This is a genomic window from Pseudothermotoga sp. (assembly GCF_031962025.1).
Lineage (GTDB): Bacteria > Thermotogota > Thermotogae > Thermotogales > DSM-5069 > Pseudothermotoga_B.
The window spans coordinates 267,317-324,987 of record NZ_JAVRKW010000001.1 but is presented as its reverse complement, the minus strand read 5'-3'; the positions used below and the strand labels follow the sequence as shown (position 1 = coordinate 324,987).

At 41.3% G+C, this 57,671-nt stretch carries 60 protein-coding genes and 2 tRNA genes (2 of these 62 running past the window's edge); 34 read left to right on the top strand and 28 right to left on the bottom strand.

Annotation, left to right across the window (positions count from 1 at the left end; translation table 11 throughout):
• Positions 1-1,391, bottom strand: partial view of a sensor domain-containing diguanylate cyclase gene (locus AC4E92_RS01735; RefSeq protein WP_490238851.1) — the 5' portion only. It extends 217 nt beyond the left edge of the window; only the first 1,391 of its 1,608 coding nucleotides appear in the window; it begins with the start codon at positions 1,389-1,391; the stop codon falls past the left edge of the window.
• Positions 1,392-1,465: 74 nt separating this feature from the next.
• Between AC4E92_RS01735 and AC4E92_RS01730 the strand changes: the two genes are divergently transcribed.
• Genes AC4E92_RS01730 through meaB form a run of 4 tightly spaced genes read left to right on the top strand, consistent with a single transcriptional unit; the run spans position 1,466 to position 5,243 of the window.
• Complete coding sequence (locus tag AC4E92_RS01730; RefSeq protein ID WP_490238850.1) at positions 1,466-2,263, top strand: radical SAM protein; 798 nt, start codon at positions 1,466-1,468, stop codon at positions 2,261-2,263.
• Complete coding sequence (locus tag AC4E92_RS01725; RefSeq protein ID WP_490238849.1) at positions 2,253-3,932, top strand: acyl-CoA mutase large subunit family protein; 1,680 nt, start codon at positions 2,253-2,255, stop codon at positions 3,930-3,932. Before AC4E92_RS01730 ends, AC4E92_RS01725 begins: the two co-directional genes overlap by 11 nt.
• A gap of 14 nt (positions 3,933-3,946) precedes the next feature.
• Positions 3,947-4,363 (top strand): cobalamin B12-binding domain-containing protein, encoded by a 417-nt coding sequence (locus AC4E92_RS01720; protein WP_490238848.1) that lies wholly within the window; start codon positions 3,947-3,949, stop codon positions 4,361-4,363.
• Positions 4,353-5,243 (top strand): methylmalonyl Co-A mutase-associated GTPase MeaB, encoded by an 891-nt coding sequence (gene meaB / locus AC4E92_RS01715; RefSeq protein ID WP_490238847.1) that lies wholly within the window; start codon positions 4,353-4,355, stop codon positions 5,241-5,243. Before AC4E92_RS01720 ends, meaB begins: the two co-directional genes overlap by 11 nt.
• Here the strand turns inward: meaB and AC4E92_RS01710 are convergent.
• Positions 5,222-5,297: transfer RNA gene (locus AC4E92_RS01710), tRNA-Pro, on the bottom strand. The two genes, meaB and AC4E92_RS01710, sit on opposite strands and share 22 nt — an antisense overlap.
• 97 nt (positions 5,298-5,394) lie before the next feature.
• Here AC4E92_RS01710 and AC4E92_RS01705 point away from each other — a divergent pair.
• Both AC4E92_RS01705 and ligA read left to right on the top strand, forming a co-directional pair.
• Positions 5,395-6,063: a 5'-methylthioadenosine/S-adenosylhomocysteine nucleosidase gene (locus AC4E92_RS01705; RefSeq protein WP_490238846.1), complete on the top strand. Its 669-nt coding sequence runs from the start codon at positions 5,395-5,397 to the stop codon at positions 6,061-6,063.
• Positions 6,060-8,096, top strand: a complete 2,037-nt coding sequence (gene ligA, locus AC4E92_RS01700; protein ID WP_490238845.1) for an NAD-dependent DNA ligase LigA — start codon at positions 6,060-6,062, stop codon at positions 8,094-8,096. Before AC4E92_RS01705 ends, ligA begins: the two co-directional genes overlap by 4 nt.
• On the opposite strand, the gene AC4E92_RS01695 is transcribed toward ligA, so the two are convergent.
• Positions 8,065-8,703 carry a hypothetical protein gene (locus tag AC4E92_RS01695; RefSeq protein ID WP_490238844.1) on the bottom strand — a complete coding sequence of 213 codons (639 nt, stop codon included), beginning with the start codon at positions 8,701-8,703 and terminating at the stop codon, positions 8,065-8,067. The genes ligA and AC4E92_RS01695 overlap by 32 nt on opposite strands.
• Positions 8,704-8,705: 2 nt before the next feature.
• Positions 8,706-10,103, bottom strand: a complete 1,398-nt coding sequence (pepV, locus tag AC4E92_RS01690; protein ID WP_490238843.1) for a dipeptidase PepV — start codon at positions 10,101-10,103, stop codon at positions 8,706-8,708.
• 51 nt (positions 10,104-10,154) lie between these two features.
• On the opposite strand from pepV, the gene AC4E92_RS01685 reads away from it, so the two are divergent.
• Together AC4E92_RS01685 and AC4E92_RS01680 are read left to right on the top strand one after the other, a co-directional pair.
• Complete coding sequence (locus tag AC4E92_RS01685; RefSeq protein ID WP_490238842.1) at positions 10,155-10,694, top strand: hypothetical protein; 540 nt, start codon at positions 10,155-10,157, stop codon at positions 10,692-10,694.
• A complete protein-coding gene (locus tag AC4E92_RS01680) occupies positions 10,664-11,506 on the top strand; it encodes a metallophosphoesterase (RefSeq protein ID WP_490238841.1) in 843 nt (280 codons plus the stop codon). The genes AC4E92_RS01685 and AC4E92_RS01680 overlap by 31 nt, the downstream gene beginning before the upstream one ends.
• Here AC4E92_RS01680 and AC4E92_RS01675 read toward each other — a convergent pair.
• The 10 genes from AC4E92_RS01675 to AC4E92_RS01630 form a co-directional block, all read right to left on the bottom strand.
• Positions 11,503-12,243 (bottom strand): ZIP family metal transporter, encoded by a 741-nt coding sequence (locus tag AC4E92_RS01675; RefSeq protein WP_490238888.1) that lies wholly within the window; start codon positions 12,241-12,243, stop codon positions 11,503-11,505. The genes AC4E92_RS01680 and AC4E92_RS01675 overlap by 4 nt on opposite strands.
• Positions 12,240-12,596 (bottom strand): iron-sulfur cluster assembly scaffold protein, encoded by a 357-nt coding sequence (locus AC4E92_RS01670; RefSeq protein ID WP_490238840.1) that lies wholly within the window; start codon positions 12,594-12,596, stop codon positions 12,240-12,242. The genes AC4E92_RS01675 and AC4E92_RS01670 overlap by 4 nt, the downstream gene beginning before the upstream one ends.
• A gap of 10 nt (positions 12,597-12,606) precedes the next feature.
• Complete coding sequence (locus AC4E92_RS01665) at positions 12,607-13,734, bottom strand: cysteine desulfurase family protein (RefSeq protein WP_490238839.1); 1,128 nt, start codon at positions 13,732-13,734, stop codon at positions 12,607-12,609.
• On the bottom strand, positions 13,718-14,122 hold the full coding sequence (locus AC4E92_RS01660) for an iron-sulfur cluster assembly scaffold protein (RefSeq protein WP_490238838.1): 405 nt from the start codon (positions 14,120-14,122) through the stop codon (positions 13,718-13,720). The genes AC4E92_RS01665 and AC4E92_RS01660 overlap by 17 nt, the downstream gene beginning before the upstream one ends.
• A 5-nt stretch (positions 14,123-14,127) precedes the next feature.
• Positions 14,128-15,300, bottom strand: a complete 1,173-nt coding sequence (locus tag AC4E92_RS01655; RefSeq protein WP_490238837.1) for a cysteine desulfurase family protein — start codon at positions 15,298-15,300, stop codon at positions 14,128-14,130.
• Positions 15,301-15,310: 10 nt separating this feature from the next.
• Positions 15,311-16,132 (bottom strand): purine-nucleoside phosphorylase, encoded by an 822-nt coding sequence (locus AC4E92_RS01650; RefSeq protein ID WP_490238836.1) that lies wholly within the window; start codon positions 16,130-16,132, stop codon positions 15,311-15,313.
• Between the two features lie 14 nt (positions 16,133-16,146).
• Positions 16,147-17,106, bottom strand: a complete 960-nt coding sequence (locus tag AC4E92_RS01645) for a SufB/SufD family protein (protein ID WP_490238835.1) — start codon at positions 17,104-17,106, stop codon at positions 16,147-16,149.
• Positions 17,103-17,837 (bottom strand): ATP-binding cassette domain-containing protein, encoded by a 735-nt coding sequence (locus tag AC4E92_RS01640; protein ID WP_490238834.1) that lies wholly within the window; start codon positions 17,835-17,837, stop codon positions 17,103-17,105. Before AC4E92_RS01640 ends, AC4E92_RS01645 begins: the two co-directional genes overlap by 4 nt.
• Positions 17,838-17,918: 81 nt before the next feature.
• The gene (locus AC4E92_RS01635) at positions 17,919-18,947 is read right to left on the bottom strand and encodes an L-Ala-D/L-Glu epimerase (RefSeq protein ID WP_490238833.1); all 1,029 of its coding nucleotides are present in this window, start codon (positions 18,945-18,947) and stop codon (positions 17,919-17,921) included.
• The gene (locus tag AC4E92_RS01630) at positions 18,944-19,966 is read right to left on the bottom strand and encodes a DUF1611 domain-containing protein (RefSeq protein WP_490238832.1); all 1,023 of its coding nucleotides are present in this window, start codon (positions 19,964-19,966) and stop codon (positions 18,944-18,946) included. Before AC4E92_RS01630 ends, AC4E92_RS01635 begins: the two co-directional genes overlap by 4 nt.
• 91 nt (positions 19,967-20,057) lie before the next feature.
• Between AC4E92_RS01630 and AC4E92_RS01625 the strand changes: the two genes are divergently transcribed.
• Positions 20,058-20,723 carry a hypothetical protein gene (locus tag AC4E92_RS01625; protein WP_490238831.1) on the top strand — a complete coding sequence of 222 codons (666 nt, stop codon included), beginning with the start codon at positions 20,058-20,060 and terminating at the stop codon, positions 20,721-20,723.
• Entirely contained in the window at positions 20,707-20,958 is a 252-nt protein-coding gene (locus AC4E92_RS01620) for an EscU/YscU/HrcU family type III secretion system export apparatus switch protein (RefSeq protein ID WP_490238830.1), read from the top strand. The genes AC4E92_RS01625 and AC4E92_RS01620 overlap by 17 nt, the downstream gene beginning before the upstream one ends.
• On the opposite strand, the gene AC4E92_RS01615 is transcribed toward AC4E92_RS01620, so the two are convergent.
• From AC4E92_RS01615 to mutL, 3 genes are read right to left on the bottom strand one after another with little or no spacing between them, the layout of a single operon-like run.
• A complete protein-coding gene (locus AC4E92_RS01615; RefSeq protein WP_490238829.1) occupies positions 20,953-21,792 on the bottom strand; it encodes a hypothetical protein in 840 nt (279 codons plus the stop codon). The genes AC4E92_RS01620 and AC4E92_RS01615 overlap by 6 nt on opposite strands.
• Positions 21,777-22,286: a GNAT family N-acetyltransferase gene (locus AC4E92_RS01610; RefSeq protein ID WP_490238828.1), complete on the bottom strand. Its 510-nt coding sequence runs from the start codon at positions 22,284-22,286 to the stop codon at positions 21,777-21,779. The genes AC4E92_RS01615 and AC4E92_RS01610 overlap by 16 nt, the downstream gene beginning before the upstream one ends.
• Before the next feature lie 5 nt (positions 22,287-22,291).
• Positions 22,292-23,953 (bottom strand): DNA mismatch repair endonuclease MutL, encoded by a 1,662-nt coding sequence (mutL, locus tag AC4E92_RS01605; RefSeq protein WP_490238827.1) that lies wholly within the window; start codon positions 23,951-23,953, stop codon positions 22,292-22,294.
• 62 nt (positions 23,954-24,015) lie between these two features.
• On the opposite strand from mutL, the gene AC4E92_RS01600 reads away from it, so the two are divergent.
• A complete protein-coding gene (locus AC4E92_RS01600; protein ID WP_490238826.1) occupies positions 24,016-25,188 on the top strand; it encodes an MFS transporter in 1,173 nt (390 codons plus the stop codon).
• On the opposite strand, the gene AC4E92_RS01595 is transcribed toward AC4E92_RS01600, so the two are convergent.
• Both AC4E92_RS01595 and AC4E92_RS01590 read right to left on the bottom strand, forming a co-directional pair.
• Entirely contained in the window at positions 25,182-25,892 is a 711-nt protein-coding gene (locus AC4E92_RS01595; RefSeq protein WP_490238825.1) for a WecB/TagA/CpsF family glycosyltransferase, read from the bottom strand. The genes AC4E92_RS01600 and AC4E92_RS01595 overlap by 7 nt on opposite strands.
• A 28-nt stretch (positions 25,893-25,920) precedes the next feature.
• Positions 25,921-26,007 (bottom strand) — tRNA-Leu (locus AC4E92_RS01590).
• Positions 26,008-26,172: 165 nt separating this feature from the next.
• On the opposite strand from AC4E92_RS01590, the gene AC4E92_RS01585 reads away from it, so the two are divergent.
• The 4 genes from AC4E92_RS01585 to AC4E92_RS01570 are packed head-to-tail and all read left to right on the top strand — an operon-like array spanning position 26,173 to position 28,847.
• Positions 26,173-27,099, top strand: coding sequence for a hypothetical protein (locus tag AC4E92_RS01585; protein WP_490238824.1), 927 nt, complete (start codon positions 26,173-26,175; stop codon positions 27,097-27,099).
• A gap of 5 nt (positions 27,100-27,104) precedes the next feature.
• The gene (locus AC4E92_RS01580; protein ID WP_490238823.1) at positions 27,105-27,467 is read left to right on the top strand and encodes a GntR family transcriptional regulator; all 363 of its coding nucleotides are present in this window, start codon (positions 27,105-27,107) and stop codon (positions 27,465-27,467) included.
• A complete protein-coding gene (locus AC4E92_RS01575) occupies positions 27,454-28,026 on the top strand; it encodes a hypothetical protein (protein ID WP_490238822.1) in 573 nt (190 codons plus the stop codon). Before AC4E92_RS01580 ends, AC4E92_RS01575 begins: the two co-directional genes overlap by 14 nt.
• Positions 28,023-28,847 (top strand): ABC transporter ATP-binding protein, encoded by an 825-nt coding sequence (locus tag AC4E92_RS01570; RefSeq protein WP_490238821.1) that lies wholly within the window; start codon positions 28,023-28,025, stop codon positions 28,845-28,847. The genes AC4E92_RS01575 and AC4E92_RS01570 overlap by 4 nt, the downstream gene beginning before the upstream one ends.
• A gap of 19 nt (positions 28,848-28,866) precedes the next feature.
• On the opposite strand, the gene AC4E92_RS01565 is transcribed toward AC4E92_RS01570, so the two are convergent.
• Both AC4E92_RS01565 and AC4E92_RS01560 read right to left on the bottom strand, forming a co-directional pair.
• A complete protein-coding gene (locus AC4E92_RS01565; protein WP_490238820.1) occupies positions 28,867-30,201 on the bottom strand; it encodes an NCS2 family permease in 1,335 nt (444 codons plus the stop codon).
• A gap of 105 nt (positions 30,202-30,306) precedes the next feature.
• Complete coding sequence (locus AC4E92_RS01560) at positions 30,307-30,810, bottom strand: hypothetical protein (RefSeq protein WP_490238819.1); 504 nt, start codon at positions 30,808-30,810, stop codon at positions 30,307-30,309.
• 121 nt (positions 30,811-30,931) lie between these two features.
• Here AC4E92_RS01560 and AC4E92_RS01555 point away from each other — a divergent pair, with 121 nt between their 5' ends.
• From AC4E92_RS01555 to tnpB, 7 genes are all read left to right on the top strand, one after another.
• Positions 30,932-32,464 (top strand): glutathione ABC transporter substrate-binding protein, encoded by a 1,533-nt coding sequence (locus tag AC4E92_RS01555; RefSeq protein WP_490238818.1) that lies wholly within the window; start codon positions 30,932-30,934, stop codon positions 32,462-32,464.
• A gap of 199 nt (positions 32,465-32,663) precedes the next feature.
• Positions 32,664-34,214: a glutathione ABC transporter substrate-binding protein gene (locus AC4E92_RS01550; protein WP_490238817.1), complete on the top strand. Its 1,551-nt coding sequence runs from the start codon at positions 32,664-32,666 to the stop codon at positions 34,212-34,214.
• Between the two features lie 48 nt (positions 34,215-34,262).
• Positions 34,263-35,180 carry an ABC transporter permease gene (locus tag AC4E92_RS01545; RefSeq protein ID WP_490238816.1) on the top strand — a complete coding sequence of 306 codons (918 nt, stop codon included), beginning with the start codon at positions 34,263-34,265 and terminating at the stop codon, positions 35,178-35,180.
• Positions 35,181-35,182: 2 nt separating this feature from the next.
• Positions 35,183-36,034, top strand: coding sequence for an ABC transporter permease (locus AC4E92_RS01540; RefSeq protein ID WP_490238815.1), 852 nt, complete (start codon positions 35,183-35,185; stop codon positions 36,032-36,034).
• An 8-nt stretch (positions 36,035-36,042) separates the two neighbouring features.
• On the top strand, positions 36,043-37,032 hold the full coding sequence (locus AC4E92_RS01535; RefSeq protein ID WP_490238814.1) for an ABC transporter ATP-binding protein: 990 nt from the start codon (positions 36,043-36,045) through the stop codon (positions 37,030-37,032).
• A complete protein-coding gene (locus tag AC4E92_RS01530; RefSeq protein WP_490238813.1) occupies positions 37,020-37,994 on the top strand; it encodes an ABC transporter ATP-binding protein in 975 nt (324 codons plus the stop codon). The genes AC4E92_RS01535 and AC4E92_RS01530 overlap by 13 nt, the downstream gene beginning before the upstream one ends.
• A 386-nt stretch (positions 37,995-38,380) precedes the next feature.
• Entirely contained in the window at positions 38,381-39,685 is a 1,305-nt protein-coding gene (gene tnpB, locus AC4E92_RS01525) for an IS200/IS605 family element RNA-guided endonuclease TnpB (protein ID WP_490238812.1), read from the top strand.
• Positions 39,686-39,786: 101 nt separating this feature from the next.
• Here the strand turns inward: tnpB and rocD are convergent, their stop codons facing one another.
• On the bottom strand, positions 39,787-41,022 hold the full coding sequence (rocD, locus tag AC4E92_RS01520) for an ornithine--oxo-acid transaminase (RefSeq protein WP_490238811.1): 1,236 nt from the start codon (positions 41,020-41,022) through the stop codon (positions 39,787-39,789).
• A 206-nt stretch (positions 41,023-41,228) separates the two neighbouring features.
• Between rocD and AC4E92_RS01515 the strand changes: the two genes are divergently transcribed.
• Positions 41,229-42,200, top strand: coding sequence for a phospholipase C/P1 nuclease family protein (locus AC4E92_RS01515; RefSeq protein WP_490238810.1), 972 nt, complete (start codon positions 41,229-41,231; stop codon positions 42,198-42,200).
• Here AC4E92_RS01515 and AC4E92_RS01510 read toward each other — a convergent pair.
• From AC4E92_RS01510 to AC4E92_RS01500, 3 genes are read right to left on the bottom strand one after another with little or no spacing between them, the layout of a single operon-like run.
• A complete protein-coding gene (locus tag AC4E92_RS01510; protein ID WP_490238809.1) occupies positions 42,197-42,508 on the bottom strand; it encodes a prepilin-type N-terminal cleavage/methylation domain-containing protein in 312 nt (103 codons plus the stop codon). The genes AC4E92_RS01515 and AC4E92_RS01510 overlap by 4 nt on opposite strands.
• Positions 42,505-44,466: a hypothetical protein gene (locus tag AC4E92_RS01505; protein WP_490238808.1), complete on the bottom strand. Its 1,962-nt coding sequence runs from the start codon at positions 44,464-44,466 to the stop codon at positions 42,505-42,507. Before AC4E92_RS01505 ends, AC4E92_RS01510 begins: the two co-directional genes overlap by 4 nt.
• Positions 44,467-44,470: 4 nt before the next feature.
• Positions 44,471-44,956, bottom strand: a complete 486-nt coding sequence (locus tag AC4E92_RS01500; protein ID WP_490238807.1) for a type II secretion system protein — start codon at positions 44,954-44,956, stop codon at positions 44,471-44,473.
• Positions 44,957-45,118: 162 nt separating this feature from the next.
• Here AC4E92_RS01500 and AC4E92_RS01495 point away from each other — a divergent pair, with 162 nt between their 5' ends.
• The 11 genes from AC4E92_RS01495 to AC4E92_RS01445 are packed head-to-tail and all read left to right on the top strand — an operon-like array spanning position 45,119 to position 55,524.
• Positions 45,119-45,838, top strand: a complete 720-nt coding sequence (locus tag AC4E92_RS01495; RefSeq protein ID WP_490238806.1) for a response regulator transcription factor — start codon at positions 45,119-45,121, stop codon at positions 45,836-45,838.
• A gap of 3 nt (positions 45,839-45,841) precedes the next feature.
• The gene (locus tag AC4E92_RS01490) at positions 45,842-47,107 is read left to right on the top strand and encodes a sensor histidine kinase (protein ID WP_490238805.1); all 1,266 of its coding nucleotides are present in this window, start codon (positions 45,842-45,844) and stop codon (positions 47,105-47,107) included.
• Positions 47,094-48,386: a thymidine phosphorylase gene (locus AC4E92_RS01485; RefSeq protein WP_490238804.1), complete on the top strand. Its 1,293-nt coding sequence runs from the start codon at positions 47,094-47,096 to the stop codon at positions 48,384-48,386. Before AC4E92_RS01490 ends, AC4E92_RS01485 begins: the two co-directional genes overlap by 14 nt.
• The gene (locus AC4E92_RS01480) at positions 48,383-50,023 is read left to right on the top strand and encodes a phosphodiester glycosidase family protein (RefSeq protein ID WP_490238803.1); all 1,641 of its coding nucleotides are present in this window, start codon (positions 48,383-48,385) and stop codon (positions 50,021-50,023) included. Before AC4E92_RS01485 ends, AC4E92_RS01480 begins: the two co-directional genes overlap by 4 nt.
• A 23-nt stretch (positions 50,024-50,046) precedes the next feature.
• On the top strand, positions 50,047-52,107 hold the full coding sequence (gene fusA, locus AC4E92_RS01475; RefSeq protein WP_490238802.1) for an elongation factor G: 2,061 nt from the start codon (positions 50,047-50,049) through the stop codon (positions 52,105-52,107).
• 40 nt (positions 52,108-52,147) lie between these two features.
• A complete protein-coding gene (locus tag AC4E92_RS01470; RefSeq protein ID WP_490238801.1) occupies positions 52,148-52,429 on the top strand; it encodes a DUF503 domain-containing protein in 282 nt (93 codons plus the stop codon).
• Between the two features lies 1 nt (position 52,430).
• Positions 52,431-53,021, top strand: coding sequence for a bis(5'-nucleosyl)-tetraphosphatase (symmetrical) YqeK (gene yqeK / locus AC4E92_RS01465; protein ID WP_490238800.1), 591 nt, complete (start codon positions 52,431-52,433; stop codon positions 53,019-53,021).
• The gene (locus tag AC4E92_RS01460; RefSeq protein WP_490238799.1) at positions 53,012-53,872 is read left to right on the top strand and encodes an MBL fold metallo-hydrolase; all 861 of its coding nucleotides are present in this window, start codon (positions 53,012-53,014) and stop codon (positions 53,870-53,872) included. The genes yqeK and AC4E92_RS01460 overlap by 10 nt, the downstream gene beginning before the upstream one ends.
• A gap of 15 nt (positions 53,873-53,887) precedes the next feature.
• Positions 53,888-54,565: a hypothetical protein gene (locus AC4E92_RS01455; RefSeq protein WP_490238798.1), complete on the top strand. Its 678-nt coding sequence runs from the start codon at positions 53,888-53,890 to the stop codon at positions 54,563-54,565.
• A gap of 50 nt (positions 54,566-54,615) precedes the next feature.
• A complete protein-coding gene (locus AC4E92_RS01450; RefSeq protein ID WP_490238797.1) occupies positions 54,616-54,852 on the top strand; it encodes a glutaredoxin family protein in 237 nt (78 codons plus the stop codon).
• The gene (locus AC4E92_RS01445) at positions 54,853-55,524 is read left to right on the top strand and encodes a 2-phosphosulfolactate phosphatase family protein (RefSeq protein ID WP_490238796.1); all 672 of its coding nucleotides are present in this window, start codon (positions 54,853-54,855) and stop codon (positions 55,522-55,524) included.
• A 29-nt stretch (positions 55,525-55,553) separates the two neighbouring features.
• Here the strand turns inward: AC4E92_RS01445 and tpiA are convergent, their stop codons facing one another.
• The 3 genes in view from tpiA to gap are tightly spaced (at most 36 nt apart) and all read right to left on the bottom strand, a layout consistent with a single transcriptional unit that may run on beyond the window.
• Positions 55,554-56,303 (bottom strand): triose-phosphate isomerase, encoded by a 750-nt coding sequence (gene tpiA / locus AC4E92_RS01440; RefSeq protein WP_490238887.1) that lies wholly within the window; start codon positions 56,301-56,303, stop codon positions 55,554-55,556.
• Between the two features lie 5 nt (positions 56,304-56,308).
• A complete protein-coding gene (locus AC4E92_RS01435) occupies positions 56,309-57,502 on the bottom strand; it encodes a phosphoglycerate kinase (RefSeq protein ID WP_490238795.1) in 1,194 nt (397 codons plus the stop codon).
• A gap of 36 nt (positions 57,503-57,538) precedes the next feature.
• A protein-coding gene (gene gap, locus AC4E92_RS01430; protein ID WP_490238794.1) for a type I glyceraldehyde-3-phosphate dehydrogenase crosses the window boundary here: on the bottom strand, positions 57,539-57,671 show its end. The gene runs 866 nt beyond the window's last position; the window shows 133 of its 999 coding nt (coding positions 867-999); the start codon falls outside the window, past its right edge; the stop codon is at positions 57,539-57,541.

Sequence of the window (57,671 nt, the reverse complement as noted above, 5' to 3'; positions counted from 1 at the left end):
TCATCTCCACCGTATCTGACAACAAGATCCATTTTTCTAACGCTTTTTAACAAAATCTGACCGATATTTCTCAAAACATCGTCTCCAGCGATATGACCGTATTTGTCGTTGATGTGTTTGAAATCATTTACATCGATCATGATAAAACAGATCTGCCCACCCTTCCTTTCTATAATACTTTGAAATCGATTGAAATATTCTGTGAAGTAATACCTTGTGTAGCAACCGGTCAGAGGATCTTTAATCGCAATTTCTCTGTATTTTGACCTCTGACTCTCCAGCTCATCAAAAAGTGACTTCATTCTCATTGCAACGGCTATTTGTTTGCCAATGAGCTCGAAAAAAGCCAGATGAGATTCCAAAAAGGCATTTGAACCACGTTTTTGAAAGCTAACTGCACCGACAACCCTATCACCGATTTTCAAAGGAACACCCACATAACTCCAGATCCAATTGGTTTCCCCTGCAACTATTGCCTTTGGTCTATATGGACCTATGTGTGCTGCTTTTGAATTTGGAATGTATACAAATTCACCTTTGTCTATGACATAATTTGAAAACCCGACATATCCTCTTTTGATTTTTAAACCCGTGATCTCTTTTCCCAGATTGATACCGTACTCAATAACTATAAAATCATTGTCAATCAGTGCAAGGTAAAATGTATCAATCGGAATAACTTTTCTAACTTCTTCGTAGATCGTCCTTCCAATTTTGGAAAGTTCAGCCTTCTCTTGAGTCAGTATTTCCATGATCTTTTCCACCAGAGAAAAGCGCGATCCGAATAACCTTAGTTGATTGTACCTTTCCTGGGCTAATTTCTCGGATGTGATATCTTTGAAAAACACTAAAACATCATCATGCTCTGGTATTGTTGTTATCTGGTAGAGTCTATCATCTATGGCAAGTTCTTCCTGAACAGATGATCCATTTATGAAGCTTTTTTGAATTGTTTTTTTGATTTTCTCCCATTGCTGCGGATGAGTATTTTTAAGCTCTCCAAATTCGTTTTTGTTGCAAAAAAGTATCTCAATTTTTCTGTTTACGATCATTACCGGCGAAACCAAAGATGCTTGCAGAAGAGTTACAGCATGCTCAACAAGGGCTGAGTTTGGTCCAAGCAGGAGCACTGTATACATTAAACCATCTTGTTCAAAAGAAAAAGCCATGAGAGTATGCCATAAGTTACATTCATCTGCAAAACGACTCGAGACGATCTTTGACTTTTTCTGACTCTGCTCGATAAGCGATTTTATCTGCTGTTGAAAATCTTCGCCTTTAAGAGAAAAAAGATTTTCGAAAAGTGAATTTGCTTCATATTTGACTTTATTCTTAAAAATTGCACACGGTAGTATATTTTTTTGGCAAAACCAACTGAAGATATCCTTCAATGATATCACCCTATAAATAATATCACTTTGAAATCACCTGTATTAAATGATATGATCTATCTGGTGGTGATTGGTTGATCCTGGTAAATCCACAGGATACTGTACCGATTTCTTTAACAGGTCGATGGTGTGCTTTGAACTGTGCACATTGCGGGAAACATTATCTGAGCGGAATGAAAACATTGCAGGACATGGAAAAATACGCAAATCAAGGGGTTCGTTCTTTTTTAATCAGTGGTGGATTGAACGATAACGGAGAAATACCCCACAGCAATTTGATTCTAAACAGGCTCAGGTTTTTAAAAGAAAAGTACAGTCTAAAATACAATTTCCACGTTGGCTTTCCATCCAGTCCGGTGTATGACCTGAAACAGATAGCAGATGTGGTGAGTTTTGATTTCTTCTTTGACCCAAAAGTCATGAAAAAAATCTATGGCATCAGTAAAGATCCGGCTGATCAGATCGATGTGATAAGATCAGCCGAAATCTTTGCAGTCCCCCACGTGACGATAGGAATAGACTGCGGAAGAATAACACATGAATACAGATCAATTGAGATGCTCAGTAAATATTTTGATTCGATAGTGCTGAATATTTTCATACCAACTGCCGGTACACTGTATGAAAACTGTCTCCCGCCGGCTGTCGATGAAGTCAAAGACCTTTTTAAATACGCAAAAAAACTTTTCAAGATCGTCACTCTTGGTTGCATGCAGCCGAAAGGCTCATATAGATATATTTTGCAAAATGAACTTGAAGATGTTGTCGATGTCATCGTAAAGCCAGTTGGTAAAACCGATGGTGATTTTCGCGGATGCTGTTCATTTTTGTTGAAACAAATCTCTCAGGGGGTGATCAGTTATGTACGATAAAGAATTCTTAAAAGACCTTTCAGAAAAGGTCAAATCATGGGAAGAACAGCTTCAAATTGAATTGAAGAAATTCCCGGAAAGAGCAGAAAAATTCAGCTCAAGATCTGGTATACAGATCAAAAGGGTCTATACACCGCTTGATCTTCAGAATACGAACTACTTGAGAGATCTTGGAATGCCCGGAGAATATCCGTTCACAAGAGGCGTTCAGCGGACAATGTATCGTGGAAGGTTCTGGACGATGCGCCAGTACGCTGGATTTGGTACGGCAAAGGAGACAAATGAAAGATTCAGATATCTCTTGCAGCAGGGACAGACCGGATTATCGGTGGCGTTTGATTTGCCAACTCAAATGGGTTATGATTCAGATCATCCACTTGCTCAGGGAGAGGTTGGTCGTGTCGGTGTCGCCGTTGATTCTTTAAAAGACATAGAGATTCTCTTTAATGGTATTCCCTTAAAAGACGTCAGTACTTCGATGACGATCAATTCAACTGCTGTTATTTTATTAGGCATGTACGCTGTGACTGCTCAAAAACAGGGTGCCCAGATTGGTGAACTCAGGGGGACCATACAGAACGACGTTCTGAAAGAATACATCGCACGCGGAACGTATATCTTTCCCCCACAACCTTCAATGAAGATCATAACCGACATCTTTGAATTTTGTTCCAAGAACATGCCAAAGTGGAACACGATAAGCATCAGTGGGTATCACATACGCGAAGCTGGTGCAAATGCCGTTCAGGAACTCGCATTCACTTTCTGTGACGGTATAGCCTATGTCGAAGCGGCGATAAAATCCGGTCTTGATCCAAATGTTTTTGGTAAACAGCTTTCTTTCTTTTTTGCTGCTCACAACAACTTTCTCGAGGAAATCGCAAAATTCAGAGCTGCACGCAGAATCTGGGCTAAGATCATGAGTGAAAGGTTCAAAGTCACCAATCCAGAGGCGCTGAAACTCAGATTCCATACGCAGACGGGTGGTTCCACACTGACCGCACAGCAACCACTCAACAACATAGTTCGTGTGGCAATACAGGCACTGGCTTCAGTTCTCGGTGGTACCCAGTCATTGCACACAAATTCATTTGACGAAGCGCTGGGATTGCCGACGGAAGAATCAGTCCAGGTTGCACTCAGAACACAGCAAATAATCGCTTACGAATCAGGTGTAGCCGACACAGTTGATCCACTCGCTGGATCTTTTGCAATTGAATCTTTGACCAACGAAATAGAAGATAAGGTCTGGGAATACATAGAGAAAATAGACTCGATGGGAGGTATGGTTAGAGCAATTGAAACAGGTTATGTTCAGAAGGAGATTCACAACAGTGCTTATGAGCAGCAACTTGCCGTTGAGAAAAAAGAACAGATTGTGGTCGGTGTAAACGCGTTCCAGACAGATCAGGAAAGTCAGCTGAAAAACATTCTCAAAGTCGATCCTTCTGTTGAGGAAAAACAGATTCTTTCTCTGAAAAAACTGAAAGAAGAACGCGATAACAATGCGGTTCGCAGTGCGCTGAAGGAACTGAAACAGGCTGCAAAGGATGGCAAGAACATCGTACCTTATGTATTCGATGCGGTTAAAGTCTACGCGACACTCGGTGAAATTTCCGACACTCTCAGGGATGTTTTTGGTGAATACACAGAATCCATGGTTCTGTGAGCGAGGTGAGATGAATGAAAATCTTCAGAATTCTAATCGCAAAGCCCGGTCTCGATGGTCATGATCGTGGTGCAAAAGTCGTGGCACATGCCCTGCGCGATGCGGGATTTGAGGTGATCTACACAGGTTTAAGGCAGACGCCCGAACAGATAGTTCGAACTGCCGTGCAGGAAGATGTTGATCTGATAGGGCTCTCGATATTATCCGGTGCACATTTACAGCTTTCAAAGAAAGTCATTGAACTGATGAAAAAAGAGGGAATAGAACATGTACCAGTTTTCGTTGGAGGAATCATTCCACCAGATGATATACCGCAGTTGCTTCAGATTGGGGTGAAAAGGGTCTTTGGACCTGGCACGCCGTTATCGAAAATCGTGGAAGAAGTCAAGTCGATTTTACAAGAAGGAGTGGCAAGTACAGGTGGATCATAAAACTCTGGCAAAATTAATAACACAGATAGAGAATAATCCGCAGATAGCACCCCAGATTCTTCAACGTTTTCCAGAGCGCCAGTCGAAGGTTATAGGTTTTACTGGGAGTCCCGGCGTTGGGAAAAGCAGTCTCATCGATCGGGTTATTAGATTCATTAGGAACAAAGACATGTCAATAGCCGTGGTTGCCATTGACCCTTCCAGCCCTTTCACAAGAGGAGCGTTCTTGGGTGACCGCATAAGAATGAGGGAACATTTCACAGATGAAAAAGTCTTCATCAGAAGTATGGCATCTCGTGGAGCCCTCGGTGGACTCTGTGATGCAGTATTCGATGTCGTTAAGTTGCTGGAGGTCAGTGGATTTGACTATGTGCTGGTTGAAACAGTTGGTATCGGGCAATCAGAGGTAGAGATCTCTAATCTTGCGGATCTCACCGTTTTAGTGCTGTCACCGGGTTTTGGGGACGATGTTCAGATGCTAAAGGCAGGTGTAATGGAGATAGCAGATCTGTATGTGGTCAACAAAAGTGATTTACCAGAAAGCGATACACTCTACACGCAGCTTTTAGCTTTTGTGTCACTCGCCGGAAAAGATGAAGGGCGACTGTGTAGAACAAGCACGCATACACAAAACGGTGTACAGGAACTGGTGGAAAAAATAGAAAAACTCTGGCAGGTCTTTTACACAGATGGGACATTGAAATACAGAAGAAAGAAAAGAACACAGCATCATGCCGAACATATTCTCAGAAAAATAGTGGAACAGACTATGTACTCAGTTGAGTTCACTGATGCACAGGATCCATACGGCTTTGTAAGGCTGGCTCTGTCAAAGCTGTGCGAAACATACTCAAAAGATGGTCAGGGGGGAGGGATTTGAACCCTCGACCTCCGGACCCCGATTCCGGCGTTCTTCCTTCTGAACTACCCCCTGCTCATCCTGCATTCAAATAATACCACATCTTGGATTTTCTTCCAAGATATCACTCGGTTATCAACTTTATGATAGAATTTTAAAAGGGTGAGAATTTTTGATTGCCGTCGTTGGTGTTTTACCTCAGGAAATCGAACCTCTTGTGGATGGATTAACTTACAGGTTGCAGGTCACTGAGTTGATAAAACGGCGTGTAATAAGAGGTGTGATAGGTGGAAATGAGATTGTCATAACAAGTGGCTGTGTTGGGAAGATAGAGACCGCTGCTTTAGTTCAGAGTTTGATAGATCACTACAAGGTCAATGCTGTTATCGTTCTTGGCGCCGCCGGAGCATTGAGAAATGACCTTTCAATCGGTTCGGTTGTTGCAGGTTGTGGGTATATCGAATACGATTTTACCCCCAGACTGAACGTGGATTTGATCTTGGAGCCACGCCAGAGTTGTTTTTCAGATTTTCTTGAGAAAAACGATTTTATCTGTGGAATAATCGCCTCCGGCGATAGATTTATCACCACAGATACAGAGGCAAAAAAGATCTTTGAATCAACATCTGCTCTGTGCGTAGACATGGATTCCGCAGCAGCGGCAAAGGTTTGTATCGAAAACGATATAGAATTTCTGTCTTTGAAGGTTATCGTCGATATCGCCGGTTCAAGAGCAATTGAGCAGTACATAGAAAACCACCAAAAACTTGGGACTAAATGTGCTCTTCTTTTACTGGAATATCTTTCGAATAATCGGTTCATATGTGGGGGAGAAGAATGAGAGATATTCCAGATGAAGTGAGAAAAAGAGTGGAACAACTGCGAGAGCAGATTGAATACCACAATTACAGATACTACGTCCTTGCCGACCCTGTGATAAGCGATGAAGAATATGACAGACTCATGAAAGAACTCATTGAACTTGAGAAATCTTATCCGGAGCTGGTGACACCAGATTCACCAACTCAGAGAATAGGAGACAAGGTCCTGGATGAATTCAGAACTGTTCAGCATTCAGAACCGATGTTGAGCCTGGACAACACTTATGATGAAAATCAGATAAGGGAATTCGATGAACGCGTGAAGAGATCTCTCGAATTAGAAACTGTTGAGTATGTTGCAGAACTGAAGATAGATGGCATCTCAGTCGCATTGAGATATGAAAAAGGTAAATTTGTCTTGGGATTGACAAGAGGCGATGGAACAAAAGGTGAAGACATCACCGAGAATTTGAAAAGGGTTCGTAGTATTCCTCTGAGATTGAGAAAACCATTGGATGTTGAAGTTAGAGGAGAAATTTACATGCCGGTTCAGGAATTTGAAAGATTGAACAATCAGAGAATTGAAGTTGGAGAGCCTCCTTTTGCAAATCCCAGAAATGCCACAGCCGGAACCATAAGACAGCTTGATACACGTGTGATCAGAGAAAGGTATCTTGATTCGTTCATATACTACGTTCTGTACCCGCACAGGTATGATCTTCAAAGTCAGTGGGATGCCTTGAACTGGCTCAGAGATCTTGGCTTTAAGGTAAACACGAATTCCAGACTCTGTGCGAACATAGATCAGGTTATCGAATACTGGAAGGAATGGACGGTTAAGAAAGACGATTTACCATACTGGGTCGATGGTGTGGTCGTGAAAGTGAATCGATTCGAGTTCCAAAAAATGCTCGGTACAACAGCTAAAGCACCAAGGTGGGCTATAGCTTTCAAGTTTCCATCCCAAAAAGCAGAAACAAAATTACTGGATGTCACCATCCAAGTTGGACGAACAGGTGTTCTAACTCCCGTGGCGGAGCTTGAACCTGTTCAGCTTGCTGGAACTGTCGTTAAAAGAGCTTCACTCCACAATTTCGATTATATAAAGGAAAAAGACATCAGGATCGGTGACTGGGTCTATATAGAAAAAGCAGGCGGAATCATACCGCAGGTTGTGTGTGTAGACACAGACAGGCGGACAGGTCAGGAAAAAGAAATACAGGTACCAAAAAGCTGTCCTGTGTGTTCTGGAAAAGTGGGAAAGCTGAGTCCTGAAGATGTCGCACTCAGATGTCTCAATCCACACTGTCCCGCAAAGCTGAAGAGATCTCTTGAAACTTTCGTTGCAAGAAATGCACTGGATATCAAAGGTTTAGGCGAAAAGATCATAGAGAAACTGGTTGATTCTGGTTTGGTGAAAGACCTTGCGGATATATTCTACCTAACACCATTTGAGCTCACACAGCTTGGCTCCGGCGTGGGTCACAAAACAATTGCAAACCTTTTGTCTCAGATAGAACAGGCAAAGCGTGCACCTTTGCACAAAATCATCACGGGACTTGGTATACCCATGGTCGGCGAGAAAACAGCACGAATCTTGGCTCAGAACATGGGAAGTATCAGCAAACTTCTCAATGCCACCGTGGATGAATTAACCCAGATACCCGGAATAGGTCCTGAGGTAGCCAGAAGTATCAGAGAGTATTTTGACAACGAGAAAACAAAGATACTGATCGAAAAACTGCAAAGAGCAGGTTTGAAACTTGAACAAGATCAACAGCACCAGGGTCAGACGCTTTCTGGATTAACCTTTGCAGTTACAGGTGTGTTGAAAAATTTCTCAAGAAATCAGATAGAAGACCTCATTCAATCACTGGGCGGGAAGGTTACCGATAGTGTTACAAAAAACACCGACTATCTGATAGTCGGTGAGAATCCAGGATCGAAATTGCAGAAAGCAACAAATCTTGGAGTGAAAATCATAACTGAATCAGAATTCCTTGAACTTTTCAAAATTAAAACTAAAAATTACCCACAGCAAAGGTTATTCTGAAACCACGCAGATCCATCAACGCTGAGGGTAGACTCTCTGTCCAGAAGAGATTGAAAATATAACCTACGGTTATGTCTATTTTTGGTGATTGACCAAAACTGAATCTCACAGAAGGTTGCAAAAGAACCCCCATCGATTCAAGTTCCAAAGGTGGTATCACAAAGGTCAACTGCTTGTTTGTATCGGTGTAAAAACCTAAAATGGTTTTCTGAGCCATGAGCTCAAAATTTGCCAGACTCAATTGATAAGATGCTTTGAGGTAAAGATCGATATTTCCCCTTTTTACAAACCTTGAGCCACTGCTATCCTGATCAGATAGAACAGAAGGCATCAATCCCAATTCTAACTGTGAATAGTTTGTCTCAACATACAGACCACCCATCAGATAACCGGACTGAGAAAATGGATCCACAGCCATTCTCACTTTGGACCATACTTCCCAGAGCGGATAGTTGAATTGAAAACCGCTGTACCTGTAACCGACAAAAATCTCAAAATTGTCGATTGGAAAATGCAGTGCCACTCCGTCGTATGTGTCAAAGGTCATGTATGAACCAAAACCAACTGTACAGAAAAATAAAACCAGCAGCAAATTGAGCCATTTCATGTTCACCACTCCACAAGAACTCTATAAAGAAGCTGTGCGTAGATCCGCGTCATCAAAACCAGATCGTCAAGCGATATCCTTTCATCCGGCTGGTGCTCTGTTTCGGGTCTATCTGGCAATAGCGGTCCAAAAGCGACACCACACGGTACGGCTCTTGCATACGTCCCACCACCTGTTGTCAGTAGCTGGGCTTTCTGTCCGGTGACATCGCTGTAAACTTCACTCAAAAGTTTGATCAATTCGCTATCCGGTGAAACAAATAAAGGTGCATGATGATTTTTTGGCTCTACGTGGAGTGGTTTCAATGCCTCCACAACCTGCCTTGAAAGCATCGATTCCGAATAGTAGATTGGATAGCGTATGTTAATAACAGCCGTTATTCTGTCGTTGTTGAGTTCGATCGTACCAAGATTGAGTGTCAATGGACCGGCTATGCAGTCTGTACCGGCAATTTTCATGGAACTGCCGTCAGTTTCATAACCGATCTTCTCAAAAACCACCCTTATGAAGGTTTCGAGATCCTGGTTGTCGATCTCAATGGTTCTTAAAAAGTCCAGTAAAGCAGCTGCTGCATTTATACCATGTTCAGGTTTGGAACCGTGGGCTGATTTTCCATTCACTTCTATCTTCAATTTTCCATCAGTTATCTGCCAAAAAACCTTTGCACCATTTTTCGGTTTGAACTCTCTCAAGCGTTCTAAAACTTGATCGTTAAAGGACTCCATAATGACTGTTGCATTTTGAGGGACAACATTTGAAGCTTCGCCGGCTTTTAGATAGACAATTCGAGCTCCAGAGTTCTTTTGTTTTTTCAACAGAAAACTTATACTGTAGTTTATAATACCTTTCTCAGCGTAAATTATCGGAAAGTTTGCATCCGGTGTGACTGCATATACTGGTGTTTCTTCTTTCTGAAAATAGTACCTTATACCATCCCAACCTGATTCTTCATCTGTTCCAAGTATTATTCTCACGCGGTTTTTAATATCATATCCCGCATCTTTCACGGCTTTGAGTGCGAAAATAGCTGCAACTGTTGGTCCTTTATCATCACAGGCACCCCTTCCCCACAAATAACCATCCTTGATCAATCCCGAATAAGGATCCACAGACCAGCCATCGCCTTCAGGGACAACATCAAGATGTCCCAGGACCGCAAAAAGTTTTCCATCCTTTCCATATTCTATGTGTCCACCATACCCATCGACGTTCTTGGTCTGAAAACCAAGTCTTTTACCAAGATCGAGCGCATACTCAAGAGCCATTGCAATGCCTTCTCCAAATGGTTTTCCAGCTCCAGCAGGCTCAGATTTTACAGATTTGATTTTCACAAGATTTGATATCTCCTGGAACATGTGTTCGATGTTGGCAAGAACAATATCATCCACTTTCTTATTCATCATTTCACCTCCACTGGTAAAATGATACAATAACCCAGGGGAGTATTTGAAATGAAATACATCATCCTGATATTCTGCTCGATTGGGTTGATTGTCGGTGCGAGTATTCTCTACACCGATGATTTTTGCTATACACTCGATGACGTTCATGCAATTTTGATGTGGTCAGAAGATGGTTCTGGTTTTACCATCTCTCTTCCATCTAACTTTTCCATGCGCATCGACAACAGCGGAATCACTTTTTCAGGCAGAATCCTGAAGTATTCAAGACTCGAATTGACAGCTAAGGTTTCAAAAGACAGTGTGGGTTTTTATATCCAAGATAGAAAACCATTTCTTGCGTTTAATCATTTAACAATTGGATTTGATTTAGCTCGATACAAAAGCATAGTTTTCTCAACTCTTGTGGAAAGTTATGGAATCTTACCTGATCAATTCATCAACCTCGGTGCTTCACTGAGGGTATACGAAAACGGCGAAAGACTCTTAAAACTTCTTGCACATGTCAGGTTATGGCAGGTTGGCATGATTGCTTCGATGAATTATGGGGGTGAGTCTTTTTGCGGCGTTTCTTTTTATTTCTCCTTTTGAGTACCGTTGTTCAGTATTTTTCCTTTCAGATAGTTTTCACAAGCGATCTGCATGAAACTCTTGTCAAAGATGGATATGGACCTATGGGATTGATCCAGTGGCTTTCAGATGTAGATAGAAGCAAGATCTTGGTTCTGGATGGAGGAGATCTTTTTGACTCGAAGATCCAGCTGCCATTTGTTGGTGACAATCGAGCTTCAGTTTTAGAATATGTGAAGAAGGTAAAATACGATGCAATGGTTCTTGGAAATCATGAATACTACTTTTCCGCAGAATGGCTCAAAGCATATAAAAAGGCGAACCATTCATTGATCGGAGCGAATGTCAAAGGTCTTAAACCTTTTTCGTTATTTGAAATAGACGGTATAAAAATCGCCGTTATAGGTCTGACGACGATACAGCATCTTGCCAATCGTGTTGAACACTACGATGATCTACCAGAAGATCCATTTGAATCTTTGAGGAAAACTTTACAGAATCTTCCAGAGGTAGACTATGTCATCTGCCTGAATCATCTACAGCACGAAAGCGACATGAAGATTCTGGAACTTTTTCCAAAAGTCGATCTTGTTTTGAGTGGACATGACCATCGCGGACCTGAACTCAAAAAAATAGCAAATGGTTACCTTTTCGAAGCATCTTCTCGTGCAGAATCGGTCTATCTAATAGATGTCGATCCAGTGCAAAGAACTGTCACATATAAAGAACTCAAACTACCTGCCAGTTATCCTGTGCACGACAGTACAATCGGTACACTTTTTCTTGCTGGTGTTATTGTGGCTATTCTTTCAATTATCTGGATGCTCTTCTAACCAAAGATGAGATCAAGAACAGCCATGCATGTAAAACCAATCAAGATCCAGTAAGTGGTCAATCTTTCTCTGCCTTTGAGGTGGGTTTCTGGAATTATCTCATCGCTTATTACAAAAACCATTGCTCCAGCTGCAAGAGCCATTAGATAAGGCATCAAAACCGATGAAAATCGCGTGATGATTGCTCCAACTGAGCCACCAATTACTTCTACCAGTCCAGTTAAGAAACTGATCAAGAACGCTTTTACTGGTGTATATTTTGCATTGATGAGCGAAGCGGCAACCGCTGCGCCTTCTGGTATATTTTGGATTCCTATCGCCAGCGCCACTGAAAAAGCATGCGGTGTGAAACCAGATACGCCAACAGCCATACCTTCTGGAAAGTTGTGTATGGTTATCGCCATTACAAACAACCATATGCCTTTGAGCTTGGTAGATTCCAGTCCTTCGTGACCCTTTGTGAAGTGTTCATGCGGGACGAATTTGTCAATCAAATCTACTACAAGACCACCAAGCATGAATCCAACTGCAAACCTGACAGGTCCTCCCAGTTCCATTGATGGAATCACCAGGCTGAAAGCACTTGCGGCGAGCATTACACCAGCCGCGAAACCGAGCGAACTCTCTATGAATCGCTCATCTGCCATTTTTTTAACAAAGAGAAAAGGCAATGCACCTAAACCTGTTGCCATACCGGCAACAGCGCTGTAGATGATGCCCTTGGATAATCCACTCATGACTCGAGTCTTGAAACAGCCTTTTTCAAAGCATCCAGCGGTGCTCTTATACAATCAAAACCTTTGTCAAAGAATTCCATTTCCTGTCTGATGTGTTCTTCATTCAAAGTTTTGACAAAATCGATGTGTTTTCCATTGACCAATCTGCACACAGCCTCAGAAGCTGCAATCACCCTTGGACAACCAGATGCTTTGAATGCAACGTCTTTTATCAGGTAGTTCTCTATTTTCAAAAATATTCTGACTCGATCTCCATGGTCTGGATATACAACTTCCGCGGTGTGTGTGTAATCTATCTCCTGGGCGTATTTTGGATACATGAACAGTTCTTTGAATTTCTGAGAATACGCCATCCAACCCTCCTCAGATCTTCCGCAACCGTTTGACCTCTTCACGGAGTATTTGAATAAAATAATCTATTTCTTCTGGCGTGTTATCGTATCCGAGCGTTATTCTAATAGCACCATCGATCATCCAGTCATCCAGTCCCATCGCTTCAAGAACATGTGATCTACTCATTTTGTGGTGTGAAGAACATGCAGAAGCTGTTGATACAGACACACCACGCATATCAAGTGCTGTGGCAAGTGTCTCACCGTGGATATCCTTGAAAGAAACGTTTATGTGAGAAAAAATAGTTTCACTGCCATTTACGTGATAATCATCGAACTGGGATATTTCACCCATAATTTTCTCTTTGAAGGACTGCACTTTTTTCGCCCAATTTGAGTAATTATTCTCGATCACATTCAGCGCAACAGCCATACCGTGTGCACCGGGGACGTTCTCTGTGCCACTTCTCAGACCTTTTTCGTGCCCTCCACCATAGATGATTGGATCCACTCTTAAAGACTTTCTTATATACAAAAACCCGCATCCCTTTGGTGCATAAAACTTATGACCAGATGCCGAAAGCATATCCACCAAAGATGCATCAATTTTCAGTTTTCCAATTGCCTGAACTGCATCGGTGTGCAAAATTATTCCATGTGCCTTCGCTATCTTTGAGATCTCTTCAATTGGCTGGATCACACCGGTTTCGTTATTGACCCACATGATAGATGCAAGGACAGTGTCTCTTCTAATTGCCTTTTTGAAATCATCCGGGGTGACATAGCCTTCATAATTTGGTTTTAGATATGTGACATCATAACCGTGTTCTTGTAAGTACTTTGCCACCTGTAAAACAGCAGGATGTTCTATCTGAGTGGTGATAATATGCCCACCGTCTGGGAAGTTCGCTTTCAAAAAGCCCATAATGGCTATGTTGTCTGATTCAGTTCCACCTGATGTGAAAAAGATTTCTTCTGCCGACACATTTATATACCTGGCGATAACCGATCTGGCATTCTCGTAGATCTGCTTTGCCTCTTCACCGTGAGAATGCAAACTTGAGGCATTACCAAAGCTCTCGGTGAAAACCTTCATTACTTCCTGAGCCACTTCTTTGAAAACAGGTGTTGTTGCTGCGTGATCAAGATATACTCTCATCTTTCACGCGCTCCTTGGATTTCAACTCTTCATATGCTTCAATTGCTTTTTTGAGTGTATCCACAGCGAGATTACTGCAATGATACTTTATTTGTGGCAAACCTCCGAGCTTTTCCACAATCTCTTTCCAGCTTAACTGTTTTGCCTCTTTGAGCGAAAGCCCTTTGGCAACTTCGGTCATCATGGAAGCCGTAGCAATATTCGCGGCACAGCCGTATGATTCGAACTTTATATCTATGATACGATCATCCTGAATCTTCAAATACACGGTCATCATATCACCGCACGCAACACTACCCTCTGTTGCCTGAGCATCAGCATCGTCTATTTTACCCAAATTCCTTGGGTTTTTGAAATGATCCATGACCAGTTCGGTGTACTTCAGCAATTAACTCACCTCCCATCTTTAATTGGGCTTATCTTTCTGAGCCACGAGACAACCGATTTGAGCTTTTCAACTGTGTAATCTATCTGCTCTTTTGTTGCAAATCTGTCAAAAGTGAATCTGATTGAACCATGCACTCTTTCATGATCACCGCCGATCGCAAGAATCGCGTAATTCGGTTCGAGCTTCTCTGATGCACAAGCCGAACCCGTTGCAACTTCAACTCCCTCCATACTCAAAGCAAGACTGATAGCTTCACCCTCTATGAATCTAAAGCTGAAGTTGACGTTGTAAGGTGTCCTGTTCTTTCCCCTTGGACCGTTCAGGATGACGTGATCGATCTCCGATTCTACCCTGTTTATGAAATACTCCTGCAGCTCTCTTAAACTTTCAAGAGCAGAGTCCATCTTTTCAATTGCGAGTTCTGCTGCTTTTTTCATTCCCATTATCCCAGGGACATTTTCTCCACCGGGTCGTCTTTTATCGAAAGACTCTGCACCATACATTATAGGTTCAATCTTGGTTCCTTTTTTCAAATACAAAAATCCCACACCTTTTGGTGCGTGAAATTTATGACCACTCACACTCATCAGATCAACCTTTATCTTTTTCACATCGACCGGGAATTTTGCGTACAGTTCTGCTGCATCTGTGTGAAAATAGATCTTGTGATCCTGATGACTCAAAATCTCACCTATTTGTTCAAGCGGCATGATCGATCCAACAAAATGACCTATGGATATAACACTGACCAGTATTGTGGAAGGCTTGATGGCTTTTTGCAAATCATCCAGCTTTATAAGACCTTCGCTATCAACAGGCACAACGGTCACTTCAAAGCCTTCATCTTTCAAAAAAGATGCTATGCTCATGACCGAGCCGTGTTCAAGTGCTGAGATAATTATATGATTGCCTTTGCTTTTGTTTGCTCGGGCAACTCCAATGATAGCCAGGTTGTTGGACTCGGTGGCTCCCGAAGTAAAGACTATTTCTTCTTTGGAATCGGCATTTATTGACTTGGCAAAAAACTCTTTTGCGTTTTCCAGATCATCATAGACTTCCTGTGCAGATTGATAGAGACCATCAGGTCTTGCAAATTTATTAACCATGTAATCCTGAACTACCTGAATAACTTCTGGCAATACTTTTGTGGTTCTGCAATTATCCAGAAAGATCCTCATTGAGCACCTCCTACATGTAAGATATAACCCTCAGGATAATTCTGGCTATCTTTTCTCCAGTTTTTTCAGCTATTTCGAGAACTTCCTGAGCACTCAAAGGCTTCAGATCTTCCGGTACAGCCCTGTCTGTTATAGCAGAAAGACCGAGCACTTTTATACCAGCGTGTCTTGCAACTATCACCTCTGGAACTGTTGACATACCTACGGCATCTGCACCGAGCTTTCTGAACATTTTCAGTTCCGCGGGAGTTTCGAAGTTTGGACCAGCCACCGCAACATAAACACCTTCATAGACGTCTATCTTTTCTTCCTGAGCTGCCTTTTTTGCGAGCTTGATCAGTTCTCTATCATAAGGCTCACTCATATCCGGAAATCTAGGTCCCCATTCGTCGATATTGGGTCCTATCAACGGGTTATCCCCCATGAAATTTATGTGATCTGTTATAATCATGGGTTTCCCAACATCAAAAACAGGGTTCAACCCTCCCGAAGCATTTGTCACAAACAAATATTTCACGCCGAGCAACTGCATGACTCTGATTGGAAATGTAACCTCCTGCATGGAATATCCTTCGTAATAATGGAATCTTCCATTCATCAAGACAACATTTTTTTCGCCGAGTTTTCCAAAGATCAACTCCCCCTTGTGACCAGGTGCTGTGGATACTGGAAAACCAGGTATGTCAGAGTAGTGAAGTTTGAATGGATGTTGCAGTACATCGGCGATTTTTCCAAGACCCGAGCCGAGAATTACGCCAATTTGAGGAAGTTCACTCACCCTCTGTTTTAGAAATTCAGCAGCACTTTTTACCTTTTCCACATACTGATTCATCTTCACCCCTCCTGTCATCCTATGAGACCTTTTATTATTAACTCAGTTGCTTCATCTTCACTCAATCCCTTAGCCATCAATGTCTGAAGTTGATTTGCATTGACACGACCTATAGAAGCTTCGTGTGTCAACTCCGCCAGTTCATTCAGCACTTTCAAAACAGGAACAGTGCTCACATCTACCCCTGTACCTTTTGTTATCTCTTCACACTTTATATGACCTTTTGAATAACTGCCAATCCCATAAGCCTCATTTACAACCCTAACCTTTGACTGATCCAAAGCAACAACAGTTGTTTTTGCAATACCGCTGGAATGAGAACCCACTAAATCGAGTTTTTCCCTTATGGAAACCTGATCTGACTTGCTCGCCTTTACCTTTGCTGATAAGTCAGCAACAGCGTTGTCGTGTATTTCCACAGACGCATCAAGGCGAAGTTTACCAACTCTGGTTTTTGTCAGGGTAAAGTTATTTACAAAAAGCCCGTTTTCCTCCACGACAGCTTTTGTGACTGTATTCAGAGTTATCGAGCCAGTATCAGAATGGTAATGTTCATCGGCATAGTACATCTTTGCGTTCTTTCCAACGTGGACCAATGCCAGTGCATCATGTGTAAATTCTTCTACCCATGGAAATGTACAGTGAGCCACAAATCTGACCTGCGAGTTCTCTTCAACTTCTATCTCAAAAATAACCCTTTGGAGTCCTTTTTTTTCTACAAAACCCGTGCAGATATGAACAGGAGTCTGAATCACGGTGTTTTTCTTCACCAGTATCTTTGCCTTTACTCCATCCTCAATCTTTTGGGGAAAAATCTGTATTCCTTCCACGCTGTTAAGACCAATCACCCTGTCATTACTTATTATCAAGGATGCAACTCTTTTATCCAAAAATTTTGAAACATCTCCACCGGCTTTTTCATAAGCTTTCTTCAGCATTTCAAATTCTCTTTTCTGATCAACCGCACTTATCATATTCTCACTTCCTCTATATCTGGAAGATTTGCGTGTGAACAACCATCACACCTGTTTTTATAGTACTCTATGATCTTATCAGGTGAACCGTGTGCGAGAATCGATCCACTGCATAAAAGGTAAGCTTCTTGGGATATCCTTGCGATCTCTTCTCTGTGGGTTATAACGATAACCGTTCCATTGTTTTTTACGATGTATTCAACTACTCTCTCAATCATCGACAGGGACATTATGTCGATACCTGAGTCGGGTTCATCGAGAATTGCATACCTGGGGTTTAGCAACAAAATAGAAGCAAGCTCCACTCTTTTTCTCTCTCCTCCACTCAGAAGCCCATCGACTATTCTGTGTCTGTAAAGTTCTGGTGAGAGTCCAACAAGATTAAGCACAGATTCAACCTGATCTTTTGAGACCTTTATTTTCCCACCGAGTGTCAGGTATTGCTCCACACTGATCCCTTGAAATCTCACCGGTTCCTGCCAGAGTAATGTCAGACCTCTTTTGGCTCTCTCTGTGATCGAAAGATCAGTTATATCTTCTTTATCGAGCAAAATCTTTCCCGAGGATGGTCTGTAGTCATTTATTCCCATTATGAGATATGCAAGAGATGACTTGCCAGCACCATTTGTACCAAGGATGGCATAGACTTTACCCGTTTCAAAAACTGCATTTACGTTTTTGAGAATGTATTTACCATCTGCGTTCAAACTCACATTGTCCAGAATTAACAACCGCACCATCTCCTTACTTTAATTTTACATGGTGCGGTTTACATTCATATTAGACTTTTTAAGTCTAAATTGTTTCAAAGATCAATTCAATATGATGAAAGGACCTTCTTGCGTGAAGTCGCCCCTGAATTTTTCTTCTTTTAAAGACAGATGAGAATCCAAGTCATGGTATGTGAACGCACCTGTACCGGCGGCAAGATGGATACTCTGTCTGATTCCAAGACTGCTTTCACCCATGCAACCGATCATCAATTTGACATTTGCCGCCTGAGCCATCTGTATTATTGCCAGAGCCTCACTCAAGCCTGATTTCATGAGTTTGATGTTTATCACATCAGCTGCTTCCTCTTTTATTACTCTCAAGGCGTCGTATTTTGTGAAGACGCTTTCATCAGCCGCCACAGGATATGGACTGTTCAAGCGGACAAATTTCAATCCTTCAATGTCATATCTGAATACAGGCTGTTCAAAAACATCGACATTTACAGATTCACGATAAAGTGCCTGAATGAACTCTACAGCTTCTTTTGGTGTGAATCCCTGATTGGCATCAACCACAAAACTCGCATCTGGTGCGATTTTTTGGGAGCTGACAACTCTTTCTATGTCGGTTTTGACATCTCTACCAACCTTTATTTTTATCTTTTTGAAACCTTCTTTGTAAATTTTTTCAACCTTTGCAAGCGTGGTTTGCAGATTTTCTATTCCGACTGTTTTGTCAGTCTCAAGCCTGTCTTTGGCACCGCCAAAGAACTGATACGGCTTTATTCCAAACCTCTTGCAGAACGCATCAATCACGGCAAACTCAACAGCGGCTCTGATGGCAGGTGTTGCTCTTAAATTTGAGAGTAAATTGAACAGGATCTGGTATTTCTCGATCTCTTTTCCTATCAGGATGTCTTTTGCAGTACTTTCCATTTTTTCAAGCATTTGGGGAGTCTCACCGGAGATTACAAACAGTGCCGAAGCCTCTCCCCAACCCTCTGTACCATCTTCGAGTTTCACACAAACCTCGATATTTTCCTGTTCTTCGTGAGTGCCAAGTGATATCGTGAATGGTTGCAAGTACTGGTAAAAAACTCTCCTGAAAGAAACTGAACTGATCTTCACAGAATCACCTCCAATTTTGATATGATTTGTGAAAGTTGTTTTTCATCAAAAGGATTAAAGACGAAATAATCATCGAGCCTGTAGCTTTCATCAAGACACGATATTCCCAAAACTTTTGTATCAACGAGCTGTTTGAGCAACTGTATTTCCTTATGCGGATCTGGTTGCAAAGGAAAGTTTTCAAAGAATTCAAAATGTTTTCTGTGTGGTTCGTGTACCATGACCACATACTGAGGCATACATCCATATATCAAACCGAGTGTCACCTGACCATACGCTGGATGTCTCAAAGCACCCTGACCTTCTATGAATATCAAACGACTTCCACTTCGCTCGAGTTTAAGAATAAGCTCTTCGATAACACCGGGTACAAAATCTGCGGGCAATGCATCTATTGCAACACCTTCATCAGCCCCTATCATAATACCAGTCTGTCCTGTTGCGAGAAAAGCCGCTGGAAGATTTCTTTTCAAAGCGGCTTCCCACAGTTGAATTGCCGTTGTTCTCTTGCCGGTAGCACAATCCGTACCCAGAACACAGACGCGAATTGCCCTGGACTGGAGAATTTCTCCGTTCAGAACTCTGAGTTTTCCATCGTAGTGTCTGACATCTATTATGCGGCTTTTGGTTATTTTCGAGGCTGTGAGAAACGGTTCAGTTTCAGAGAGTTTGAGATGTAATCCAGAAACTACATCGATCCCGTACTCGATTGCTTTGAGAATATGCCTCACCAGCTCATCTGGCAGATATCCACCAACATTAGATATACCAATTATCAGAACCTTTGCACCCATGCGAACTGCCTTGTCAACGCTGTTTACAATCGGCACATCGAATCTCACCGGTGATACAAAGTCGCTGATTTTTCTTCCTTCCTGTTCGGCTATAACACAAACTGGTTTGAAAACTCTGCTGTGCCTCAACAAACCATAGGTTGTCTTTGCCAGTGATGTTCCAAGTTGTCCCCATGATAAAATTGCAGCGCAAGTACCCACTTCAAAGAACTGGCTTATTTGCAAAATTCCCCCTCCTTTCTCAGACAAATGATAACATTCAATTTTGTGATGTTGTTTTTCGAAGTTCTGGCGATAATACTAAAGGAGGGTTTCAATGGACGGTGTTGTGATTGACAGATTCGGAAAATGGGTCAAGATAAAAACCCAGAAAGGTGAAACTGTGGTCAAAATGAACAGGAAATTACCGCAGATCGGAGAACTGGTCAGAATAACCGAATATCCAGTTAATCCAAAGGTTTATGTCGCAGAAAAAATTTTTGAAGCCCCCGAAGTTCTGCCTCCTTTACAGCAGCTACAACCGCTTTTGCGGAGTATAGAAAAACCCAGAGGCGATCTTGACATACCATTTCTTGCAAAGGTTGCAGAACAAATCCAAAAGCGTACTGGACGATTGGACAATGATTTTTTTGACAGGCTCGGGCTGTACTATAAAAATGGTGAGGTTAACCAGGACATGGAAGCCTTTGGTTTATGGCTTATGACACTTTCACATCCCTACACTTTCAGGAGTCTACCTGACCTGGAAAAACCGCTTCATCTTTTCATAGATAGAAGATCAAAGACATTCAGAGTGGATTTTGTGAGAAATTCTAAGGTTATGAGTATCGAAGGAACCATCATTTCAGACCAGATATTTTTGAATATGACAGGTGTTAAAGCCAGCACAGAGCAGATTGAACAACTCAGAAGCTCGCTGAGTACATATTTCAGGACGGTTTTGATCAATACAGGAGGTCTAAAAGATGGACTATATGCATAAACTGGCAGTTGCACTTGGTTACGATCCGGAGAAATTCAATGCCCCTTTTGTGATAGCCAAGGGAAAGGGAGAAGTCGCCGAAAAGATCATCGAAGAGGCTGAAAAAGCAGGTGTGCCAATAGTTTCATCCCCAGATCTTGTCAGAAAACTGTACAGACTCCAACTGCTCGAGGAAATACCAGACGATCTGTACATCGCAGTCGCCCAGATACTGGTTTTTATACAAAATCTATGATTTCTTCTCCCTGATCTTTTCGAGAGTCTGCTTCAAATTTTCAAGTTCCTGTGCGGTTTTTCTCAAAATCCTATCCTTTCTCTTTATATTCTCGCTGAGCTGGTCAACGATTTTCGAAATCCTTCTGTCCTTTATTCTCACATCGGTCGAGCCTTCTGAGAGTTTCTCAAGTGATTCTGCAATCGAGAGCAATTTGGTTCTGTAATAATCCTGAAAGATGATCAACAATACCGTCAGAGCAATACAGATGCATAGAAGAACTGGAAAAAGTAGCTGCCAGAAGATGTCCTTTGTTTGGACACAGCTGATCGTATAAAAACCATAAACAGGGTTCACAGCAGCATAAGCATAGACACTGTGTCCCTTGTATTTTGTTTTGAATACTTTGTTGGTTTCTTGAACTGTTATGATGCCAGAGAGTGTTTCACCAATACCAGCTACCTCCGAAGTTGCAACGATTTTTCCAGCTGTGTCTGTCACAAAATACACCACAGGAGCTGATAAACCATTCAAAGAGACCAGAGTAGACTGTACATCCTGTTCTTTTCGAATGCAAACGACAACCTTTTTGAGATGCTCGTCGTATAGAAAAACCCCTCCGACTTTTTTTGCCAGATTCACATACTGATCTGGTATCTGATCTGATAAACCAGAAGAGTTTTTAACCTTCTCCACCACCTGAAGTTCTATCAATCTTGCAGCTGTCTGAACAAGTAACACGGCATCTTTTTCGACAATTTCACTGAACCGTTGCTTGATCAATAACACTGGTATTAATGAACAAAAAAGCAATACCAAAAAGATCAACAGCAATTTGATCAATCTTCGAGCCATTTTCCCATCATCACCAGATCGATGTATTCACCATCAACAAAAACCGCCTTTCTTTTAACACCCTCTACCTCAAAACCGAATTTTTTGTAGAGTGCTATTGCCCTGTCGTTGTTCGACATTACCTCCAACTGAATTTTCTTGAACCCCTTTTGTTTTGCTATCTTCAGGCATTCTTCCATAAGAGCAGTCCCAATACCTTTACCCCAGAATTGTTTTTTCACACTTATACCCAGTTCGCCTTTGTGCATTATCCTTCTTCTGTTCGAACCAGAAAGGGTTATCACTCCAACTATCTGCTTATCGTATTCAGCTACTAAGAATATTCTTCGCATATCACTCAGATATATTGTTATCATTCTTCTTTGATCTATCAGGTCTTCAACTTCATCAGGACATGTCAAAAGGAATTTCGATTCAGATGAAACCTGTCTTTTGAAAGCTACCAGCTCAGCCGCGTCGGAAAGACGCACCTGTCTGATCAGCAAGCCTTCCATTTCTATCAGATCCTTTCGAAAAATTTATCCAGATCTCTGAACTCTATGGAATAAACTACTGGACGACCATGTGGACAGGCACTGATCTTTTTATCAAAGATCCGTTTCACAAGCAAAAGAGCTTGCTGGTTATCAAGCCTGTCTTTGGTTCTCAGCGCACTCTTGCATGCTATATTGGCTATGATCTTTCTGACAGTTTCTTCAAAACTCTGAAGGTCAATCAATTTCATCTCGTCAATACTTTCCACGAGAAAATCTCTGAGATCTCTTTGATCGAGCCACTTTGGAATTTTTTTGACGACCACTTTCTCCGTTCCTATTTCATAGTCAAAGCCTATTTTTCTTAGAAGATCTGTTCTTTTCAGAAGATCAAGCTCACTTTTTCTCAGGGGTATCTCAGCATCTATCAACAGATCAGCGGCTGGCATGTCACCCAGACGGGAAATCATTTCATCGTATATGAGCCTTTCATGTGCTGCATGAAAATCGACAATGAGCAGGGCTTCAGAGGTTTGAGTGATTATGTACCTTCCTTTTGCAATACCGATCACGTTGAAATTCGATGGCTCAAGAAACTGCCTATCCTGGGGAAAAGTGACTGGCGTTTCTTTTTCCTTGACTTTGTAAGTTTCAAAAGACTCCTGCACTCTGCGGTCTGATGATGAAGATACGGGAATCTGATGTATAACGACCTTTTCAAAAGTAGCCCTGATTGTATCTCTGACGAATTTGAAGACTTTCTCTTCGTCTGAAAACTTCACTTCCAGTTTCTGAGGATGTATGTTCACATCGACATCTTTTGATGGAATGAATAGATTCAGGACAACTAATGGATGTTCTTTTTGATTTAGAAAATCACTGTATGCAGAGTAAATTGCACTCTGTATAGTTGAATTGACCACGTATCTACCATTCACATAAACAAAGAGTGATCTCCTATTTCTGAAAAAAGGTGGTTTAGTTGCACAGCCAGTTATTCTCATTCCATTTCTTTCCATATCGAATGAAGTCAGATGGTCTTTGGGTACATCTTTAAAAAGGGATCTGACACGCTCAATTAAAGTCGATGGAACAAAGTTGTACACAATCTCCTGATCGACGGATAGAACGAAAGCTATTTGCGGGTGGGATAGACAGAATCTTTCAAAGGTTTCTGTTGCCATTCGACCTTCAATGGCAGATGATTTTAAAAATTTTCTTCTTGCAGGTACGTTGAAAAACAAATCTTTGACGATGACCGTTGTGCCCTTTTGACAGGCACACGGTTTTTCATATATCAAATGTCCTGCCACAACCTCAATTTCGTTTCCTATCTGCGATTGTTCAACCCTTGAGATTATCTTAGTCTTACTCACCTGGCAGATGGAATAAAGAGCTTCACCACGAAAGCCAAAAGAGTTGAGCTTGTAGATATCTTCAAAACTCGAAATTTTACTGGTTGCATGTGGTTCAAAACAGTTTATTAAATCGTCTCTGTCCATTCCTTCACCATTATCCTGAACTTTTATCTCATCTTTTCCACCGTTTATCAGTTCAACAACTATTCTTGTTGCACCTGCATCTATCGAATTCTCGACCAATTCCTTCACAACAGAATGTGTTCCAACGATCACCTCTCCAGCCGCAATTCTTGAGACAACTGAAGGATCGAGCTTCTTAATCTTCACGTAACTTCACCTCACTTATAATAATGATAACTCACAGTACAGCAAAAAGAGGTGACTGTACTTTGAAATCACGTTCAGCAATCAAGTTCATAATTTTGATGGGTTTTGTGAGTCTTTTTTCCGATATCGTTTACGAAGGAGCCAGGAGCATATCAGGACCATACCTCGGTCTTCTTGGTGCCAGTGCCACTGTCATTTCGTTAACCGCAGGGCTCGGCGAATTCGTGGGTTACGCCTTCAGGCTTGTGAGCGGATACTTTGCAGATAGAACAAGGCGTTACTGGTTGCTGACCTTTTCTGGTTACCTGATGAATTTGCTGGCTGTTCCCTCTCTGGCTTTTGTAGGACACTGGCAGATAGCAGTCCTGCTTTTGATAGCTGAAAGATTCGGTAAGGCAGTTAGAAAACCCGCGAGGGACACGATGATGTCATTTGCCGTAAAACAGGTTGGATCAGGCTGGGGATTTGGTCTTGAAGAAGCTTTAGATCAGATAGGAGCCGTGACAGGACCGGTGATTCTATCAGTTGCCTTGGCTTTGAAAAATGGAGAGGAACTTTCAAGATACAGGTCTGCTTTCTTGTTGTTACTCATACCCGCCATTGTTTCACTGGTTCTTTTAACAGTTGGTCGAATTCTGTTTCCAACACCGAGCGATTTTGAAAAAACCACTTCTACCAGATCAGATCGATTAATGACAAAGAGTTTTCGCTGGTATCTTGTGGCAATCTCTTTTATTGCCGCAGGTTTTGCAGATTTTCCATTGATAGCCTATCATTTTTCCAGAACCAACTTAGTGAGTGCCTCTTTTATCCCTCTGTTTTACTCAATTGCTATGGGAATCGACGCTCTGGCAGCGGTTGTATTTGGTAAGCTTTTCGACAAACGCGGTCTGGTAGTTCTGATAATTTCCTCGTCGATTGCCGCGTTTTTTGCACCTTTTGTTTTTTTGTCCAAGAATCTATTTGCTGTAGTTTTCGGTGTGTGTCTGTGGGGTGTAGGAATAGGTGCTCAGGAATCCATACTGAAAGCTGTTGTTGCAAATCTGATACCTGTTCAGAAACGAGGCACAGCCTATGGAATCTTCAACACGATTTTTGGTCTTGCCTGGTTTCTTGGCAGCTTATTGATGGGTATCTTATACGAAAGATCACTGGTCCTGCTGGTAACTTTCTCGGTGCTGATGGAACTTTTTTCAGTCATGGCGATCATTTTCATGAGCAAATCAAATCAGTGATTTGAAAGAACTATTTTTATGAACTTGAGAACATCACGCGGTACATTTTTTTTGTCAAGTGGTGATTGAAGAAACCGGTAAAGCCATTCCAGGTGGATTTTTTGAATGAACCTGGGAGCCCTTTTTTTGAAACCAGAGATTACATCGAACGAACCTCCAACACCCATGGCAAAAACAGCACCTATCTTTGACAAATTCTCGCTGATCCACAGTTCCTGCTTTGGCACTCCCATACCAACGAAAACAAGATCTGCTTTGCTTTTGTTGATAATTTCGATTGGCTCATCGTTCATGAAATATCCATGATAATATCCACGGACAATGCCGTTGAACTGTTTGTTGAGATTTTCCGCCGCTTTAGCCACAACCTCTGGACGTGCACCAAGCAGAAATACCCGCCAGTTTCTCTGTTCAGCAATTTTGCACAACTCAATCATCGTATCTATACCGGTTATCCTCTGTGATTGTTTTTTGTGAATCTTCTTGATAGCCCATACAACTCCGATTCCGTCCGGAAAAATCAGGTTGGCTTTTTCAACCGCTTTTTTGTAAAATTCGTCTTCAACAGCTTTAACAACAATCGAAGCATTTGCTGTGACAACAAAGGTCTTTTTTCCGCTTGAAATTCGCTCAGTGAGTAACCAGAGAAGCTCCTGTTTTTCAGCGATTGTGATAGGCAGGTCAAAAAGTCGAACTAATTCCAACTGAAAGCCTCCACTGTAGAACTTTTACTGGTGCCGAGGGCGGGACTTGAACCCGCACGGGAGTAAACCCACATGATCCTGAGTCATGCGCGTCTGCCATTTCCGCCACCTCGGCAAACTCACTGTCTTTATCATATCACAGTAATAATTCATAATCAAGGTGGTTTTCAGCGACTGATTTATTAAAATTCTATACACAAATATTTTACAACTATGTAATTGAGTTCTACATAAGTAGTGTTATATTTATATAGAACACTATATAAATGGAGGTGTTGTTGTGCAGTTAATTAGACAGTCAAAGTTTCTTCAGGTAGCGCTGATCACAGCGATTTTGGGAACTCTTGGATGGCTGTTACCTTTTATACCGTTGAAGATTGTACTTGCCTTCATTGCCGTGGTGATTTTAGCCTTCATGTTCAAAAGCTATGTAAGACACATGGCTGGTTTTATGGCACTGGCAATTATAATCTTCTTAATTCCATCAAGCATTGGCATTTACTCACACATCATTTTGCAGAGTTTTCAAGATGTTTTTCATTTTCCTTTCACCGGATTTTTCAAGGAAGTTGAGCCTTCAAAATCAATTGATCTAAAATCGAAGGTTGTTATCGATGGACAAATGAGTGTAGACATACGTTTTACCGATTCTCATTCAATTCGACTCTCAGATGAACTTGATGTGAGTACCTCAAATGATGAAATAAGGATCTATGGAAGCCATCCTGACAAAAAATACATTATCGAGATCGGCACTGACCAGTTACAGGATCTACAGATAAACACAGCAGCTGTGTCTATCGGCGGCGAATGTCAAATAAACTCGCTTTATATCGATGGCACCATAGTAAATGTCAAAGGAAAAATCGTAGCAAATCGTCTGTCAATCAACGGCACAGGCGTAAATGTAAACGGTAAATTGGCTGGAAAGTCACTGTACATAGACGGTACAGGAATAAATCTCAAAGGTGAGTTCGAGTTTGAAGCGATCAGAATAGATGGAACCGGTATATCTTTTGACATGGTACTTTCCAGTTGTAGTTCTCTGTCCATCGATGGAACAGGAATAAATGGAACTTTAACTTACCTTGGTCCGGATGATCTTTACCTGAAAGCCGATGGTACAGGTGGAAAGATCACATTGAGAAATAAATCAAAGGCAGATATCCGACTTGATAGCTCTGGTATCAGAATAGTGAGAGAGTGATTCAGATGCTGAGAAAGGTCGATAAACACAGTGGTATACCTGTTTATCTTCAGATCATGAATCAGATTAAATCCGAAATACTGCTTGGGAATCTCAAAGCTGAGTCACAGTTGCCTCCTGTAAGAGAACTTGAAACAATCTTCGACGTCAACGTGAATACAATATTGAAGGCTCTTGATAAGCTCAAAAATGAAGGTTTCCTGGTGTCAGAGCAAGGGATAGGATACTTCGTCGCAAAGAATGTTTCAATCGATCCACAGATTACTCAGGAAATAAAAAAATTGGTTAGCAATCTCAAATCGAAAGGTCTTGATCTTTATACTTCTTTGTTGTTGATTGAGGAGGTGTGGAAGAATGAAAAACTTTGATGTTTATGTGAAAAAACAGCTTCTTGAAAAATACTCAAGCATGGTTTTTTTCTTAGCCGTGATGCTTTTTCCAAATTTCGGCGCCAAGGCATTCGGAGCTTTTTTCATAATACTGTTTTCCCTTGCATCCGACATTAGACAGAAAAAACTCGATTTGATGATCTTTTTGCCATTTACCAGAAAACAATTGTTCTACATGGAATATCTGTTTCTTTCAATGTTGATTTCAATGACTTTCTTTGTGGGCTTGATCTTTGCTGATCACTCAATATATTCTTGGCTGATACTGCTCAAAGTACTCATCTTCTTTTCATCTTACTTTGGAGTGGTGATATCTGCTGTCAGTGTTGGATTTGATCCGTATGGTGCCGCATTCTTGTTTCTGTTAGCAGATTTAGTGCTCGGTGGCATTGGATCAAGCCGTATCGGTCCTACTTTCAATCCTTATAAGTTGATAAGTCCTTCATATCAGGCAAATATCCTTGCTTCACTTATTTTTGCAGTTATTCTGGTCTATACGGCATACAGGCTCTTCACACAAAGAGGTGGTGAAAGATGATTCTTGTTGAACACTTGAGAAAACAGCTTGGTAATAAACAGGTCTTAAGTGATGTATCGTTCAGCATCGATGAAGGAACTGTATTTGCATTGGTGGGACCGAATGGAGCTGGTAAGACAACGACGATAAGATGCATAACCGGTGCACTGAAAATCGATGCCGGAGAGATACAGCTTTTTGGCAAAAAGTACGATAGTTTCAGCGAACCTCAACTGAAGGAAAAAATAGCAGTTGTTTCTGAAGAAAGGTCTGTCTTCAGGAATTTCACAGCAAAAGATTATGTGCAGATGTGGTCTAAACTCTATCCAGAATGGGATGACACCGTATTTTCAAATTTCGTTGCAAGATACGGTTTTGATCTTTCTCAAAAAGTAGAATCATATTCCATCGGGATGAAAACCATTTTCTTTGTTGGTCTGTGCATTGCAAGCCAGGCTGATTTGTTGATTCTCGATGAACCAACACAACATCTCGATCCCACAGTGAGGCTTGAAGTAATGAATATGCTAAAAGAATACGCCAACTTGGGAAAAACTATACTGATCAGTTCACATGAGATCTTTGAAATCGAGGAATATGCCACGCATCTTGGAATTATCAAAGAAGGGAGAATAATTTACTCAGATTCCATAGACAACGCCAAAGAAACTCATAGAATAGTTGATAAAGGAGAAAATCTGCAAGCCACAGATGTGATAGGTTTAGTCGGTTCGAGTGTACTGGTGAGAACCAGATCCGATGTGGGAAGGTTTCCAAAATTAAACGAGATCGTCGTAGGATATCTCACAGGTCACCGGGAAAGATTTTTATCACTGAAATGAAAGCGGGAGTCACCCGCTTTCATTCTCTTAAAAATATCAGATACACGACAAAAACAGCAGCGAGGATCCATGTCAACCAGTGAACCTGTTTTGCCTTTTTGCCGAACAGTTTTACGACAGGATATGTGATTATTCCAAGGGCTATGCCGTTGGCTATCGAATAAGTCAATGGCATCATCAGCAGAGTCACAAAAGCTGGTACAGCTTCTGTGATATCATCCCAGTTGATTTTCTTTAGGGTTTTAATCATCAAAACACCAACAAAAACCAAGGCTGGCGCAGTTGCAGCTGTCGGTACAGTCATGGCAAGGGGCGAGAAGAAAAGCATCAAAAGCATCAAAACAGCAACTACGACTGCAGTCAAGCCAGTTCTACCTCCTTCGGCTATACCTGCACTGCTTTCTATGTATGTAGTCACAGTTGAAGTGCCAAAAACTGCACCAACAGATGTACCAACAGCATCCGCAAGATACGCTTTGGATGATCTTGGTAAATCTCCATTTTTCATGAAACCTGCCGATTCCGCCAGTCCCGTCAGTGTCCCAAGGGTATCAAAAAAATCCACAAAGAAGAATGTGAAAACGACCATCCAGAATGTAGCACTGCCCAGAGCTTGAAGATTGAAATCCATTTTCATGAATGTAGGAGTGATACTGGGAATTTTACCAATCATACCTTGATAATTTGTCACTCCAAAAACTGGCAATGCACCTATCAAAGTACTGGTGAGTATCCCGATCATTATTGCTCCTGGCACTTTCAGAGCAAAAAGCATGACTATTACAAAAAATCCAATTATTGCAACTATCACATTTGGATCTTTCAAATGTCCTAAACTCACAAAAGTTGCTGGATCGGCAACGACGATTCCAGCTCCTTTGAGTCCTATGAATGCTATGAACAGACCTATACCTGCACCCGTTGCCAGCTTCACCGAATCCGGTACAGCCTTTACCACAAGTCCACGAGCACCCGTGACGGTTAAAAGGATAAATATTAGACCTTCCACGAAAACAGCTGCGAGCGCGACTTTCCAATCAATACCCATTTTCAAACATACTGTAAAGGTAAAATATGCATTCAATCCCATTCCTGGCGCAAGAGCAAACGGATAATTCGCGAACAATCCCATGATCAATGTTGCTGTTACAGAACCAAGGATCGTTGCCACCATGAAAGCGCCAAAAAACTGTGTGTAAAGGTCACTGCCAGGTGTAGCACCAGGAATAACGTTGATGAGAATAGACGGGTTTACAAAAACGATGTAAGCCATTGTGAGAAAGGTAGTAATACCTGCTACCACTTCTCTTCGCACAGTAGTACCGTTCTCTTTCAAGTGAAAGAGCTTCTCCACTTTTCTCCCTCCCACGAAAAGGATAAAAACACACAAAAATATTAAACGAGAACCATTTAATGATCTATATTCTGCGTGAAACAATTAGTTGAACAAAAGGTCTTTTTAGCCCATACTTTCAGGATTGACAAAAAGATCAATCCACGGTTTTGAAAACGAAAATCTTGTATAAAACACTATTGAGAGAAGGAATATCACAATGATGATCATTTTGAACTCTTTTGTTAAAGAAGTCATTTGAATATTTCTTTCGACAAAAGATCCCATAATCGCTGAAAGGAAAGTAACTGCAAATGCCCAGATCAATTCAATGGCAATTGATTCGAAATGTCCAGCCATGTACCAGATGATCACAATGAACCAAGGAACGAGTGTTGCTGAAAAAATTCGTGAATACCAGAAATTCTTCAGCTGAATCTTATTCCGCCAGAAAAAATATTCAATTAGTCCTGTGATTAGATAAGCCCAAAATCCCATTTTGAGATGCTCAAAAACAGATTCATCTGTACCGCAAAATATCATTAGTAAAGGCCATTTTAGCAGCTCATAACCAAAGTGGAGTACAGAAAAAACAGCCAGATAAATCAAAGCTTTCAGTGGTATTTTCATTTAAAACACCTCCAGATATATTTTGCACCAATTGAGTTTGATCTTCTGATAGTTAATTTGACTTTAACACCTGTTCAAGTGTTATAATTTTCATTAAGATCTCACAAGGGGGTGTATGAGTATGAAAAGGTTTGTGGTATTTTTTCTGGCGACAGTTGCCGTTTTTAGTTTTGCAGCTAAGTACGGCGGGACATTGAGATTTGTCATGGGTGCCGATGCTGTAAGTTTGTTACCTGCAAACCAGACTGACAACATCAGTGGGACTGTTTGTAGACATATCTTTGAGGGTCTTGTCGAATTTGATGAAAAACTGAATTTAATGCCGGCACTTGCAGAACGCTGGGAAGTCTCCAGTGATGGAACAGTCTACACTTTTTATCTGAGAAAAGGTGTCAAATTCCACGACGGAGCAGATTTCAACGCTCAGGCAGTAAAAAAATACTATGATTATGTATTAAACAACAATTTGAGAAGAACAGGTCTGTTCAAAGGGATTATCAAGACAATTGAGGTTGTAGATGATTACACTGTGAATTTCATACTGGAAAAACCATTTTCACCATTTCTTTACAGGCTCGCGCATGAGGGTGCACTCATCGCTTCTCCAAAGGCAATAGATGAGTTTGGCTCAGATCCGGGTAAACTGGGCAGGATGGCTGTGGGAACAGGTCCATTTATGCTCAAAGAATGGAAAGTAGGCGAGAGAATAGAATTAGTGAAAAATCCAAACTACTGGAGACAGGGTCAGCCTTATCTGGATGGAATCGTTTTCACGATAATACCTGAGGATGTGACTCGAGTGAACCAGTTGAGAGCCGGTGATGCTGATGTGATGTTCAATCCACCACCTGCTTTAGTACCAACCTTGCAAAAAGACGATAGGCTCAATGTCAGAATTGAACCGAGTCTGAGGGTAATCTACATAGGTATGAATATCAGAAAGGCTCCGCTCAACGATGTGCGCGTTAGACAGGCACTGAATTATGCAATCGACAAGAGTAAACTTTGCTCTGCAATCATGAAGAATCTCGCTATTCCATCTGATTCACCGCTCTCAAAGTACACCGTTGGTTACGCACCAACAGGCGGCTATCCCTATGATCCACAGAAAGCCAGACAACTTCTAAAAGAAGCAGGTCAGGAAAATCTAAAACTGGAACTGATCACTCCCAAGGGTAGATATCTGAATGATTACGAAGTTGCCATTGCCGTTCAGGGTATGCTCAAAGAAGTTGGAGTAACTGTAGATGTTAAACCAATGGAATGGGCTACATATCTCAACTTTTTGGATAACCCTGACAATTTGAGCTACGAATTGTTCCTGCTTGGATGGGCTCCATCCACCGGTGAAGGTCACTGGGTTTTATATCCACTATTCCACTCAGACAACATCAAACCAAACGGCACAGGAGACAATTTTGCCCTGTACAGTAACCCCACAGTAGATGATCTGATCACCAAAATAGGTTTTGAACTTGATAGAAACAAGTTGACACAGTATTATGCCCAGGTGCAAAAGTTGATAGTTCAGGATGCTCCATGGATATTTTTGTATAACATGGCTAATGTCGTAGCATTTAGAAAAGAACTCAAAGATGTTTGGATATTGCCAACAGAGTTTGTAATTGTTAAATACGCCTGGTTCGATAAATGATCAATGAGTGTGGCATAAGCCACACTCATTTTTTATTTTAATCTTCCCACCAGATTTTACCATCCCTTTTCATCCATCCCTTTTATTAATACACAAATTTTTGTTTATCAAATTTATACAACCTCTAAAACTCATTGACAATAATTCTTGATCATGGTAGAATTCCATTCAAATAAACCGCACAAAGGAGGTGAAACTGGTGAGGAAAGCTGTGTTAGCCGTTTTGTTGCTTTTTGCTGTTTTTAGTTTTTCAGCCAAGTACGGTGGAACACTCAGGTTTTTGATCGGAGTTGACGCAACAACCCTGCTCGGACCAAATATTCCAGACTCAATAAGCAACATAATCGCAAGTCATATCCTCGAGGGACTCATCGATGTTGATGAAAACTTAAAGATCATACCACGCCTTGCCGAGCGGTGGGAAATTCAGGAGAACGGGACCGCCTACGTGTTTTATCTGAGAAAAGGTGTCAAATTCCACGACGGTGAAGATTTCAACGCCTACGCAGTTAAAAAGCATTTTGATTATGTTCTCAACTCGTCTCTGAGAAATGTTGGTATGTTCAAAGGTATCATCAAAGAAGTTCAGGTACTGGACGATTACACAGTTAAATTCAAGCTCTTTCAACCTTATACTCCAATACTATATCGATTGGCAACTTCTTCTGCAGCCTGGATTCTTTCACCAAAAGCTATTGAAAAGTATGGTAACGATCCGGCTGTTTTTGGAAGAAATCCTGTTGGAACCGGACCATTTGTTTTCAAAGAATGGAAAGTAGGAGAAAGAATCGAGTTGGTAAGAAATCCAAATTATTGGCGAGAAGGATTACCGTACCTGGATAGAATAACCTTTTCCGTTGTTTCTGAAGATGTTTCTCGTGTCACCCAGGTTAGAGCAGCTGATGCAGATGTTATGTACAACCCTCCTCCGGCATTAATCCCGTCTCTGGAACAGGATTCGAGATTAATTGTGAAAACCATACCAACTGTGAGAGTGATCTACATAGGCATTAACAGTCGCATATCTCCTTTGAATGATGTAAGGGTCAGACAGGCGCTCAATTACGCTATTGACAGAGAAAAACTCTGCAAGGTCATCATGAGAGATATGGCTCGACCATCTGATTCACCTTTATCGAGCATCACTTACGGCTATGTTTCTACAGGTCTGTATCCCTATGATCCTCAGAAAGCCAGGCAACTGTTGAAAGAAGCCGGTTATAACGGCTTAAAACTAGAACTCATTACTCCGAAAGGAAGATACTTGAACGACTATGAGACTGCTGTAGCACTGCAGGGAATGTTCAAAGAAATAGGTATAACTCTTGATGTTAAACCTATGGAATGGGGTACCTATGTGGCAAAAATACTCTCCAACAAACCAGAAGATTGGGATTATCAGATGTTCTTGCTTGGCTGGGCTCCCGGTACCGCTGAAGGTCATTGGGTGCTGTTCCCGCTTTTCCATTCGTCGAATCAGGTGGGTAATCCTCAAGGCACTGCAAAATACAACAATTTTTTCTACAGCAATCCAAAAGTCGATGAACTCATAGACAAAATCGGTACCGAACTCGATGAAAAGAAATTGATGGAATATTATGCTCAGGCGCAAAAAACAATTGTTCAGGACGCTCCTGCGATATTTCTATATGAAATGAAAATCGCCACAGTTATGCGTAAAGAAATCAAAGATCTGAAGATCTACCCCACCGAACGTTTTGACATGATGTATACTTGGGTTGATCAGTGAATTTTATGGGGTGTGTCAGCACACCCCAGTGTCTGTGGGGTGTTACAGGTGATCAAGTTCATCACGCGAAGATTACTACTTCTGATACCAGTAATAATTGGAGTTTCAATAATATCTTTTTCGATAATGCACATGATACCTGGTGATCCAGCCCGGATCATAGCTGGAGAAGGCGCAACAAAAGAAGACATCGAAGCGATACGTAACAAATACGGTTTGAATAAACCCTTGATTGAACAATACTTCAGATTTATGCAGGGAATTTTGACAAATGATTTGAGATCTATAAAAACTGAAAGACCGATTTTGAAGGAAATCTCACCGAGATTTCTCAATACTGTTCAGCTTGCTTTAGTAAGTATAATTATCTCTTCAATAATAGGCATCTCGCTTGGTATTGTTTCCGCAGTGCGGAGAAATACGTGGATCGATAGTTTTGCCATGTTCTTCTCTCTAATTGGTGTCTCTATGCCCATTTTTTGGTTGGGCATCTTATTGATAATCACTTTTTCTGTTACTCTTGGCTGGCTGCCATCTGGCGGTAAAGGAGGAATCGAACACATAATTCTTCCTGCTATAACACTTGGTCTTGCAACATCAGCCATAATAGCAAGAATGACACGTGCCAGTATGCTTGAGGTTCTCAACCAGGATTATGTGAGAACAGCCAAGGCGTTCGGCCTGGCAAGAAGAAAAATTGTGTACAAGTACGTTTTGAGAAATGCCCTTATTCCAATAATAACGGTTATCGGGTTGCAGTTTGGTTATCTTCTCGGTGGTGCCGTGCTGACCGAGAGTGTATTCGGCTGGCCCGGGCTTGGCAGGTATGTTGTGGATTCCATTTTCAATCGCGACTATATAGCCGTTCAGGTTGGAATAATGGTAATAGCTATGTCCTTCGTCTTAGTAAACTTGTTTGTCGATATTCTATATGCACTGGTTGATCCGAGATTGAGGCGGGGTTGAATATGCCAAGAAAAAGTTCACTGGCGATTACATTCAAGCGAATAAGCAAAAACAAGGGTGCGTTGATTGGTATGTTCATTGTATTTGCAATTATAATCATTGCTCTTGCGGCACCTTTAATAGCACCATACGATCCGTACAAGCAGGATCTGCTCTCGAGTCTTGAGGGACCATCTTTACGTCATCCATTTGGCACCGATATCTTCGGAAGAGATGTGTTGAGTAGGTTAATCTACGGTGCAAGAACATCTGTATCTATTTCTTTTTTGTCCGTGATAATTGCAATCTTCATGGGTGCAATAGCAGGAACGCTCGCCGGGTATTTTGGTGGAGTCATCGATGAGGTTTTAATGAGATTCTTAGACATATTGATGGCATTCCCGGACATACTCCTTGCCATAGCCATCGTCGCGGCATTGGGACCTGGCAAATCTAATCTGATCATAGCTATCGCTGTCTATTCATTTCCCCAGTTTGCAAGAGTTATGAGAGCCTCTGTTTTAACGGTCAAGAATAACGAATACATAGAAGCAGCCAAAGCTATAGGAGAATCAAATATGTCAATATTGATCAGATATGTCGTGCCAAACGCGTTGGCACCGATAATTGTACAGGCTACCCTTAGAATGGCAACAGCTATATTGACAATATCTGGATTGAGTTTCCTTGGATTAGGAGTCAAACCACCAGAAGCGGAATGGGGAACAGATCTCGCGATGGCAAGGGTTTATCTGGAAATAGCACCTCATCTGGGTATTTTCCCGGGTATTGCACTGTTCTTGACGGTGATGGGATTTAATTTGTTTGGAGATGGACTTAACGACGCTTTGAATCCAAGATTGAAGGACAGGTGACACAAAAGATGGGAGAGTTACTGAAAATAGAGAACCTTCGGTTATACTTCGACACCGAAGAAGGCACCGTAAAAGCCATAGAGGATGTCAACTTAACGGTCAACAAAGGTGAAATCGTCGGTATCGTTGGAGAAACAGGCAGTGGAAAATCAATCACAGCTATGAGCATATTGAAGTTAATACCTACACCGCCAGCGAGATATCTTGGTGGGAAGATCTGGTTCGATGGTCAGGAGATTAACAAATTATCAGAGCAGGAAATGACTCAAATCCGTGGCAAGAAGATATCAATGATCTTTCAGGAGCCGATGACTTCGCTCAACCCAACATTTACCATTGGTGAACAAATTTGCGATGTGATCATGACTCATACAAATGTCAGCAAGCAGGAGGCTATCTCAAAAGCCATAGAGACATTTAAACTGGTGAGAATGCAGGATCCTGAATCTCTTTTAAGCAAATATCCACATCAGTTATCTGGTGGAATGAGACAGAGAGTAATGATCGCAATGGCATTGGTATGCAATCCAAAGTTGTTGATTGCAGATGAGGCAACTACTGCACTGGATGTTACCATCCAAGCTCAGATTTTGAGCCTGTTGAGAAAAATGAATCAGGAACTTGGACTGAGTGTCCTGATCATCACCCATAATTTCGGTGTTGTGGCACAGATTTGCGATAAGGTAGCGGTCATGTATGCCGGATATATTATCGAATTTGCCGAAGTTAAAGAGATATTTCAAAGACCTTTGCATCCATATACAAGAGGGCTTCTGAGTGCTATACCACCTGTTGATAGCAAGGTAAGCCAGCTCAAAGTGATCGAAGGTAGTGTCCCGAACCTGATAGATCCTCCAGGCGGCTGTCGTTTTCACCCTCGCTGTGAGAGGTTCGTAAAGGGTCTGTGTGATAACAAGGTTCCAGAGCTTACAGGTTCAAATCACAAAGTTGCCTGCTTTAATCCGTACAGCGGTGGTGACCAAAATTGGAAATCCTGAAGGTTAGAAAACTGGTAAAGACCTTTTCAGTAAAAAAAGGATTTTTTGGCAAACACTTTTTAATCAAGCCTCTGAATGAGGTTTCATTTGATTTGAATGAAGGTGAAACGCTTGGTGTTGTTGGTGAATCTGGATGCGGTAAAACAACACTCGGTAGAACTGTGATAAGGTTACAGAAACCAGATGGTGGTGAAATAATCTTCAATGGAATCAACATAACAGATCTACCTGAAAAAGAATTCCGCCAATTTCGACGTAACATGCAGATAGTTTTTCAGGATCCATTTTCCTCACTGAACCCACGCATGACCGTCTATGACATACTCGCGCGACCGATAAGAATTCACCAGAAACTCCCGAAAGCCCAGGAGAGATCTTTAATCATGAATACGCTGGAGAGTGTGGGCTTGAAATCCGAGCATGTTGGTAGATTTCCGCATGAGTTTTCCGGTGGGCAGAGGCAGAGGATAGCAATTGCCCGCGCCATAATAACAAAGCCAAAATTCATCGTACTTGATGAACCAACCTCGGCACTTGATGTTTCTGTCCAGGCTCAGATAATGAACCTGCTCAAAAAACTGAAAGAAGAGTTGAATCTCACTTACATGTTCATATCTCACGATCTGTCTGTGATCAAATTTCTAAGTGACAGGATAGCAGTCATGTATCTTGGGCAGATAGTTGAAATGGGAAAAACAGATTCAGTAGTCAGTAATATGCTCCATCCTTACACACAGCTGTTGTTCAACTCCATACCCATACCGGATCCGGAAAAGAAAATGAAGTTGACAATAGATGTAAGTGAAATCCCATCACTGATCAATTTGCCAGCCGGGTGTCCTTTTTTCGACCGCTGTCAGTTCAGAATGACTGAATGCAAAGATGCACGTCCTGCTTTGATAGAGATCAAAAAAGATCATTCTGTTGCCTGTTTTCTGTACCATAAATCTGTTCATCAATGAAAAACAGAAAGTACATTTGGGCAAAATTTGATCACTAACAGCAGTTAATTTTTTGCTCAATACAATCTCAATCTAAGGTTTAATCCAATTCACTGCAAAAAATTTGATGGAAAAACGCTTTTATTCCTGTCTTCAGACATGAGTAAAGGCGTCATTATGTAAAAGTAATCACAGAGAGAATAACAGTAAATAGTTGTTTACCTCATCTGCATATGTTATAAATATATACAGAGGAAATGAGATAAAATGGCAACTGTTCATCATGGAAGAGGATACGTATATTCACTTCAGTATCACATAGTTTGATGTGTAAAGTACAGACATAAAATATTGTACGAGGAACAAATAAGAGAGTATATCAATTCTCAGAAGGGGAAGTAAGGTACATGATAGTCACATACAGGTATAGAATATACCCCACAGATGAGCAAGAGATAAAGTTAAAGAAGACTTTTGGTTGTGTCAGATTTGTATGGAATTATTTTTTAGCACGCCAGAATGAGATTTATAAAACCCAGAAGGCATCACCTAATGTTTATGAGTGGATAGAACACCTGCAAAAACATCTCAAAAAAGAGTATCCATGGTTGAAAGAACCAGACAAGTTTGCGCTTGAGAATCAAATCAAAAGACTTGTAGAGGCATTCGAGAAATTTTTTAACAAGCAGGCAAAATACCCAAAGTTTAAGAGAAAGAAAAGCAAATATTTTTCATACACAACAAGCTATACAAATGGCAACATAGAAGTAGATTTTGGTAAGCTAACGACAGACCCTAATAAAAAACGTTGCTGGGGGAGAGTAAAACTACCCAAACTTGGCTGGGTAAAAGCAAGAATCCACAGAGTTTTTGAAGGCAAAATCAAAACAGCAACAGTAAAAATGCTACCAAGTGGACACTTTTATGTGTCAATAGCAGTAGAAAAGGATGCGGTTGACAATCATAATATGCCAAAAACACCTACAAATTTTGCTATTGCTTTTGATCTTGGGGTTAAAGAGTTCTTGGTAGACAGCAATAGCAGACATATAGAAAACCCCAAGATACTTGCAAAGTATGAAAAAAGAATAAAGAAACTTCAGAAAGAGCTTTCAAGGAAGAAGGAAGGTAGCAAGAACTTTGAGAAGACAAGAATAAAACTTGCAAAGCTTTACGAAAAGGTAGCAAATATTAGAAAAGATTATCTACATAAATTGTCTTCACAGATTGTTAACGAAAACCAAGTGATAATCTGTGAAGACCTGAAGACAAAGAACCTTGTCAGGAATCATAATTTTGCAAAGAACATATTGGATGTATCATGGTCAAAGTTTGTAGAGATGCTTGAGTACAAATCTAATTGGTATGGCAGGACATTTGTGAAAGTTTCATCGAGTTTTCCATCGTCGCAGATTTGTAGCAATTGCGGGTACAAAAACAGGCAGGTGAAAGACCTGAAGATAAGGGTATGGCAATGTCCAATTTGTGGTATGGTACACGATAGAGATGAGAATGCAGCCAAAAACTTACTAAAAGAAGGGTTATCACATTTAGGCATAGCTATAAATGTACAGAGTAGGGGTGGTGGGCTCCGAGCCGGTAATGGCAATGCCTGTGGAGACTGGACCTCTACTGCTGGGCTGGATAATCTCCATCTACCAGTAGCAAGCCGGTCGATGAAGCAGGAAGCCCGCGACTTCAGTCGTGGGTAACTTCATTTTTGTATATCCATTGTACTAAATCTGATTGTGTTTCAAAGGTAGTACCAAAAACTGTGGGCAGCAGGAACTGCCCACAGTTTTAATGAAAATCCTCAAACAGTTTTCCTTGAGACATTTTTGGTAGAAATTGGTTCTGTGAGAACTTTTGAAATTCTCTCCAGTGCCCAGTCTATTTCTTCTTTCTTTATTACAAGTGGGGGAGCAAACCTGATAACCTGTTCATGCGTTTCTTTACACAATATTCCAAGCTTTGCGAGTTTCTCACAGAAAGGTCTGGCTGTACCATATTCTTCTTTGATCTCAACACCTATTAGAAGACCTTTTCCACGGACTTCTTTTATGTATTCACTCTCAATTGACCTGAGTTGTTTTATGAAATAATCGCCAAGTTCTTTTGCTCTGACATCCAGTTTTTCTTCTTCCAGAACGTCTATCGAAGCAATCCCGACTGCCGCTGCGAGTGGATTGCCACCAAATGTTGATCCGTGATCTCCTGGCTTTAGAACACTCATTATATCATCACTTGTCAGAACAGCAGAAACAGGATATACGCCTCCACCAAGAGCTTTACCAAGTATCAGAATGTCTGGCTTAACATCTTCCCATTGCCAGGCAAAGATCTTTCCCGTTCTGCCAAGCCCTGTTTGAATTTCGTCAAACATCAAAAGTACTTTGTGTTTTCTGGAAATTTCCCTGAGTTCTCTCAGATAACCTTCCTTGGGTACTCGCACACCACCTTCTCCTTGAATGGGTTCTATCAGTATTCCTATGGTACGCTCGTCGATCAAAGCCTCAAGTGATTTTGCGTCACCAAATGGAGCTATTTTGAAACCAGGGGTATATGGTCCAAAACCATCCCGGTACTGGTGCTCTGTTGAAAAAGAAATTATGGTTATAGTTCTTCCGTGGAAGTTCCCTTCAACAGTTATGATATCTCCATTATTCATTGGTATGCCGTGTTTGTAGTAAGCCCATTTACGTGCTATTTTCAAAGCGCTTTCAACAGCCTCAGCCCCTGTGTTCATGAAAAGTACCTTATCGTAACCTGCAAAGGTGGCGAGTCTTTCTTCGAACCGACCAAGCAAGTTGTTGTAAAAAGCCCTTGAAGTAAGAGTTAGCTTGCTTAGCTGATCTGTCATCGCCTTGATAATTTTCGGGTGGCGATGTCCGTGGTTGAGAGCAGAGTAAGCTGAAAGCATGTCAAGGTATTTGTTTCCATCTACGTCCCATACCCAGACTCCTTCTCCTTTTTCAATAACAACCGGGATAGGTTTGTAATTGTGGGCACCGTACCTGTCCTCGAGTTCCATAAAATATGAACCAGTCATTTTAACCCTCCTCTGTAATATTATGTTACTTTCCTGTATAATATTACCATCAGAGCTGCATTCAAGCAAAATCTGGTAATCTTTGACTATGGTTGGCAATCTTTGGCAAATCTTCTCTATTGTTCTTATTCTCTCTCTTTCTTATGTATGCTCTCTTATGCTCGTGTATGCCACTTTCTATGCTAAAATGAAAAGGGGGTGTTGATATGAAAAAATTCTTCTGTGCAGTGTTAATCAGTTTGTGTTGGGTAATGACTTTTGGCTGGTCTGCTCATGAAGTACTCACTTACCTTTTAGTCAAAGATTTTCTTCCAAACAGTGAGAAATTAATTCAAATAACAAAGTACGATTATAGTGAAAAAAGAATTTACAACATGGAATACCTCAGACTTGATGATTACTGCGGAGAGTTCATCAAATCCTGCACTTTGAGAGATACCTGCTATCTTCCTCCTGATCCAAAACCGGTTGATGGAAAGGTTCCAGTGTGGCAGATAATGATGGTGTATTCAGTTGAGCCTGATTTGGGTATGGATGAAGGATTACAGCTTTCACCTTTACAGAACATCATTGGGAATAGCCAGGGTGTCAGACACATGAAGTACAACTTGGCGATTTTTGAATTTTTCGAAGGCAGTCAGAGTTTTTATTATTTTGTCGACATGTCCCGACAGGCATTCAAAAAAGGCGATGAATACTGGGGATACCGTTTTTTAGCAAGGGCACTTCATTATCTTGAAGATTTATCAATGCCATACCATAACACTCCAGGTACCTTCTTTGACACTTTAAGAGCGTTTTTCGATAAGCAGACCGCTCAATTTCTTTCAAATTCACACTATTCCTATGATGAATATCTGGCTTATCTGCTGTATGAATACGATCAGGACATTGTAGATGCCATAAAAAAAGCCCAGCCTGAAAACAGCAGATATCTGCGCCAGCTGATACAAAAAGTTCGCTGGCTTGGCTTGAGTAATATAGATAATGTCGACAGACAACTGAAAGCGGTCTATGGAGATCTTCTCAATGAGCGTGTACTGACGATCTCTGATTACGCTGCTCGTAAAGATGAACTTCAGCCATTAAAGCAAACTACAGTGAATATCATCTCAAGGTTTTCAGCTCTGGCTCGCGGATTTTTACTGAGTTTTCTCAAAGAAGTCGGGCAGATTTAGAATCTTGGGTCTTTCAGCGCGTAGACATAACCTTGAAAAACTGATCTCACTTCAATTGAATCGAAAAACGCATAGGCACCAGCAAGCTGATAATTGAGAACTTTGTCAAGAGTGTTCACAAAAGTGCTGGAAACCTGTCCTGCAAAGTTCGAAGTCGTCTGGTTGAAAAATGTCGCTGTATTTGCGAGAATTTCGTTCGATTTTGAGAAGCTTCTTATGACCTGATCTGCCGATAGAATCAAAACAAGTAAAGCCACGGAAATGATAGTTATACCAATGATCAACTCAATTAGAGAATATCCTCTCATCTGAGTCGCAACCCTTCAAGCAAGATAGCACCGGTCATTGGAGAAAAACCTCTTTTTGCTGAATAAAGCCGATTATCAAAGATGTTGAATTCCTTCAAACCTTTGCTACCGCTCCATGTTGCAGTAACGGCTTCTGACGCAATTGAACCGAAGACAACTCTGTAGCTTAAACCCTGAAATTTGCTGTAGTCAACCTTAAAGGTTGGAACCAGCACCTGATTACCTTGACCTGGTTTTTTATTTCTGTCCCAATACATGGTGAAGATGCTCATGTCCATACGAAGATTCCTGATGCCAGAGCCAGTCTTGTAACCATCGTGCCATGGTACAATTATATCGCCGGTTGTTATCAAATTTATGTGATCTTTGCTTCCAACCTGTGCGAGCTTTTTGTACCATGCATCCCAAAAGGTTTTCCCATCAATCAGTTCGAGCGTCTGGCTCCCATCCACAAGTTTGAGTCTGCCCTTAACATCCCTGTTGTTGGGGATAGGAGTTTTATCGGCAAAGAATGGGTTCATGAAAACTTCGTAGCTTTTCCCCTGATACTCAACAATCATCGTCGAGTCATCTCTGGCGCTGTAGTATTCTATGTCTGTGTAGATTTTAACTGTGTCCCATGGAGTTTGTTCCTCCTGTCTGCCTTTGTTTCCCATCACAAGTATCGTCCAGTCTCCCATGAAGATATTCTTGTTCCAACTGTCTTTTTTACCTATTCCGATGGAAGAATTGGTTGTTTCGCACAAAAGACCCAAAAAACCATTGAAAGATGGCAGGGATGAAGTGTATCTCTTTCCAGATTCAGTTTCGGTGGCAACAACACTGATCGGTACATTTGGTGGACCAGGGAATGGAATGATGAGTTCAACCTGATACGATCTACCGTCTTTCTTGAAATACCCATCTGGTCCAGAGAATTCTATTATCTGTACATCATTTCCATTCATTTTTGATATCGATGAATTGATTATCAAATCATCCTTATTCGTATTAGGAAGTTTGGAATAGGTTAAGATAAGTCCTGCAGGGTTCTGTGGGATATTGGCATTTCCCTTTGCAAGATCAACGATGTCCACTTTTTCAAAACTCGAAAGCTGTGCCTCCCAGTACACTTTTCCCTGATAAGCTGACTTGAAAGCAGCTACATCGTTATCGCTGAGAGTCACTCGACCACCAAGGAAAACATCACTTTGTTTTGCTGGTCCGATCAAATAATCACGAAGGATTCTGTAAAAAGACTTTCCATAGAATCTCGGTCCAATGGAACCTCCTATTCCCAAACCACCAGTGCCTCTGTCATCTACTCCAAACCAGCTCGGACCATCTATAACTTCACCGTCGCCATAATACGTCATCGATGGTATGCCATTGGGCAGAAAAACAGCGTAATTGAAGAAACCTTCAGGACCAACAAGCGCCCATGCCCATGAAGTACCAATATTTGTGCATAATAAAACAAGCCAGGATCGGTCATTAGACTGCGAGAAGGCATAAACGCGTATCTTTGAAAGGTCTGCCTGTATCAGTTTTTTTGCCTTACTGTCGATCAAAGCTTTTTTTAAAGGTGAGTCACTTCCGCTTGCAAGTTGTAAAAGATTTTTGAGTGTTGAAAATTGCACATCACTTATAGAACCACCGGTGAAAAAATCTTGCCATACAGTTTTTTCAACCGGTCCAGAGCTGTTGATGATTACATTTTTTACTTCTCCAAAATCAGACGGGACTGTCAGGTGATCTGCAAGATAAAATCCATTGGCTACGCTGTATTTGCTTCTCAGGTAAGCACCAGCAGTTGCTATGACCTTTATTGCGTCTGATTTTTCTTGCAGTCTCTGTACGGTAAGTGAAACTTTTCTGATAGTAGCTTCTATTTGTGTAAAAATTGCAACTGAAATTATTGCGCATACGGCAACAAGCAGTATACTGATCACTATTATATATCCATTTTTTGCCGTCATACGCTCACCTCACACCGGGTGGATAAACATTAAATTCCAGACTCAGGATCGAATTTGTATCAAATGGATTTGGAGCACTCACAGTGAGTTTCAGTGGAAGATCGATCTCGGTTGACTGGTTTGATTTTGAAAATCTTATAGTCACATTTTCAACTGGAACCGTTTGAACCTGATCATTCTCGCGGTAGTTGAATTTGGTATCATCTACTATTTCTATCGCAGCGTTTATTTTTTGTCCAGAAATGATTATATCAAAAGTGACTTTTGTAGCTGATTCTATCTTCACAGAATTAGATGGTCCTGAAGCTTTTATCAGGTATTCGTTGACCCTATCGGCTGTCTCGGTCAATCTTCTGAGTGAATCAAGCAGAGCAATGTTTTTCTGTGATTTGACCAGGTAATTATTGAGAACAAGTGTGAGTATGACAAGAAAGCTTGAAAAAATGGCAAGGACGATTAGCATTTCTAAGAGGGTGAAGGCTTTTTTCATTCAAATACCTCCGATACCTCATTATAGCATGTGATATCTGAAAAAATTGATATGACCAAGAATCCATGTTACAATTCTCAGAGTTTCTGTTATAATGTTAACACGGTGTGGATTTCAAAACTGATTTTCCAAAAAGGAGGTGTACCCGAAGAGGGTGTAGATATGGCGAAAAAGAAAATTCTTGTCGTGGATGATGATCCATCAATCATTGAACTGGTAAGCTACAATTTGGCTCGCGAAGGCTACGACGTCTTGAAAGCCTACGAAGCCGAGGAAGCACTCAAAGTTGCAACGAATGAACCGGTGGACATGTTCATTGTCGACATCATGCTACCTGGGATGGATGGGTTTGAGCTCGTCAGACAACTGAGAAGCACCGAGAAGTACAAGAACACACCCGTAGTATTTCTCAGTGCAAAAGGTGAGGAATTCGATAAGGTCCTTGGTCTGGAGCTTGGTGCTGATGACTACATCACAAAACCCTTCAGCATCAGAGAAATGATAGCAAGAATCAAAGCTGTTTTCAGGAGAATTCAACTCAGCGTTCAGGAAAGAGAGGAAAGACCAAAGAAGATAATTGCAAAGGGATTAGAAATCGATGTTGAAAGATACGAAGTTAGAGTGTTTGGACAAAAAGTCAGCCTCACGCCGCTTGAATTTGAACTGCTGAGATTTCTGGCTGAAAATGAAGGAAAAGTCTTCAGCAGAGATGTTCTACTGGACAAATTGTGGGGTTATGACTACTACGGCGACACACGAACCGTTGATGTTCACATCAGAAGACTCAGGACAAAAATCGAAGAAGATCCATCCAATCCAAAGTACATAATCACTGTGAGGGGCAAGGGGTACAAGTTCAGAGATCCTGGGAAGGAAGAGTAGTAAGTGGCAGTTTTCTTGGGAGCTTTAGCTGGATTTGCTGCTTTTGTATTTTTCTACGCTGTGATTCGAGACAGAACGGTTAAGAACCTGAGACGATTTTTCATCAGGGTGGCGGAGTTGGTGAATGTTCCAGATGACTCGCCACCTTCTTATGTCCTGGAAACACTTCGCAAAACCATAACCAATCTGGAAGATGAACTTGCCATGGCTCAAAAGAGCAGAGAAAACACGATGACTTTGCTGGATAACATAGTCGACCCAATTTTGTTTGTCGATGGGAATACCGGAGAAATACTCTTTGCGAACACAGCCGCACAGAAAATAAGTCGACCCATCGTTACGACAAAGAAAATCTATGAAGCTCTGGAAGATTATTATCTGATAGAAATGTTTGACGAAGCTGTCAAGAGCTGGCAGGTTCAGGAAGGTAATGTGATAATATACGTCGAAGGTAAAAAAAGGTATTTCTCCTGTAAAATGATACCCGTTCTTTTACCCAGAGGCGAAAAGAGAGTGGTCATACTCTTCCACGATATGACAAAAGAATATGAGCTGAACGAAATGAGAAGAGAATTCGTTTCCAATGTTTCTCATGAGCTCAGAACTCCTCTCACTTCTATACACGGCTATGCAGAAACACTTCTGAGCGATCCTGAAATGGATCCAGATACAAGAAACAGATTTCTCACGATAATAGAGAACGAATCCGCCAGAATGTCAAGATTGATAAACGACCTTCTGGATTTAGAGCGCCTCGAATCCGGTGAAGCAAGATTTGATTTTCAAGAAGTCGATTTGTGCGCAGTGGCAAAGTACGTGATGTCCATTGTCGAGCCTCTTTCAAATGATTATGGTGTCAAAGTCAGCTTTGATTGCCGTGATGTAACAATCACTGGAGATCAGGACAGGTTGATCCAGATGCTTTTGAATCTGGTTGACAACGCAATAAAGTACACGTCTTTGAAAGATACCGGTGAAAAGAAGGTCAAAGTTTCGATCAGTAAATCTGATTCTCATGCGATTATAAAAGTGTCTGATACTGGACCGGGTATGCCACAGGAAGCTCTGAACAGGATATTCGACAGATTTTACAGAGTCGACAAGGGACGCAGCAGAAAAATGGGTGGTTCTGGATTGGGGCTGTCAATAGTGAAAACCATTGTTGATCGGCATAACGGAGAAATCTCTGTGGAAAGTGAACTTGGTGTGGGTACGACTTTTACGGTGAAATTACCTATCAAAAGGACTGAGAACGATGAGGATGTATGACATCATAAAGAAAAAAAGAGATGGTTTGGAACTCACTTCACAGGAAATAGAATTCGTCGTGAACGGGTATGTCTCTGGAAATATACCGGACTATCAAATGGCTGCTTTGCTCATGGCAATCTTCTTGAAAGGTATGAACCAGAGGGAAACTTATGATCTGACTTTGAGCATGGCAAAATCCGGTGAGATGCTCGATCTATCATCGATAGAAGGTATTAAGGTCGATAAGCATTCAACCGGTGGTGTTGGTGACAAAACCACACTCGTTGTGCTTCCGTTAGTTGCTGGTTTTGGAGTCAAGATTCCCAAAATGTCCGGCAGAGGGCTGGGTCACACAGGTGGAACCATAGATAAACTCGAATCGATACCTGGCATGAGAACGGAATTGACAAAGAAGGAATTTTTCGAGATCGTCAAGAAAATTGGATTTGCTGTGGCAAGTCAGACCGGAAATCTTGTACCGGCAGATAAAAAGATCTATGCACTCAGAGATACGACAGCTACAGTTGATAACATTTCTTTGATCGCTTCGAGCATTGTCAGCAAGAAGCTCGCAGGTGGTGCCGACGCCATACTATTCGATGTCAAAGTAGGATCTGGTGCGTTTTTGAAAGATATAAATCAAGCCAAAGAACTTGCATATCTGATGATAGACATACTCAAAAGATCTGGAAAACTTGCTAAAGCGGTTTTGTCAGACATGGACCAGCCGCTTGGCAGAATGGTGGGAAATTCTCTTGAAGTAATCGAAGCTATAGATACCCTTAAAGGTCGTGGACCAGAAGATCTGACAAAATTATGTGTTCGCATATGCCGTGAGATACTCGATCTTGTCCATATAAATGTGACTGAAGAACAGATCATGGATGAAATTTTTTCTGAAAAAGCCCTCGAAAGATTTGCAAGATTTGTTGAAGCACAGGGTGGAAATCCCGCCGTTGTAGACAATTACAATCTATTACCGGTGAGCAAAAAAGTTGTAGAGGTCAGGCTGAACAAATCCGGTTATGTGAGCAAGATAAACACAGAAGCTGTAGGAATTGCTTCAGTAGTACTTGGAGCAGGTAGATCAAAAAAAGAGGATCACATCGATCCAAGTGTCGGTATAAAAGTTCTAAAGAAAATAGGAGATCATATTCAGGAAGATGAACCGGTTGCTCTGATGTATGTGTCTGAAAAAAGCGATGTCGATCTGGCTATAAAATTGATACAAGATGCCTACGAAATCGTCGATGAAAATGTAAAACCTCGTGAGATTTTACTTGGGGTGATCGAATGAGAATCATATCTGTTCTTGGCGTGCTCCTTCTGAGTACGCTGGCTTTGTCTCAAATTCTGATTGGCATAAACGGCAATTTTGCCACACTGCAGGAAAGTAACGGATATGTCGAACTCAAATCTATTGATCAAATAGGAGCTTCATTCATTGTCTCAGAAAAATCTGGTAGAGCTTATTTCATATACAACAAAAAGATCACGATCATTGAAAAAGATGGCACCGTCTTTGTAGATTTTCTTGATGCTTACCCTAAAAGTGCCATTTACACAAAAGACAAAGTGATGATAGATATGGATCTTCTCTCGAAAATCCTTGGAGTCAAAAAATATCAGACAGCAACAGGTCAAGTGGTTTTGCTGGACAGTGTCTGTATTCTCACGTCAGTTGATTTTTCACAAAATCAATTAAAACTCAATTTTCTTGGATTCCCATTTGTTGAAATGATGAAGATAAATACACAAAAATCAAAGGTTTCAATTCAACTCGCACCCTGTCTGTCGAACATTTCTTCAACAAGCACTGTGAAGATCAGCCAGGCTGAATATGTAACTTCCCTGGAAATCACCCTCGAAAGTGATGTCGAGCCGTCTGTAGCCGTTAAAGTAGATGGGAGTTCGGTGAATCTGAGTTTGAGATTTCCACAGGCTGGTAAAGAAATACTCGCCGAGGGTGTCTGGTGGGAACAAAAAACCGAGAAGATCGGTGGCAAGGATATGCTTGTGAATTATCTGTGGATCGATCCAAGTCTTGTGGAATTGAAACCACAGATAAGCAGCGGTGGTATAGGGACCTTTGAAAGTGTCGAGAAGATGGTTGCAAGAACAGGTGCTATAGCCGGTATTAATGCAAATTACTTTGATCCGAATACTGGCCTTCCAATAGGTCTGTTGATCGTTGACGGCAAAATACTGTCCATGCCCTATGGTAACAGACCTGTTTTCGTACAGACAAAATCTGGTTCTGTGTACATTGCGAGAATGTATTTTGATCTGAACATAAAAATCGGGCAGTTGCTCTTTTTAGTGAAAGGTGTAAACACGGTGGCACAGGGAGAGGTCTTGATATTCACACCGGAATTTGGCATGACAATACCCCGTCGTGATGGTATGATCTATTTCAACGTCGTGGATGGGAAAGTCAGTGGCTATGGCTGGTCCGCTAAAGCACCAAAAGACGGATATATCTTGGCAATATCCAGCAACTACGAGAGATATTTGCAAGGGATACAGATTGGTGATAAGGTCGAATATGTCATAAACACCGATTTTCCATACCCAATAAAACACGCTGTTGAGGCTGGACCTTTGATTCTATATGCGGGTGCACCAATACCAGACAGAAATGATGAGAAGAACCGGTATGGTGGTAACATAGCTCGAAGCAATGCTACAAGAACGCTTCTTGCAACACTTTCAGATGGCAGAGTAGTTCTGGCGGTGATAAATGATCAAAATGGTTCTGGAGGTGTGAACTACGATGACTTAGTTGAATTCTGCATGAATAAAGGGTTTTATTCTGCCATGAACTTCGACGGAGGAAGTTCGTCGGTAATGGTCATCAAAGATCAGGTGGTTAGCAAAACCCCTGCTGCCTGGACAAGAGCAATACCAGTTTCTTTACTTGTTTTGAAAAAATAACAAATGAAGTTGGAGGTGGAGAGATGAACAGACCGGTTGATAAAAAAAGAAACATTGCACTGATAGGGCATAACGGCTGTGGAAAGACACTTCTTCTTTCGGCGATGCTTTTTGATGTTGGAATTTTTGACCGAATAAGCTCCAAATTAATTGACACAGATCCCATTGAGGAATCAAAAGGATCGAGTATTTCTTCTCACATTTTTTCTTTTGACTGGAACGACCACAGATTGACAGTCATTGACACTCCAGGTTTTGGTGATTTTATAGCAGATGTTTTAAACAGTGTTTTTGTGTGTGAAAATGTTTTGAGCGTGGTCAACGCAGTTGCCGGTGTTGAAATACAAACAGAGAGAACCTGGCAGATTGCCGAAAGCATGAACAAACCTATCATGGTTTTTGTGAATCAAATGGATAAAGAAAGAGCAGATTTCGAAAACACTCTGCGTGCTCTTAAAACGGCATTCAATAAAAAGATAGTTGCGTTGGCTTTGCCAATAGGAAGTGAATCAGAATTTCACGGTGTTGTTGATCTTGTTGCCGAAAAAGCCTATGTGTACGAAAACGGCAAGGTAAATGAGACTGCAATACCTTCTTCAATGTTACAGAAGGTCAAGGAAATGAAATTGAAAGCAGTCGAAGATATTGTTGAATCAGACGATTCTCTTATGGAAAAATACCTGGAAGGTCAGCAGATCCAGCCACAGGAATTGACCGATGCACTGTTGAAAGCCTATAAGACAGGTTTAGTTGTTCCTGTTTTCTGTGGTTCAGCCGAAAAAAATATCGGTGTTGATATTTTGATGAATTACATAACCAAACTCGGCGCAAGTCCATTAGATAGTGCCCCATACGAAGCAAAACTGGAGTCCGGGGAAAAAGTAAGCATCAATGTGAGTGAAACTGAACCATTCTGTGCGTACAACTTTAAGACCGTCGTTGATCCATTTGTTGGTCGTGTGAGCTATGTAAAGGTGATCGCCGGCACTATAAAACCACAGGATGGTTACTTCAACGCCAATAGAGGTACTTCTGACAAGTTTGGTCGTATTTACTTGGCTCGCGGAAAGGAACAGATTGAAATAGACCAAGCCACAATTGGTGATATAGTAGTCTTACCAAAACTCAAGGAAGGTTCCGTCTGTGAAACATTTACCCATAAAGATCGAAAACTGACCATAATACCCCCTGAATTTCCAGAACCGATGTTCTCACGATCTGTTAATCCAAAATCCAAAGCCGATATAGATAAAATCAGCAATGGTTTGTCGCGCTTAGCAGAAACCGACCCCACTTTCAAGTGGGAGTATGATCCTGAGACTGGCGAAACGGTTGTATCCGGGCTTGGGACAATCCATCTGGATGTGATGATAGAGAGATTAAAGAGCATCTTTGGCGTCGATGTAGATGTTGGCAAGCCAAAGATCGCTTACAGGGAAACGATTTCCAAAAAGGCTGTTGCTGAATACAAACACAAAAAGCAAACCGGTGGGCATGGACAGTACGGGCATGTCAAGATCGAGCTGGAACCACTTCCAAGAGGTGCTGGTTTTGAGTTTGTTGACAAAATATTCGGTGGAGTCATACCGAAGAATTTCATTCCTTCTGTTGAAAAAGGCATAGTTGAGGCAATGAAGAGAGGCTCTGTTGCAGGATACCCGGTTGTAGATGTTCGTGTTACGCTTTTCGATGGATCCTATCACGAAGTCGATTCATCTGATATCTCATTCCAGATTGCTGCAATCCAGGCTTTTAGAAAAGGAATGGAGGATGCAAAACCGGTTCTACTTGAGCCAATAATGGAAGTGGAAATCTTTTGTCCAGACGAAGTTGCAGGAGATGTCATAGGTGAGGTAACAAGCAGAAGGGGTAGACCACAGGGTATGGAATCAATAGGAAGGGGTATGTCAAAGGTAAAAGCAGAGGTTCCTCTGGCAGAAATGCTCGATTTCTCTGGCAGGCTATCAGGTATTACAAGTGGTCGTGGGTACTTCACGATGAAGTTCGTACGCTATCAAGAGGTACCAGCCAATATTCAGGAAAAGATCATTCAGGAAAGAAAGCAAGAAAGTCAAAATGCATGACAAAGGGGGGATTTCCCCCCAATTTTTAAGGTGATTTTGAATGCACGTAGCTGTTTTGAATTACAAACTGAGGTTGTTTGGCATATCCAGTCTCAAAGAAAAACGCTCATTGCTGAAAAAACTAATCAATGAAATCAGAACAAAGTTCAATGCATCTGTATGTGAGACTGGATACAATGACTCAAAAACATGGTCAGAGCTGGGAGTTGCGATCGTTTCGCCAGCACAAAATGTGCTTGATGCCGTGATTGAGGATTTAACGGCGTTGATAGAAAATACTCACGGTCTTGAGATAGTTGAGGTTGAAAAAGAAGGTTGGTGAGATGAACCAGGTTCTTCAGGAACTACACAGAATTTCCAAGTTGTTGCTCAGCGACAAGCGTTTTTTGCATGTCAAATCTTGTGTGGACTTTGCCGTGCAACTTGCAAAAATTTATAGAGTAGATGAAGATCGTGTGGCAATTGCTGGATTTGCACACGATATCTTCAGGGATATAAAAACAGATGTGCTTTTGAAGATGGCTGCTGCATACAAAATTAGAATCACAAAACTTGAAAGGTTGAACCCGATACTTTTACACGGTAAGGTGGCAGCGGAATTTGTCAAAAGAAGATTTAACCTGAATGATCGAGAAATTCTACAAGCCATAGCATACCACACAAGTGGCAAAAAGAATCTTTCGGATATTGGAAAGATCGTTTTTTTGTCAGATTCGCTTGAGGAAAACAGAATCTACGACAATGTCGACTGGCTCAGGCAGGTTGCAAAGCAGGATTTAGACCAGGCACTTTTTTTGGTAACGCAGAACAAAATACTGTACGCGATCAAAAAAGGTTTATTCATCCTACCTGAAACTGTGAGCATGTGGAACTGGTTGGTAAGACTGAGGAAGGAAGATTCTGATTGGAACTGATATGGTTCAACGACAGATTAGGTGTTCTGAGTGACAGAACAAACCTTGGATTGATAAGATTTTCAAGCGATGTCATGCTGATAGACTCTGGTATAGATGAATCTTATGCGCGCAAAGCTTTGAAGATAATCTGTGAGAACGGTCTGAGATTGAGATGGCTTGTTAACACGCATTTTCACGCAGATCACATAGGTGGCAATGCTTTTATGCAAAAAAAGATTCAAGTCCAGATTCTCACACATCTTTTGACAAAACCATTTGTTGAGTTCCCTATTCTTGAGCCGCTGAGTTTATATTGCGGGGCAAACCCTCCTGATGAACTGAGATCAAAATTCTTCCTGGCAGAACCTTCAAAGGTAGATGTTACATTCGAAGGCGATTGTTTTTTCAACGATGTACATATAATAGAACTACCAGGTCATGCACCGGGTCAGATCGGGTTGGCTCTGGACGGTTTGATTTTTGCTGCTGATGCGATCTTTGGAGCTCAGATTCTACAAAAGAAAGGTATTGTTGTTTACAGTGATATAGATGCAGCTCTCAAGTCACTTGAAAGGCTTAAAGGCTTCAATCGCTGTGTGCCATCACATGGATCAATTGATGATACTGATCTTGTTTCTTTGAACAAATCGCACATAGAATTCACAGCACAGAAGATCTACACTTTCTTGGAAAGGCCAAAGAGCGAGGAAACTCTGATCAGTGAAATGATTCAAAACTTGCAAATTGATTCCACGGGCATGTATTATCTTTTTAGAATGACGGTGCTGGCTTATCTAAACTGGCTAAAGAAAAACAGTCTGGTACAGTTTTGTGTTGATAAGGGTAAGATAATATGGCAAAGATCATAAAGGAGGCGTGAGACTGTGAAAAGAAGAAGAAGTGGTCTTTTGTGGTTTTTGTTAGTAGCTGTTATTGTCGTTACAGGCTTTAGTCTGTGGTTTTTGCTGAGTTCAAATGCCATTAAGAACTCAGAAGAATTCAGAGCTGAAACTGTTCATTTTGCTTTTGTATGCAAGGATGATAATGTAGCTTATTTTGTACGCGTTGATACGAATAAGAGAATGATATACATCTTGAGATTTCCACAGTACTCTTTTAACCCGTTGACTAACAGGGTTTTGGATGTACAAAATCCCTTAGAGGTTTTCAGCTTTGCAGAAGCGATGATTGAATCAACCTCGAGTAAGAGATATTACGCCGTTGTGAGCAAAGAACAGCTCTCAAAGTTCTCAAAGGAAGTTGTTGGTCAGAAGGAAGATAATTTCGAAAATCTTCTGAAAAAATTATCGAACAGAAATCCAAAAGCCTTTGATTATCTGTCTTTCAAGCGATGGATATTGGCATTAAAACCAGAGACAACTTTTACTCCCGCCAGCCTTGCAAAGTTGATGTACGAGTTGCAGAGAAACGCACTGAGATATTACTATCCTGAAGCTATCACCGATAAACCAATACAGATCGTTGTTGATGGAAAGACATATCAACGCGTTTATCTGGATGCAAACAGTATACAGTCCATAAGAGACGATATAAAAAAATAAGTGTTGAAAATTCCGACAAAAATGGTACAATATTTGTCGGAGGTGGATGAATGTACAAGATAACAGTTTACACCGCACCGGGTTGTCCCTATTGTGTCAAGGTGAAGAATTATCTCAGAGAACTCGGCTTAAAATTCACAGAGATTGATGTGTCAAAAAGCCAGAAGGATGCAGAGAAACTTGTTAGGAGAACAGGTCAGACCGGTGTTCCCGTTGTAGAAATAGGTAACCAGCTTGTGATTGGTTTTGACAAGGCAAAGATAGACAAACTTCTTGGAGTGAGATAGTTGATCGATGTCTTGTTTCTACCAGAGCCTGTGTCACAACAACACGTCTGTGTCGTTGTAGATGTTTTGAGAGCAACAAGTACTATCGTTACAGCACTTGCAAATGGTGCTGAATGTGTAATACCTGTCAAAACTATATCTGAGGCTAAGAGAAGAAAAACAGAAAAAACTTTAATCTGTGGTGAAAGAGGCGGAGTGAAGCCAGAAGGGTTTGACCTTGGTAATTCACCAAGAGAGTATCTGAATGTAAGAAATAGAGAAATCGTTCTGACAACAACGAACGGCACGAAAGCTATATCCATGATCAATTCGCAAAGGTTGTATGCAGCCTGCTTTTTAAACTTGCACGCTGTGGTTGAGAAATTGAAAAAATATGAGCATGTGACGGTTGTATGCTCTGGGCAGGAAGGAAAGATTGCGTACGAAGATGTACTGTGTGCAGGCGCAATTGTCTATGAATTGAGCAACAATGAACTAACAGATGGAGCGAGAATATCAAAAGAATTATGGGAACAATCAAAGAACAGCGATCTTTCAAAATTGCTCCTTAAATCGCGGCACGCACAGGAGCTTGTTGAATATGGATTTTCACTGGATGTCGCATTCTGCGCTCAAAAAGATTTGTACAGCATTGCACCGATCTTTGTCAAAAATCGTTTTGTGATTGAATAAAAACAAGCCCCATTAAGGGGCTTGCTCGTTTATATTAACCAGGAGACTATTTTTGCAAGTTCAACAAACTGATCATCAAGACTTGCTCCACCCACCAGACCGCCATCGATGTCTGGCTGAACCATCAATCCAAGAAAGTTTTCGGGTTTAATGCTTCCTCCGTACAGAATGGGTATCTGTTGAGCAAGTTCTTGATCATAGAGCTGTTCAAGCAATCTTCGTATGAACAAATGCACCTGCTGTGCTTGGTATGGCTTTGCAACTATTCCCGTTCCAATTGCCCAGACTGGTTCATAGGCTATCACGACCTTTTTAACATCATCTTTGCTCAAGCCAAAAAGAGCTTGTCTGATCTGAGATTCAACAACACAGAAGGTCAATCCTTTTTCTCTTTCTTCCTTAGTCTCACCGACACATATAATTGGCTTCATGCCATTGCTGAGTACAGCTCTGATTTTTTTGTTGATTATTTCATCTGTCTCACCAAAGATATGACGGCGCTCAGAATGACCGATGATCACATACTCAACATTCAGTTCTTTTAACATTACAGGAGAAATCTCACCTGTGAAAGCACCAGATTTTTCGTAATGACAATTCTGTGCACCAAGGTACAGATTGCTTTTTTTGAGTATTTCTGCAACGTCAGAAAGACAAACAAAAGGCGGGCATAGCACTATTTTAAAATTCATGCCCGCCAGGTCCTGAGCGAGTTTGTTGACGAAAAATTTGGCTTGCTCATTGGTTTTATTCATTTTCCAGTTACCGGCTAAGATGATTCTATCTATTTTTTTTTATCTGCTATGCTTGTAATACCCGGAAGTTCTCTGCCTTCGAGAAATTCGAGCGATGCTCCACCACCTGTTGAAACGTGTGAATATGCCGTCTCAAGACCGAATTTGGCAACTGCAGCCGCAGAATCTCCTCCTCCAATGACGGTCGTGCCATTGACTTTTGCTATCAACTGTGCAACGGCTTTTGTTCCTTTTGCAAAGTCATCTATTTCAAAAACACCCATGGGACCATTCCAGACAACTGTTTTGGCATCTTTGAGAGATTCCTCAAACAGTTTTATCGTCTGTGGTCCTATGTCAAGACCCATCCATCCATCTGGTATACCATCTTTGATCTGAACGATTTTTGTCTGTGCACCAGCTTCCATTTTTTGAGCTATAACCGCATCGACTGGCAATACTATCTGAACTTTCTTCTGCTGGGCTTGATTGAGAATTTCCCTTGCAAGTTCTAACTTGTCATCTTCGACAAGAGATGAGCCCACGGGTATACCCTGCGCTTTGAAAAATGTGAACATCATTGCTCCACCTATGAGTAATCTATCTGCTTTGTTCAAAAGATTTGTTATGACTCCTATTTTATCTGAAACCTTTGCTCCACCCAGAACCACCACATATGGATGTTCAGGCTCATAGGTGACCTTACTGAGAAATTCAATCTCTTTTTCCATCAAAAAGCCTGCGACACTCGGTATGAATGTGGCTATACCGACATTTGAGGAATGTGCTCTATGAGCTGTGCCAAAAGCATCATTAACATGGATATCTGCAAGTTCAGCCCATGCTTTTGCAAGTTCCAGATCGTTTTTTTCTTCCCCCGGGTGAAACCTGGTGTTTTCCAGAACCAAGATGTCCCCGGGCATCATATTCTTAACAGCCTGTTTTACCTCTTCACCGATGAGCTGTGGTACGAATGAGACATTCAAACCAGAAATTTTTCTGAGATGATCTGCAACTGGTTTGAGACTGTATTTTGGGTCTGGTCCACCTTTTGGTCTGCCAAGATGAGAGAGCAAGATAACTTTTGCCTTTTTCTCGACAGCGTACTTTATGGTCGGTAAAGCCGCAACGATCCTTGTATCATCAGATACCTTTCCTTCTTTATCTATGGGTACGTTGAAATCCACTCTCATTATCACGGTTTTACCAGATAGATCTACGTCCTTTATCGTTAATTTTTTCATCTTTCCACCTCCAAAAGAGGGGAGGAAGAACTCCCCTCACATGAGTTTTGCAACGAGTTCAACTGTATCTACAACGCGACAGCTATAACCATATTCGTTGTCGTACCAGGAGAAGACTTTGATCAAATTACCTTTCACATTTGTCAAAGTGGCATCGAAAATACCAGAA

Excerpts from the sequence above, each read along its gene's own strand:
- AC4E92_RS01725 (WP_490238849.1), top strand. The coding sequence starts at position 2,253 with ATGTACGATAAAGAATTCTTAAAAGACCTTTCAGAAAAGGTCAAATCA.
- AC4E92_RS01720 (WP_490238848.1), top strand. The coding sequence starts at position 3,947 with ATGAAAATCTTCAGAATTCTAATCGCAAAGCCCGGTCTCGATGGTCAT.
- ligA (WP_490238845.1), top strand. The coding sequence starts at position 6,060 with ATGAGAGATATTCCAGATGAAGTGAGAAAAAGAGTGGAACAACTGCGA.
- AC4E92_RS01695 (WP_490238844.1), bottom strand. The coding sequence starts at position 8,703 with ATGAAATGGCTCAATTTGCTGCTGGTTTTATTTTTCTGTACAGTTGGT.
- pepV (WP_490238843.1), bottom strand. The coding sequence starts at position 10,103 with ATGAATAAGAAAGTGGATGATATTGTTCTTGCCAACATCGAACACATG.
- AC4E92_RS01685 (WP_490238842.1), top strand. The coding sequence starts at position 10,155 with ATGAAATACATCATCCTGATATTCTGCTCGATTGGGTTGATTGTCGGT.
- AC4E92_RS01675 (WP_490238888.1), bottom strand. The coding sequence starts at position 12,243 with ATGAGTGGATTATCCAAGGGCATCATCTACAGCGCTGTTGCCGGTATG.
- AC4E92_RS01670 (WP_490238840.1), bottom strand. The coding sequence starts at position 12,596 with ATGGCGTATTCTCAGAAATTCAAAGAACTGTTCATGTATCCAAAATAC.
- AC4E92_RS01665 (WP_490238839.1), bottom strand. The coding sequence starts at position 13,734 with ATGAGAGTATATCTTGATCACGCAGCAACAACACCTGTTTTCAAAGAA.
- AC4E92_RS01655 (WP_490238837.1), bottom strand. The coding sequence starts at position 15,300 with ATGAGGATCTTTCTGGATAATTGCAGAACCACAAAAGTATTGCCAGAA.
- AC4E92_RS01650 (WP_490238836.1), bottom strand. The coding sequence starts at position 16,132 with ATGAATCAGTATGTGGAAAAGGTAAAAAGTGCTGCTGAATTTCTAAAA.
- AC4E92_RS01645 (WP_490238835.1), bottom strand. The coding sequence starts at position 17,106 with ATGATAAGTGCGGTTGATCAGAAAAGAGAATTTGAAATGCTGAAGAAA.
- AC4E92_RS01625 (WP_490238831.1), top strand. The coding sequence starts at position 20,058 with ATGGACGGTGTTGTGATTGACAGATTCGGAAAATGGGTCAAGATAAAA.
- AC4E92_RS01620 (WP_490238830.1), top strand. The coding sequence starts at position 20,707 with ATGGACTATATGCATAAACTGGCAGTTGCACTTGGTTACGATCCGGAG.
- AC4E92_RS01615 (WP_490238829.1), bottom strand. The coding sequence starts at position 21,792 with ATGGCTCGAAGATTGATCAAATTGCTGTTGATCTTTTTGGTATTGCTT.
- AC4E92_RS01610 (WP_490238828.1), bottom strand. The coding sequence starts at position 22,286 with ATGGAAGGCTTGCTGATCAGACAGGTGCGTCTTTCCGACGCGGCTGAG.
- AC4E92_RS01580 (WP_490238823.1), top strand. The coding sequence starts at position 27,105 with ATGCTGAGAAAGGTCGATAAACACAGTGGTATACCTGTTTATCTTCAG.
- AC4E92_RS01575 (WP_490238822.1), top strand. The coding sequence starts at position 27,454 with ATGAAAAACTTTGATGTTTATGTGAAAAAACAGCTTCTTGAAAAATAC.
- AC4E92_RS01570 (WP_490238821.1), top strand. The coding sequence starts at position 28,023 with ATGATTCTTGTTGAACACTTGAGAAAACAGCTTGGTAATAAACAGGTC.
- AC4E92_RS01560 (WP_490238819.1), bottom strand. The coding sequence starts at position 30,810 with ATGAAAATACCACTGAAAGCTTTGATTTATCTGGCTGTTTTTTCTGTA.
- AC4E92_RS01555 (WP_490238818.1), top strand. The coding sequence starts at position 30,932 with ATGAAAAGGTTTGTGGTATTTTTTCTGGCGACAGTTGCCGTTTTTAGT.
- AC4E92_RS01540 (WP_490238815.1), top strand. The coding sequence starts at position 35,183 with ATGCCAAGAAAAAGTTCACTGGCGATTACATTCAAGCGAATAAGCAAA.
- AC4E92_RS01535 (WP_490238814.1), top strand. The coding sequence starts at position 36,043 with ATGGGAGAGTTACTGAAAATAGAGAACCTTCGGTTATACTTCGACACC.
- tnpB (WP_490238812.1), top strand. The coding sequence starts at position 38,381 with ATGATAGTCACATACAGGTATAGAATATACCCCACAGATGAGCAAGAG.
- rocD (WP_490238811.1), bottom strand. The coding sequence starts at position 41,022 with ATGACTGGTTCATATTTTATGGAACTCGAGGACAGGTACGGTGCCCAC.
- AC4E92_RS01515 (WP_490238810.1), top strand. The coding sequence starts at position 41,229 with ATGAAAAAATTCTTCTGTGCAGTGTTAATCAGTTTGTGTTGGGTAATG.
- AC4E92_RS01510 (WP_490238809.1), bottom strand. The coding sequence starts at position 42,508 with ATGAGAGGATATTCTCTAATTGAGTTGATCATTGGTATAACTATCATT.
- AC4E92_RS01505 (WP_490238808.1), bottom strand. The coding sequence starts at position 44,466 with ATGACGGCAAAAAATGGATATATAATAGTGATCAGTATACTGCTTGTT.
- AC4E92_RS01500 (WP_490238807.1), bottom strand. The coding sequence starts at position 44,956 with ATGAAAAAAGCCTTCACCCTCTTAGAAATGCTAATCGTCCTTGCCATT.
- AC4E92_RS01495 (WP_490238806.1), top strand. The coding sequence starts at position 45,119 with ATGGCGAAAAAGAAAATTCTTGTCGTGGATGATGATCCATCAATCATT.
- AC4E92_RS01485 (WP_490238804.1), top strand. The coding sequence starts at position 47,094 with ATGAGGATGTATGACATCATAAAGAAAAAAAGAGATGGTTTGGAACTC.
- AC4E92_RS01480 (WP_490238803.1), top strand. The coding sequence starts at position 48,383 with ATGAGAATCATATCTGTTCTTGGCGTGCTCCTTCTGAGTACGCTGGCT.
- fusA (WP_490238802.1), top strand. The coding sequence starts at position 50,047 with ATGAACAGACCGGTTGATAAAAAAAGAAACATTGCACTGATAGGGCAT.
- AC4E92_RS01470 (WP_490238801.1), top strand. The coding sequence starts at position 52,148 with ATGCACGTAGCTGTTTTGAATTACAAACTGAGGTTGTTTGGCATATCC.
- yqeK (WP_490238800.1), top strand. The coding sequence starts at position 52,431 with ATGAACCAGGTTCTTCAGGAACTACACAGAATTTCCAAGTTGTTGCTC.
- AC4E92_RS01450 (WP_490238797.1), top strand. The coding sequence starts at position 54,616 with ATGTACAAGATAACAGTTTACACCGCACCGGGTTGTCCCTATTGTGTC.
- AC4E92_RS01435 (WP_490238795.1), bottom strand. The coding sequence starts at position 57,502 with ATGAAAAAATTAACGATAAAGGACGTAGATCTATCTGGTAAAACCGTG.